The following is a 50,082-nucleotide window of genomic DNA, read 5'->3' as shown; positions in this document are numbered from 1 at the left end:
AGCGCGACATCGAGTCGTACACACCAGGCGGTCGCGCGCCTGTGGCACAGGAATAATTGGCCCGAAACAAACGTAGGAGCGGGCTTGCCCGCGAAGCGCCGCGCGGGCGGCGCTCGATCTCAAGAGCGCCGCAGAATCCAAGCCAGGCCCCTTGAACCCCCTCACACCTCTCGAGCCCCCGCCAATTCCTGTAAGCTCCAGCCCACCCCCAAAGGACTGCCTCAGGACCCGGCACGATGCTCGAACTTCTCCCCGCCACCCCACTGGAATGGCTCCCGATCCTGCTGGCCGTCGCCGCCGCCTACGTCGTCTTCGGCATCGCCGGCTTCGGCACCGCGCTGGTCGCCGGCCCGGTACTGATCCACTTCATGCCGTTGTCGCGGATCATCCCCCTGCTGGTGCTGCTCGACTTCGTCGCCGCCTTCGGCAACCTGCTGCCCTCGCGCCGCGATGTGGTTCGCGGCGAACTGCTGCGTTTGCTGCCGTGCATGGCAGTGGGCTGTACCCTGGGCGTGGTGTTCCTGTTGCACCTGAAATCCGACCTGCTGCTGTTGCTGATGGGCCTGTTCGTCACCGCCTATGCCATCTACAGCCTGGCGGTGAAGGTCCGGCCGGCGAAGCTGTCCGGCTTGTGGGCGGTGCCGATGGGCACGATTGGCGGGCTGTTCGGTGCGCTGTTCGGCAGCGGTGGCTTCCTCTATGCGATCTACCTGAGCGCCCGGCTGGAGGTGAAGGAGCAGGTGCGCGCCACCCAGAGCGCGCTGATCAGTTGCAGCACCCTGGTGCGCCTGTCGCTGTTCCTGATTGCCGGGGTCTATGCCGACGCCAGCCTGTTGATGCTGGCAGCCTGCTTGCTGCCGGTGATGTTCGCAGGGCTCTGGGTCGGCAGGCGCCTGAGCCTGAAACTGTCCCGCGAAGCCTTCGTGCGGCTGGTCACCTGGCTGGTGCTGGCCAGCGGGGTGGCGCTGATCGGTCGCTACCTGAGCGGCTGAGCAGGGCGTAGAATTACGCGATTACCGCAGTCTCAGGCCCGTCCCGTTCATGAACACCCAGAGCATCATCGTCCCCAAGCAGTCCACCGTTCCGGTTCACGAGGCCCGCGCACGGGCGATCCTGCGCTGGCTGGTGCGCGAGAAGATCGTCGAGGAGCAACTGAGCACCTGCGGGCGCACCGGCAATCGCATGGGCCACGCCCTGGCCCAAGGCGCGCGCAAGGTGGCGCTGCATCCCGAGAAACTGCCCTTCGGCGAGCCAGTCAACGGCCTGGAGGTGATGCTCAAGCGCTGCATCTATACCCCCACCGACGGTTTTCGCGAGGAAGCGGGATGCCCTGAGTGTCGGCGTGAGGTGGGCGAGCCGCTGTTCGAAAGTCTGGAAGAGTGGATGCCGGGCGTCAGCGACAACTTCACCTGCCCGCTGTGCGGCTTCGAGGATGACATCAACGGCTTTCTGTATCTGCAACCCTGTGCCTTTTCCAACCTGGGGTTCATCTTCAACAACTGGGGCGAGGCCGGGTTTACCCAGGCGTTCCTCGACAGTTTCGCCGACTGGCTGGATCAGCCGGTCGCCGTGGTGCAGGTGAAGGTGGCCTGAGCGGCAGGAACTGGACCGAAGGCCCCTTTTTTGCATTGAGCGGCGCGCCATGGATGAGTATAATGGCGCGCTTCCATTTTTCCCGCCCGGGAGCCCCCGCGATGCTGCGTATCAGCCAAGAAGCCCTGACCTTCGACGATATCCTCCTTGTACCTGGTTACTCCGAGGTACTGCCCAATGAAGTCAGTCTCAAGACCCGTTTGACCCGTGGCATCGAGCTGAACATTCCACTGGTTTCCGCCGCCATGGATACCGTGACCGAAGCGCGCCTGGCCATCGCCATGGCTCAGGAAGGCGGCATCGGCATCATCCACAAGAACATGACCATCGAACAGCAGGCCGGCGAAGTACGCAAGGTCAAGAAGTTCGAGGCTGGCGTGGTCAAGGATCCGATCACCATCGATGCCGACGCCACCGTACGCGACCTGTTCGACCTGACTCGCCTGAACAACATCTCTGGTGTTCCGGTGCTGGAGAACGGTGACCTGGTCGGTATCGTCACCTCCCGCGACGTGCGTTTCGAGACGCGTCTGGAAGCCAAGGTACGCGACGTGATGACTCCCAAGGAGCGTCTGGTCACCGTCCGCGAAGGCGCCGACAAGAACGAAGTCCGCGAGCTGCTGCACAAGCACCGCCTGGAAAAAGTCCTGATCGTCGACGACAAGTTCGCCCTCAAGGGCATGATGACCGTCAAGGACATCGAAAAAGCCAAGGCCTACCCACTGGCCAGCAAGGACGACCAGGGTCGCCTGCGCGTCGGCGCTGCAGTCGGCACCGGCAAGGACACCGGTGAGCGTGTCGCGGCACTGGTTGCCGCTGGTGTTGACGTGGTGGTGGTGGACACCGCCCACGGCCACTCCAAAGGCGTGATCGACCGCGTTCGCTGGGTCAAGGAGAACTACCCGCAGGTGCAGGTGATCGGCGGCAACATCGCCACCGGTGCCGCCGCCAAGGCCCTGGCCGAAGCCGGCGCCGATGCGGTCAAGGTCGGCATCGGCCCGGGCTCGATCTGCACCACCCGTATCGTCGCCGGTGTCGGCGTGCCGCAGATCAGCGCCATCGCCAACGTCGCCGCTGCACTGGAAGGCACTGGCGTGCCACTGATCGCCGACGGCGGTATCCGTTTCTCCGGTGACCTGTCCAAAGCCATCGTCGCTGGCGCCTCGTGCGTGATGATGGGCTCGATGTTCGCCGGTACCGAAGAAGCCCCGGGTGAAGTCGAGCTGTTCCAGGGCCGTTCGTACAAGGCATACCGTGGCATGGGCTCGCTGGGTGCCATGGCACAGGCGCAGGGTTCTTCGGACCGTTACTTCCAGGACTCCTCGGCCGGTGCCGAGAAGCTGGTTCCGGAAGGTATCGAAGGCCGCGTCCCTTACAAGGGTGCCCTGGCTGCGATCATCCACCAGCTGATGGGCGGGCTGCGTTCCTCCATGGGCTACACCGGCAGCGCGACCATCGAAGAGATGCGCACCAAGCCGGAGTTCGTGCGCATCACCGGTGCCGGCATGGCCGAGTCCCACGTGCACGACGTGCAGATCACCAAGGAAGCCCCTAACTACCGCGTAGGCTGAGGCTTCAGCAACAACCGAGAGCGGGGCTGTCACGAACAGCCCCGCGTCGTTTCCGATTTCCACTGACGAGATTGAGTCATGGCCCTCGACATTCACGCTCACCGAATCCTGATCCTCGATTTCGGTTCCCAGTACACCCAGCTGATCGCCCGCCGCGTGCGCGAGATCGGTGTCTACTGCGAACTGCACCCGTTCGACATGGACGATGAAGCGATCCGCGCCTTCAACCCGCGCGGCATCATCCTGGCCGGTGGCCCCGAGTCGGTCCACGAAGCCAATAGCCCGCGTGCACCGCAGGCGGTGTTCGACCTGAACGTACCGCTGCTGGGCATCTGCTACGGCATGCAGACCATGGCCGAGCAACTGGGCGGCAAGGTCGAAGGTTCCGACCTGCGCGAGTTCGGCTACGCCCGCGTCGACGTGGTCGGCAAGAGCCGCCTGCTCGACGGCATCGAAGATCATGTCGACGCTGACGGCGTACTGGGCCTGGACGTGTGGATGAGCCACGGCGACAAGGTCACCCAGATGCCGGGCGACTTCCACGTGCTGGCCAGCACCCCGAGCTGCCCGATCGCCGGCATGTTCGACGATGCCCGCGGCTACTACGGCGTGCAGTTCCACCCGGAAGTGACCCACACCAAGCAGGGCGGTCGCATCCTCTCGCGCTTCATCCAGGACATCTGCGGCTGCGAAGCCCTGTGGACCCCATCGAACATCGTCGAAGACGCGATCGCCCAGGTGCGTGAGCAAGTCGGTTCGGCCAACGTCCTGCTGGGCCTGTCTGGGGGCGTCGACAGCTCGGTGGTTGCCGCGCTGCTGCACCGCGCCATCGGCGACCAGCTGACCTGCGTATTCGTCGACAACGGCCTGCTGCGCCTGCACGAAGGCGACCAGGTGATGGCCATGTTCAAGGAGAACATGGGCGTCAAGGTGATCCGTGCCGATGCGGAGCAGCAGTTCCTCGACAACCTGGCCGGTGAGGCCGACCCGGAGAAGAAGCGCAAGATCATCGGCCGTACCTTCATCGACGTGTTCGATGCCGAAGCCAGCAAACTGGAAAACATCCAGTTCCTCGCCCAGGGCACCATCTATCCCGACGTGATCGAGTCGGCTGGCGCCAAGAGCGGCAAGGCCCACGTGATCAAGTCGCACCACAACGTCGGTGGCCTGCCGGAGGAAATGAACCTCAAGCTGGTCGAGCCGCTGCGTGAACTGTTCAAGGACGAAGTGCGCAAGATCGGCCTGGAGCTGGGCCTGCCGTACGACATGGTCTACCGCCACCCGTTCCCGGGCCCGGGCCTGGGCGTGCGCATCCTCGGTGAAGTGAAGAAAGAGTACGCCGACATCCTGCGTCGTGCCGACCACATCTTCATCGAAGAACTGCGCAAGGCCGACTGGTACCACAAGACCAGCCAGGCATTCGTGGTGTTCCAGCCGGTGAAATCGGTCGGTGTGGTCGGCGATGGCCGTCGCTACGCCTGGGTCGTCGCACTGCGCGCCGTCGAGACCGTGGACTTCATGACCGCACGCTGGGCGCACCTGCCGTACGAGCTGCTGGAGACTGTCAGCGGCCGTATCATCAACGAGATCGACGGTATCTCGCGGGTGACCTACGACGTGTCGAGCAAGCCGCCGGCGACGATCGAGTGGGAATGATCCCGCGTCCGGCACTGCCCGGTACGGTCTAGCAAAAAATGCCCTGAAGCCCGCGTAATTGCGGGCTTTTGGCTTTTTGGGTCTGGCAAGTTCAGGCAGCGTTTTGCATCGTCAAGCATGGTTTTTTTATGGCATGGTACGGGGTACCAACTGCATCCGATGCCATGCATGACGCTTGATACCATGTCCCTTGTTTCAAGATGGGCATGGTATCGGGATAGCCAAGAGGCCCGGTTTTACTGGGGTTAAGCCCCATTCTCCCGCGCTTTTCAGAGCATGGTATTTTTTCATGGAATAAATGGAAGCCATGCTTACTGATACCAAGCTTCGAAACCTCAAGCCGCAAGACAAGCTCTACAAGGTGATTGACCGCGATGGCTTGTACGTGCGGTCACACCGGCCGGCTCAATCTCCTTCCGCTACAACTACTCCATCAATGGCCGGCAGGAGACCATCACCTTCGGTCGTTATGGCTTGGGCGGGATCACCCTGGCAGAGGCACGTGAGCGGCTAGGGGAGGCGAAGAAGATGATCGCCGCAGGTAAGTCCCCTGCTAAGGAAAAGGCGCGTGCGAAGGCTCGTACCAAGGGCGCAGAGACCTTTGATGATTGGGCTGAAAAATGGCTGCGCGGCTATCAGATGGCGGACTCGACACGAGATATGCGCCGGTCAGTCTATGAGCGCGAATTGAAGCCGAAGTTTGGCAATCAGAAGCTCGCTGAAATCACTCATGAGGATCTGCGGGCGCTGACTGATGCGATAGTGGAGCGGGGGGCGCCTGCAACTGCTGTCCACTCCCGTGAGATCGTGCTACAGGTCTATCGCTGGGCCATTGAGCGTGGCCAGAAGGTTGAAAACCCAGCGGACCTAGTGAGGTCTGCCAGCATCGCCAAATTTGAGCCACGTGATCGGGCGCTGACGCCTGATGAAATTGCGCTGATGTACCAGTACATGGATCGGATCGGAACAGCGACGTCGGTTCGTGCCGCAGCCAAACTCCTGCTGCTGACGATGGTGCGCAAAAGCGAGCTGACCAATGCGACGTGGAGTGAAATCAATTTCAGCGAGGCGCTATGGACGATCCCCAAAGAGCGGATGAAGCGCCGAAACCCTCATTTGGTGTTTCTGTCCCGGCAGGCATTGGATTTCTTCATTGCGTTGAAGACCCTGGCTGGAGGTTCTGAGTACATCCTGCCGTCACGCTACGACTCCGACTTGCCAATGAGTGCAGCCACGATCAACCAGGTACTGACGCTGACCTACCGTCTTGCTCAAAAGGAAGGGGTACCTCTAGGAAAGTTCGGCCCCCACGACCTACGCCGCACAGCTAGCACGCTGCTGCATGAGGCGGGTTACAACTCTGACTGGATCGAGAAGTGTTTGGCGCACGAACAGAAGGGTGTGCGAGCCGTTTACAACAAGGCTGAATATCGCGACCAGCGCCGTGCGATGTTGCAGGATTGGGCCGATATGGTTGATGAATGGACGCTTAAGAAACCTCGTCAAACAAATGAGTAGCAAAAGGAACCCGCCAGAGGCGGGTTCTTCTGTGTTCAGTCTTTACTTCGTCTCTTTTCCTCTAATTGACGCTATTGCTTCAAATGCTCGCTCATAAACACTCACAGGAGGCTTTCCGAAACTAACGACTGATGGGGAGAGCATCTCTGAGTATTTTACAAACTTTTCTGGGTCGTTATTTGCAGCCAATAGCGCGCTAGCTTGCGAGTCATAAAGCTCCGCTAGCTGTGAGTAATACCTTATAAAGGAAACTGCTGTCTGGAATAATAGAATTGAAACAGCTATAGCACCAAATGTAAAGGCCATAGACGATACGGAGCTTGTCCATTCCGGTGTTTCTTGCACGAATGGCTGTTTCGAATACGCTGTCTGGGTGCGCTCATAGAAATTCACCAGTTGCTCAAGCTCGCTCATGTAGGCGGTGCGCTCATCGATTGTAAAACTTTCTTCCTTGACGTCTTCACCATCCATCCGCCTTCCCATGTTAATGATGCTGTCAGGATAAATTTTCTCGAGAAGATCGTTGGATTTGCGTAAAAATAATCCAGGGTCACGCATTTTGTTAAAAGAGATTTTCTCGCCAAGTTCTCGGAGTGAATATGTCTTGGTCTGACTCGAGCTAAACACAGCCGCCACTGCAAGGCTCATTAAAATTAACAAGCCCAAAGCTATATAGAGTCTTGCTGTCCTAGATCGCTTGGCTCTCCTTTTCAAGTCTTCTATCGCTGCTGTGTAGCCTGAATTTACGTTGAGTTCCGTAGCACTTTCCATGTAATAACCGCTCTGTGTAATTTAGGTGGTTTGTATTGTGATGCCTAAGATGGTCTGTAAATTTCCGGATTTGTAAGAGGCCGCCATGACGCATTAAGTGTGGACGCGAAAATAACTAGGCGGCCGTTTTTCTTCAGAGACAAGGGCCGGGAAAAGGGGGGGCTGCTGGTCGTGGATAACTGTTTTGCCGTTAACCATGTGCGAAATCTGGTCAGATCAAATGCAAGTGACTGGACGCGTCGAATACAAACGTTTGGGCTTATGTGTGCAATGACGCAGTTTGACTCACTCATGCTTTCGAAAGTCGAAAGCAATCAGGAATTGAGCGAAGAGCTTTGGATACTGCTTGGCGCTCGATCTCCAGTCTGCGAGCTATTTCTGACTGGTTGAAGCCGAATTTTTGCAGTACGAGGATTTGCTTTCTTCGGTCTGTCAGCTTCACGTCCACCATTAGTCGAGCGAGATTTCTTAGCTCCGCTTCGTCCGCTAAGTGTAGGGTTCGGCTAAGCATGTATCGAAAGATATACGCGTCGACGAGCTCGTCACCTGACTTTGCCTTAGGCTCTGCTCGTATCGCGCATTGTCTGCTCAATCTCGCCAGTTCAAGGTCAAACTGCGCTACGGCCCTCTTTGCTTGCCTATACGCAGGATTCCAGCTGCCATCATGCGTCTTTGGACGATGCGTTGTGCAATAAAGGTTGCTCAGGCGTAGGTGCTCGTCGGGGTCGCGCTGACCCTCACCGGTAGCGAAGGCTGCTAGCTCGGCTTGACTGCCACAGAACCTACAAAAGCCTTTCAAGCGCTGGTTGTTTAAGCCGCCTACATCTTCAGATGACGGTTTCTTGCGCTTACATGCCATCACCAATTCGATCAGCGTCTCGAGCGTCGCAGTAAAGCAGCGATCTTTCTTCGACTGTTGGTCGTGGGTCAAAACAAAGGCACGTAGCAGTTGCCGCTGCAAGCGGATCATGGCGGGAAACCCTACCAGTTTCATGATCGCACTGAACGCCACGCCTGTACCGGCTCCGGGTATATGCCCTTGGTAGCGCGCAGGAATCTCTTTCGCGTACGCCGCTACGGCCGGGTCGATTAGCTCCTCTACCAGCCTTGCGATTGGATAGCGTTTCGAGGCCGTGGAGTAGGCGCTCCATCGGTCACGGAACTGTTCTATCGCCTCTGCAACGGTGGCGTTACACCCTTCCCAAATAGCTATGGTTGACTGTTTTTTCATGTCAACCATTTTAGCCAATCATTCCGTCGAAGCAATAGGCACCCAAAGGCACGATCAGGCACTCATTCGCAATGACTGGTAGGGCCTAGCAATGCATACATTGAATAGAAAACTCATCGACAAAAAGACGCTCCTGACGATGATTCCGCTGTGTGAGCGCACCATCTATAACTTTGAGATGAAGGGCAAGTTCCCGCGCCGAATTGCGTTGAGTAGCCGCAAGGTCGTCTGGGATTTAGCTGAGGTTGAACAGTGGATAGATACATGCAAGGAGGGAGGCCCAGCGCGTAGGCCGGGAAGGGCGATCTAAGCGGTGCGGGGTGCTATCCCGCAGCTTGCGCTGTTCAGTCCCGGGGACGAGGCGCAGATGTATCACGATAGTACTAGGAGCGGATTTTTCTCATTGCTCGTCGATTCTCGTGGTGGAAAGCGGCAGTCCTCTCATCGCTTGGCCGACATGCCAAAGGTGCTCAATCTGTTGGACAAAAAGATTGACACTTGGATTTCGCAGGCTGAGTTCATCCGGCCCAATCGGCGTGTCGTCAATCTGTTGCGGCTGGGGCTGCTGTTCGCTGACCTAGATACCTACCGCGTGCCCGCGCTGGCCAGCCGTAAGCCCGACGAGCTGGCCGCCTCGGTGCTGTTCCTATGCGCCGACACGGGGTTACCCGCGCCCTCGATACTGATCTACAGCGGCCGAGGCATACAGGCCAAATGGCTGCTTGAGGGTACGATACCTCGCCAAGCCTTACCTCGCTGGAACGCCTGCCAACGCTACCTTGTAGATCGTCTTACCCACGTCGGCGCCGATCCCATGGCCAAGGACGCTAGCCGAGTGCTGCGCACCGTGGAGACAGTCAACAGCAAGAGCGGCGAGGTCTGCCGCGTAGTTCACGTCCAAAGCGGCAATGACGGCCAGCCGATCCGCTACAACTTCGAGTATCTGGCCGAGGCGCTGCTACCGGCTGCTCGCTGGACTATCGAGCAGCAACGGCAAGAACAGGCCGAACGCCGTGCCAAGAAAAAGCGTTTCCTTTTGGTGCCCGGAGGCAAAGCTGACAATCTGCGTGGATTCTCAGGCCGGCAGCTTGCTTGGGATCGTCTCGAAGACCTGCGCAAGCTTGCCGAGTTGCGTGGTGGCGTCGGAGAAGGCAGCCGTATGCAGCACCTGTTCTGGCGGCTCAACTTCCTACTGCTGTCCGGGGCGACCAACAGCAAGCAGATGTACCACGAAGCGGCAGCGCTGGCCCGCGAACTCGATCCGCAGTGGAACAGCCGTTCCAAGGAATTAATGACGCTGTTCAGCAAGGCCAAAGCCTACGAGGCCGGGGAGAAAGTCACCTTTGGTGGCAAGGAGTTCGCGCCCCTTTACACGCCCAAGAACGACACCCTTATCAACCTGTTCAGAATCACCGCCGAGGAACAGCGGCAGCTCAAAACCATCGTCAGCCAGGTCGAGGCCGCGGAACGTCACAGGAAGCGCGAGGAAGCGCGCCGACGCGCCGCAGGTGCGGTAGGCCGGGAAACCTACGAACAAGCGTCCCTGACCCGCCAGAAGCCTTGGGAGGCCCTTGGGATGAGTCGCCGCAGTTGGTATCGAGCAGGTAAGCCAACGGCCTAGGAGGCTGAGACAAGTCCGTGCGTATTACACACAGAAAACTCTTGGGCTTTTGATATCAACACAGCCTGGTTTGCACCAAAGGCGGAGGGATCACCGGGATAGCGGTAGTTGGCACAAGTCCGTGCGTATTACTAATGGCGAAGCCCCCGGGGTTTTGACGGCGGCCCATTCGCGCAGGTTATCCGCAGCCTCGCTTCACCGATTCTTCTTCCTTTGAGGGATGTTCAAAGTTCGTGCGTATTACTAATGTTGCTAATAGCTCATCGCTGAAAATGGGCGGGGAGTGGTGATGCTCCCGCCCTTACTGCTGGATGAGCTACTGGTGATTCTCGGGGGCCTCTCGCCTTTGAGCTTTTTGCACCGTTCGTATCGCCCTCACCATTTGTTGGGCCTGGGCTGCACTGCTCTTGCTACCCAGCAAAGGCAGGCGATTCAGATGCTGCGCTCCGGAAAACATGTGAAAGGAGGCTGAAAGAGCCAGCGGGCTAACTCGTAGCTGCAAAGCAGTCCATTGTTGATCCAGTCTATCGAGCAATGGTCCATGGCCTTTGCTGCGTAGCCACCTGCCGAGCGCCCACAAGGCGATTGCGGAGGTCGATGCGAACACGGCGAATCCTGCGAACTTCAAAATTGCCATCATGGTTGTTTCTCCGGTTGGTCGTTGCTTGAGGCCATTCCTGGCACATTTAGCGATGTAAGTTGGCCGGGGGGGAAATTGCTTTCAGAGGCCGGACGGATAAGGTTGGACTCTGCTTCTGCAGCATCTCCGCTTTGGGGCTGAACGGTCGTATTGGACTCATCAGAAGCTGGTGATGAAGAGCCGGCACCAAGAGAAAAAGAGTGCGCGTTTTCCATGCCCGGCACGGCCATTGAGGCCATCACCCCGAGTGCCTTTGCTCCCCCATTGGCTGCTTGGGAAAGTGCGCTGCCGGAGCTGACAACGCTCCCTTGCTGCGTCGCTTGTTGGTCTTTGTCATTGCTGCTCTGAGCGTTTTTTACAGCCTGCTCGGTGGCCTGCTTAGCGCTGCTTGCTGTTTGCTGTGGGGCCGTGCTCCCACCTACTCGAGTACCGGACGCCGCTGCCCCTTTGGCTGCTGCTTGTCCGCCCGTGCTTGTACCGATGCCAGCGGTTGCACTGCCGCTGGAGGCAGTCGCTGCAGGCGCACCGGCAAAGCTGGAGTTGATCGAGGTGGCCAGACCGCCGCCCGCCCCACTGGCACCGGCGGTAACGCCAGTCCCAGAAGCGCCGAGAGCACCAGCTGCAGGAGCGGCAGCCCCAGCCGTGGCGATAGTGGCCGCAGCAGCTGCCGCCCCGGCAGCACCAGCCACTGCCATTCCACCAATGGCCGAGCCGCCGCTCATTGATGTGCCGCTAATCATGCCGCCGATTAGGTCAGGAATCGTCTTCGTCAGATAGCAGCACACCAAGGCTAAACCGACCATTGTCATCAATGAGGCTTCGTCGTTGGTGTAAGCAGCTAACCATTCTTTGGCCGACTGTACGATCAGCCCAACGATCAGAGTCAAGACGAACAACTTCGCGCCGATTGCCACGGTGAACCGCATGGGCGCAATCGCGAAATCGCGTGTCCATTGCGAGCCGCCAAAACCGTAGAACAGCACTGATGCGTTAATGATTACGTAGGCCTCTACGAGCGTTACAAACATAAACGCTGCGATAAAGGCGAAGCACGCCAAGACCAGTACCGCGCATACTGCGATCAGAACTCCTTTGCCCGGAGAGAACACTGAAATGCCCTTCACCATAGTGCGGCCGAAGTCCAGGGCTACCGCGAGCATATCGCCGGGTTCTAACGCTCGGCCAAGACCGCTCGCCGATGCGGCCGCATCGCGGAAGCTGTCAACAATGGCTGTCGACCATTCCAGGGAGTAGGTCATTACCGCCAGGAAGAAACCGATCACCATGATGAAGCGCAGCAGCTCTCCGACTATCTCGCCCAAATCAGCTTGTTTCATGACCAGAGGCATAAACGTCCAGATGAACTGGATGGTGGCGAGCAGCCAAAATAATCTTATGGCGTAGTCGTACAGCTTTCCCGACCACTGGTGAGACTGCTGCAAAACAAGATCTAGCAGTCCCTGCACCGAGGTGTCGGCCTGGGATAGGTCTGTTGCAGCCATCGCATTTCCGGCCAAGAGCATGCTTGCTAGGGCAATAAACAACAGCAGGTGACGTTCCATAATCAGTACCCTTGAACGCCGCCGCGAGAGTTAGGACGTGCCTCAAAAGCAGCATCTGCGTCATGCTGCTTCCTCTGTTGCTCAGACGCCACAGCGCAGTCGGTATCGCTTTGAATGACCACAGTGGCAACTGAGCCCACCATTGCGGCCCCGGCGCAAATGAGGGTCATGAACCATTTCGAGATAACCATCCTCAATACCCCTTCACGCCGCCACGTTTGCTTTCACGTGCTTCAAACTGCTGCTCGGTTGCTTCGCTAGCGGCTTTTCGGTCGCCTTGCTGAGCCATGTAATTGCCCTGCATATTGATTTGCGTGGCCACCAGATCACGCAGCTTTTGCAGTTGCTGCACGTTCTGCGAAGCTATTTCGTTGCCCGCCTGAATGGCTTGCATCCGTCCTGCGGCACTTTGCGAACGTGCCATCATGCGGTTGAGCAGGGCGTCTTCCGACTGAAAAGTGCTGGTGTTAAGGTTCGCCGCTTCCATTGCCGTTTTGGCGTTGTCGCGGCCTTGCTCCGACCATTCTTTATAACGGTCTCGCATCGGAGTTTCTGCCGAATTCGCCACTTGTTGAAGGTAGGATTCGAAGCCTGGAAACGCAGCATTGAACTGTGCATCTATGTTCTCAATTTGACGGCCCAACGCCTGCGAGCGTTGATAGATATTGACCACGCTTTTTAGGTCGGCAGCGATGCTCCCAAACATCGAGTTGGGTAGCCCAGTGCCTTGTGTGACCATGTTTTGGTACTGCTGTATCTGAGTTTTAAGTTGCTCTGCCGTATTTAGTGCTGTGTTGACCTGTTCGGCATACTCAAACATCTGTTGATAAAACGTCGAGCAGTTTGCGCAATAGATGGCGTAAGCAGGGGAGGGCGCAGTGTATATACCCACTCCGACGAATGTACTCGCCAGCGCGATAGCAAGCCTTACGTTTCGACCTGACTTTCGGGAAGCATAAATCAAGGGTTTTCGTGGTTCCAGCTCCATATCGAATTCCTCATCTGTGACGCTCGAGTTTTGATTATTCACTGATATGGAGAGGTTATAAATATGCGGATAGTTTTCTATCCGCCTTCACTCGCTTGGAAAGTCCCGAAAGTGTACCGAAATCAACAGAGGGGAGGCGCCCTTGGTCTGCGTTCTTAATTGCGGGTGACAGTGTTTATTTAAGGCAATTTAGTGCAATTTAGCGAAATTAAACGCAACTCAAGGCAACTCAGATATAAAAGCTAGAGTTTGAGAAGGTTTTTGGGGGTGTAATGCTGTAAGGAATCGAAAGTTGTCTTAAATTTATTTGAACTGCGCTTATTCGGACGGCAAGATGTGTGTTGTACGGGTACGGGCAAGCCCGCACCCCTCCAACACCGCCCCTTATTCGCCTTCGGCTCAACGGTATCTTGCTCTGCGAGGCCCCAGCCGCTGCCGCGTCTAAGAGCTGAAAAGCAACAACAGGAGCACAAGCCATGACAGAGGGCACCAAAAGAAAGGCCCCACCTCGAAGACGCGGAAAGCCGATAGAGGTGTGGGTGACTGACGAGGAAAAGGCGACCATCACGGAGCGCGCCGAAGAAGCGGGCATGTCCCGTTCGGGTTACCTGCGGGCGCTCGGGCTGAACACGCCAATACGGTCGGTCGTTGACCTGACCGCTGTGGCCGATCTGGCCAAGGTCAATGGCGACCTTGGGCGGGTCGCGGGGCTGTTGAAGCTCTGGCTTGCGGAGAAACACGGCCACGGAGCAAGTGCTGTCGAGGTCGAGCGGATGATGATCGAGTTTCGTGAATTACAAGCGGGTATTCGTGAAAAAATGAGCGCTGTCGTTTTTGCTCGAAAAACCTAAGGGCTGAGCGCTGAACCTCTCTAGGTTGGGAAACCGATTCATTCCTGACATTTGCTAAGAGGGAACACTTTTCTGTTAGCCGCTTTGAAAGGAAAGGCGTAGGCCGGCCCTTGCCGTGCCTCTGGATTCGTATCGTTTTGCCTCTATCACCGAGCGCTATAAAGGCGCCTACCTTGAGTAGCTGATCCTAAGTCACGAGCGCACCGTGTGCCGCGCCCCGCTAGCTGTAAGCTCCGTATTAGCTCTCTGTACCTGAGCTCGCAATTCATTCCCTCCCCTTGAAAGACAAGCCAAGAAATGCGATATGACGTTTTGCCATTACTGGAAAACGAGGGAAGCGGGATGCCTAGGGACTACGCGAAATACGTTGAGGATGTAACCGAGGATATCAAAACCTGTATAGGAGATATGGCATGCCAGCCCATATTGTTCGTAGGGTCAGGCTTCACGAAGCGCTACCTGAATGGCCCTAACTGGGAGGAGCTACTGAAAGAGCTAGCGGCGCGCTGTCCAGAGATTGCACGACAGTTTGCCTACTACAAGCAACGCTACCCAGATTTCGTGGACATAGGCACTGAGTTCTCGGAGAGATACAACGATTGGGCGTGGGGAAATGGTCAAGATCAATTTCCACAGGAACTATATGACGAAACAAGCTCGCCGCAGGTATACATCAAATACACGGTGGCCAAAATTCTCAAAGAGCTTCTGGCAACGGAAAAGCCCGGCCTACCGGATGAGATCGAACTGCTGAAGAAAATTCGGCCGCACTCCGTAATAACTACTAATTACGATGAGCTGCTGGAAGGTATCTTCCCTGATTATGAAGCTATCGTGGGACAACGAATCCTTTACGCTAACCATTCGAGTGTTGGAGAAATTTTCAAGATCCATGGTTGCGTCTCCCAACCCGAGAGTATAGTACTGACGCGAACTGACTATGAAGAGTTTGTCAAGCGAAAGAAATATTTGTCTGCTAAGCTTCTCGCATTTTTCGCTGAGCACCCATTAGTATTTATCGGCTACCGGGCTGAAGATCCAAATATTAAAACAATTCTTGCAGATATTGACGAAATCTTGTCGGAGGAAGGCAAGCTAATCCCGAATATATACATCCTGGAGTGGGAAAACCGTGATCTCTCGGAAGAGTATCCTCGGCGTGAGCGGCTTATTCCAGTTTCTGACCATCGCAGTGTGATCATAAAAAGTATTGTTGCCAACGATTTTAGTTGGGTTTACTCCGCTTTTGGAGCAAATGAAGCCCTGAAGAATGTAAATCCAAGATTACTAAGGGCTTTACTCGCTCGTACCTATCAACTCGTGCGGACCGATATACCTCGCAACCCTATCCAGGTTGATTATAAGGTGTTGGCTAATGTCACTGAAGCCGATGGAGAGTTGGCCAAGCTGTACGGAATTGCCGATGGTGCCGATGGTCTTGCATTCAACCTTAACTTTCCATATACGCTTACTACTTTGGGTCAGGCGATGGGGTATCAGGCTTGGCATGCTTGCGATCGCTTGTTGAGGACGATCGCTGAAACTACTGGGATTGACCTAAAAAGATTCGATAACAAGTACCACTGCGCGATCATGAACGGAGCAGAAGTTCAGTCCCACCGTTATTCGGAAGCTTGCAAAGACATTTTGGAAAAAGTGCGTTCGGGGGAAGAGTATGTCCAGGACGTGGAGCGGGAGGCGGAGGCTAAGGGGCATCGTAATTGAGCCTCTTCAGCGGGGCCTGCCCTCGGGCGGGTTCTTGTGCTAATCAGGTTTTGATCGAATTTAGTAGTGCTTTACTCCACTCTGCTCGCACGTCTGAGCAGAAAATTAACATCAGCATGGATTTAGAGACTTATGAGGGGATTACCTCCGCTAGTGAAAGGTTTTAATGGTGTTAATGTAGTGTGGGAGAGGCTAGAAGATGTAGATTTTGAATTCCTTGGCTACTTGCTAAGCTGTCATCTAATTATTGAACACTACCTCGATGAAGTGATAATGACACTTGGTACTAGCCTGAATTGGGAGCCAGCAAAGCTTACCTTTTCTCAAAAGCTAGCATTATTCCCTAAGGATTTATTTCCTTCTCCCTACAATCCTATTCCAGCGATAAAGCACTTAAATAGTATAAGAAATAAAATTGCACACAATATAAAGTCGCGACCTGAAGATCTCAATCTGCTCCCAGTTAAGGATTTTCTAATTATGACCTATAAAAATTCAACGGATGTGCCTAATGAGCCAATCGAGCTGCTTGAACAATTTACTACAATGGTTTGTTCATGCTTTGGAGGCTGGATTGCAAGTGACGCCCATAGAACCAGTTGGCGTAACAATAAATGAAGGCCGGGTAGTGAGCTCTAAACTTCATCGATCATTTTTTCTTGGGTGGAGTTGGTCTCTGGTTTGCTCGTACTAAATGAGGGAGTTTGACCAGCTTTTGGTCTAAATTGAATGCCTGACGAGATTGCATTAGGAAGTGCTTGGTGTTTACTTTTTGATGAGTGTCTGCTTTTGGCTGTGTGCGGCTAGTTAGATTGAGTGCAGCAAATTTTTATTTCTAAATAGAGGTGGTTCTAATGGTGAAGGAAAGCCTTGGTAGATTGTATTTGTGGAGAATAGCTCTCGATAGAATTACTGATCTTTTGGCGCTTAGACAAAGAGTTAATCGTTTCTGTAGTACTGGGAGACCGCTACGTATTACAGAGTTATATGATGATGAGCGCAGAAGGTTAAAAACTGGTCTGCGACTTGAGGGCGAGGCGTTGGATAATTTTGAAAGGGGAAATGGTTCTTTGTTTCCTGATATCCATGATATTCAGCTTTTTGATGAGCTGATAACGGAAGAGATAATAATTAAATTCTGCACTATTTTTAATGACGGCTATGGCAAGGTAGGGTCTATTTCCGCCAATAAAAAAACATTTTGGAAGCCAATTCTGGATGTGATAATTTCAGAGGCGTTTTCTGGTGATGTTAAAGATAAATTTGTTGGGTTTGTAGAGGCTGCTAAAGCATACCGTAATAAACGCGGAGCTCATTTCGATCAAGACAGCTTTAAAGTGGCGCACGGTGATAAAAAGCCCGATGAGGATGGGATTGTTTACAGTGTAGGCTGGAGTAGCGCTTTAGTGGAATTTGATTGGGATTTTATAAGTGATACCATGCCTGTTTTTTGCAAATCCTTAAATAGCTATATTGAAAGTCTGCAAAAAAAGGCTGGCATGATTTAGAGAGTGACTATCATTTGCTTTGGTCGCTGGGTCGGGCTAAACCTCACTCCGGCCTCCTTTATACCCGCAAACTTCGTTCGCTGGCATTGGTCGAGGTCGGTCTATTAACTTAATTTTCAGGGGTGATGCCCCTTTTCTAGAGTTAGTCTCCGCCGTTATCTAGTTTAGCTAGGAATACGAATATGAGGGTCGGCGAGGCTGGGTTTTAGTGACCTGAGCGGGTATTCTTGAGACTTGACGGCATCTACTATCTAGGGGCTATAGATGAAGGACCGTAGTCACGATGAGGCAATGGCGAAGCTTTTCCGGGCTGATCCGGCATACGCGGTTGAGCTGCTGGCCGAGGTTGTTGGTGGTTGTGATGCGGAAGAGTTAGCCATCCTAGAGAGGCAGCTCTCGGCTGCCTTTTCCATGACACAGCCAAACTCAACTTCTTGAACAGGTTTTGGCTGTTTCATGGCATTTTTCATGGTCTTTCGATTCAGTCATCGCTGTATGCGCCGTTTTATAAGGGCTCTATTGGTCAGTTGATAATAGAGTGGGAATGATGTGAAGAGGGCGCCGTAAAGGCGCCCTTTTTATTGATCCTTTGAACTCATTGGCCGGCTTTGGGAACACCTGCCCGTCACTGGAGCCGAGCGTTACGAGATATTAATGCTCATGACGTACACAGGTATCCTTTTGTCGGCATAACCATATTTCCCTACGCAGTGATCAGTGCACGCAATGTGCTCGGACACCAAGCTCAAATGGGCGCCTTCGGCAAATAGCACCTCATTTTCATGCCCAAGGTTTGTTCCCTTTCGTTTGAAGACAAAGGCATGGCTTCGAGGAGCCGTGACACGCAGTACCCACAAATCGATTCGCCCAGCATCGAAGGCTTTGGCGTTATGGTACGCATTGCTCAGTGCCACCTGGGGGCATAGAGACGTAGAAAGAGGACGGTTTGTGATGAGGCTATCTGCGCCTGGCCAGAGTCCTCCATGGAACAGGTATTGACCTTCGCTCAGCCGTTGTTTCAGGGCATTGATTTGCGCGGATACTGTTTCAAGGTCGTAGAAGGGAAAAGAGTTTCGATAGCGGGACAATTCGGTGGGCGTTGACGATGGCATTGCTTTGCGCCAGGCAGTAAACGCCAAACTTTCATCAAGGCGCCTATTTATGAAATTCCGTAAGGCATTGTCTTTTCCCTGCGCGGCGAAGAATGCCGCCTCGACAGCATTGGACACCGTCGCCCTTAGTCTGACGGGAACGCGATGATGGAAACTGCCTGCCTGTAGTGCTTCTTGCACAGTAGGGTCCCGTGTTTCCCAATCTTCAAAGGCGGGAGTGAAGGTATCTACGATTGGAAGATTCATTTTGGTGGACCTGAGTTGTTGCTCTGCCGATGGGCCGTCTACAGGCGCGTTCATTCAACCTACCTTCGCGCAATATCCGAAAAGTAGAACTTGTCCAGCGTATGCCGCGACTCGGTGTACTCGAATTGCCGCCCATCCTGCAGGAACGTCTGGTTGCTCACCACGATCACGTGACTCTGCCCGTCCAGGTCGAGCAGAGCCTTGTCGTCCTTGCTGCGAGGCTGCGCCTCGATGGTACGGCGGGCGTAGCTGATCTGCAGTTGCAGGGTCTGCTCGATGTAGGCGTAGATCGACTGCCCGGCAATCGCCTGGTCCAGCCCTGGGATCAGGTCGGCGACGAAATGGTTGATGTCCAGGATCACACGTTTGCCATCAATGCGCCGCACCCGCTTGATACGAGTGATGAGGCTGCCGGGTTCGGCTTCGATGTGCTGCAGCAGGGCGCCCTCGAGCGGGAACTGGCTGAACTCGACCACTTCGGTGCCGACATCGTCGCCCAGGTCCAGGTGCGTCTCGTGAAAACTGACGATGCCGCCGAGCTGGAACTCGATCGGGTTGGGTGAGAGCACGAACGTGCCCTTGCCGTGGATCTTCTGCGCGAAGCCGCGCTCCTGTAGTTGCTCGATGGCCCGGCGGACGGTGCCGCGGCTGGCCTGGTAGGCGTCCATCAACTCGGTTTCCGAGGGCTGGCGGGTGCCGCGCTCAAGGCGTTCGGTGGTGATGCTGGCAAGCAGATCGCTGTAGATCTGGTTGTATTTGCTCATGAGATGGCTCTGTGCCGCGTCCGCGTTCAAGCCAGGAACCTTAAGGGGGCCGGGGCCGGTTTGTCCATGGCCGAGGTGTCGTTGTGCCCGGTTGAAAATGACATTTTACAACTCGTACAGACGAGTTGTTGCTTTAACTCGTCTGTACGAGTACTTTTGCTCTCGGCGTGCTGCCACAGAACTCTGCATAACAAGAATTCCAAGAATGGAAGAACAAGCATGAGCCACGATTACCCGCAGATTGCCCGCGACCTTCTCGAGAGCCTCGGGGGCCGCGACAACCTCGAACAAGCTGCCCATTGCGTGACCCGCCTGCGTCTGGCGGTGAAGGACACGGCCCAGGTCGACCGCGCCGCGCTCGCCCGCATCGACCTGGTCAAGGGCTCGTTCTTCACCGGCGGGCTGTTCCAGATCGTCATCGGCCCTGGCGAAGTGGAGCGGGTCTATGCCGCGCTGCGCCAGGAAACCGGGATGGCGGCCTCGACCATCGCCGACGTGAAGAAAACCGGTGGCGACAAGGCCAACGCCATGCAACGCCTGGTTCGGGTGTTCTCCGATGTGTTCATGCCGATCCTGCCGGCGCTGATCATTGCCGGCCTGCTGATGGGCGTGAACAACCTGATGGGCGCCAAGGGCATGTTCATCGAGGGCAAGACGCTGCTGGAGGCGTACCCCAATCTCGACGGGCTGTGGAGCCTGATCAACCTGATGGCCAACACCTCGTTCGTGTTCCTCCCGGCGCTGGTTGGCTGGTCGGCGGCCAAGCGCTTCGGCGGCAGCGAGATCCTCGGCATCGTGCTGGGCCTGATGCTGGTGCACCCCGATTTGCTCAACGCCTGGAACTACGGCAAGGCCGTCGCAGGTCTCGACGGCCAGAGCCTGCCGTACTTCGACATCTTCGGTTGGTTCCAGATCGAGAAGGTCGGCTACCAAGGGCAGATCCTGCCGATTCTGATGGCCGCCTACGTAATGAGCGTGATCGAGAAATGGCTGCGCGCCCGGGTGCCGAATGCCATCCAGCTGCTGGTGGTGCCGATCACTACCATCGTCGTCACCGGCGTGCTGGCGCTGGCGGTCATAGGCCCGGTCACCCGCCACCTGGGCATCCTCATCACTGAGGGCGTGGTGACCTTGTTCGATCTGGCGCCCATGGTCGGCGGGGCGATCTTCGGCATGCTCTATGCGCCACTGGTGATCACCGGCATGCACCACATGTTCCTGGCCGTGGACCTGCAACTGATCTCGACCCAGGGTGGCACCTTCATCTGGCCGATGATCGTCATGTCCAACCTGGCCCAGGGCAGCGCTGCGCTCGGGGTGTTCTACATGAGCCGCAACGCACGGGACAAGAGCATGGCCTCGACCTCGGCGATCTCGGCCTATTTCGGCATCACCGAGCCTGCCATGTTCGGCGTCAACCTGCGCTTCAAGTTTCCCTTCTACGCCGCCCTGCTGGGCTCGGCCCTGGGCAGCATCGTGCTGTCGCTGAACAAGGTGCAGGCCTCGGCCATTGGGGTGGGCGGGTTGCCGGGCTTCATCTCGATCATTCCGCAGTACATCCCGATCTTCGTCCTCGGCATGTTCGTGGCCATTGTCGTGCCCTTCGTCCTGACCTGCGCGCTGAGCGTGAAGATCGTCCGCCCAGGCTATCGCGTCGCCTGACCCTGCAACCGTCGTCGAGGAATCCACCATGCAAGACTGGCAACACCAGGTGATCTACCAGATCTACCCGAAAAGCTTCCACAGCCATGGGGGTAACGCCACCGGTGACCTGCTTGGCGTGGTCGACAAGCTCGACTACCTGCAGTGGCTGGGGGTCGAGTGCCTGTGGCTGACACCCTTCCTGCGCTCGCCCCAGCGCGACAACGGCTATGACATCAGCGACTACTACGCCATCGACCCCAGCTACGGCAGCATGGACGATTGCGACCTGCTGATCCGCGAGGCCGGCAAGCGCGGCATCAAGCTGATGCTCGACATCGTGGTCAACCACACCTCGATCGAGCACGCCTGGTTCCAGCAGGCACGCAGCAGCCTCGACAACCCTTACCGCGATTTCTACATCTGGCGCGACCAGCCGAACAACTGGGAATCCAAGTTCGGCGGTTCGGCCTGGGAATACGAAGCGCAGACCGGCCAGTACTACCTGCACCTGTTCGACCACACCCAGGCCGACCTCAACTGGGACAACCCCAAGGTCCGCGCCGAGGTGTACAAGCTGATGCGCTTCTGGCGCGACAAGGGCGTGGGCGGCTTCCGCCTGGATGTGATCAACCTGATCTCCAAGCCCGCCGACTTCCCCGAAGACCACAGCGATGGCCGACGTTTCTACACCGACGGCCCGAACGTGCACGACTACCTCCAGGAAATGCACCGCGAAGTCTTCGAAGGCCACGACCTGATCAACGTCGGTGAGATGTCCTCGACCACCCTGGAGCACTGCGTGCGTTATTCCAGCCCGGCGTCGAAGGAGTTGTCGATGACCTTCAACTTCCATCATCTGAAGGTGGACTATCCCAACCTGCAGAAGTGGGTGAAGGCCGACTTCGACTTTCTGCAGCTCAAGCGGATCCTCTCCGACTGGCAGGTGGGCATGCAGGCCGGCGGCGGCTGGAACGCCTTGTTCTGGTGCAACCACGACCAGCCGCGGGTGGTCTCGCGTTTCGGCCACGACGGCGAATACCGCGTGGTGTCGGCGAAGATGCTCGCCAACGCGCTGCATTTCCTTCAGGGCACGCCCTTCATCTACCAAGGCGAAGAGTTGGGCATGACCAATCCGGGCTTCGAGCACATCGACCAGTACCGCGATGTCGAGACGCTGAATATCTTCCGCCTCAAGCGCGATGCCGGGATTTCACAAGCCGACAGCATGGCGGCGATCATGCAGAAGTCGCGCGACAACGGCCGTACGCCGATGCAGTGGACTGCCGGGGCGCACGCCGGTTTCAGCAGCGCCGAGCCATGGATCGGTGTTGCAGCCAATGCCGCGCAGATCAACGTCGAGCAGCAGTTGGACGATCCCGACTCGGTGCTGCACCACTACCGCGCGCTGATCGCCCTGCGCCGTCGTGAGCCGCTGATCCATGACGGGGTGTACCGCCTGTTGCTGGACGACCACCCGCACGTCTGGGCCTACCTGCGCGAGGGCCAGGGCGAGCGCCTGCTGGTGCTCAACAACTTCTACGCCGCCCCCTGCCATGTCCGCCTGCCGGACGGGCTGATGCTCGATGACACCGAGCAGCGGGTGCTGATCAGCAATTACCCCGACTGCCCGCAGCGTACCGCCAGCATTGCTTTGCGGCCCTACGAATCGTTCGTGCTGCACCTGAAGGACTGAGCCTTTGCAATACCCCCGTCCGGGAGTGCGGGGGGCTGGAACACCATAATAAAAATACCGGAGTGCTTCATGAGAACAACAATAAAGCTCGGCCTCGTCGCGTCCTGTTTCTGTGTTCCCGTTGCCGCCCAGGCCCTGGAGTTTGCCGGCTACCTGCGCAGCGGCGCCGGCACCTCCACCGGCAGTGGTCCGCAGCAGTGCTTCCAGTTGCCGGGTGCGCCTTCGAAGTACCGCCTGGGCAACGAGTGCGAGCAGTACGCCGAGCTGGAATTGCGCCAGGACCTGCTGACTTTCGACGACGGTTCGGTGCTGAGCGTCGATGCCATGGCCTCGCTGTACAACAAGTACGACCGCTCGTTGCAGTTCCAGGGCGACGACCACGGCAGCGCGCGCATGCCGCAGATGTATGCGCAGTGGTCGAACCTGCCCAGCCTCAATGGGGGTTCGATCTGGGCCGGGCGGCGCTACTACAAGCGCAACGACATCCACATTTCCGACTTCTACTACTGGAACCAGAGCGCCACGGGCGGGGGGATCGAGGATGTGAAGATCGGCGACCTCAGGTACAGCTACGCGATCTCGCGCAAGGACAACCTGTACCAGAAGGAATACGCCACCCGCCACGACTTCAACGTCGCCGGCTTCAAGACCAACCCTGATGGCGAGCTGGAACTGGGCCTGAGCTACATCGACAAGGCCGGAGGTCGCGACACCCATACTGGCTGGGCGGTGACCGCGCAGCACGTGCAGAAACCCTTCCTCGGTGGCCGCAACAAGTTCGCCCTGCAGTACGGCGAAGGGCCGGGCACCGGCCTTGGCTACACCGGCAATACCGCACTGGACGACAGCAGCAAGAGCTACCGGGTGGTGGAGTTCTTCGACTGGCAGGTGACGCCGCGCTTCGGTGGCCAGGTCGAGGCCGTCTACCAGAAGGATATCCGCCCTGGCAGCCAGGATCAGACCTGGATGTCGCTGGGCGTGCGCCCGGCCTATGCCATCAGCGAACAGTTCAAGCTGGTGGCCGAGCTGGGGCATGATCAGATCGATGCCAGCGGCGGTACCCGCAAGCTCAGCAAGTTCACCTTCGCCCCGACCTGGTCGCCCAAGGGCCCCGAGTTCTGGGCGCGCCCGGAAATCCGCCTGTACTACACCTACGCCACCTGGAACGAGGCGGCCAAGCGTGCAGCCAATGAACTGGCGGCGGGTTCCGCCTTGTCCGATACCGGCTCGTACGGCACTGCGCGCCATGGCGCCAACGTCGGTGTGCAGATCGAGTACTGGTGGAAGTAGACCGCTCCGATGACTTTCAAGAACACGACAGCAGGTGACGTCATGACCTCATCCCAACCGCTGGAACTGCTGGCTCCCCTGTCCGGGGTGCTGCTTGCCCTGGACAAGGTGCCCGATCCTGCCTTCTCCAGCCGCCTGGTCGGCGATGGCCTGTGCCTCGATCCGACTTCCTCGGTGCTCTGTGCGCCGCTCGCAGGCACGGTCAGCAATATCCAGGACAGCGGCCATGCCGTCAGCATCACCGATGACCAGGGCGTGCAGGTACTGTTGCATGTCGGCCTGGACACCGTGAACCTGGCGGGTAAGGGCTTCACCCGCCTGGTCGTGGACGGCCAGCGGGTCGAGGCAGGGCAACCACTGATCGAGTTCGATGCCGACTATATCGCCCTGCATGCGCGCAGCTTGCTGACGCTGATGCTGGTGGTCAGTGGCGAGCCGTTCACCGTGCTGGCCGACGACGGCAGCCTGGTGCAACAGGCGCAGCCGGTGTTGCGTGTGGCCCTGCAGGCGGGTGAACAGCAGGCGCAAGAGGAGGAGGGTGAGGCACTGTTCACCCGGCCACTCATGCTGCCCAATGCCAACGGCCTGCATGCGCGTCCGGCGGCGGTGCTGGCCCAGGCGGCCAAGGGTTTCAAGGCGAGCATCTGCCTGCACAAGGGCGCCGAGAGCGCCAATGCCAAGTCGCTGGTGGCGATCATGGCGCTGCAGACCTCGCAGGGGGATGCCGTGCAGGTCAGTGCGGCAGGCGAGGATGCCGAAGCAGCGCTCGCCGCATTGACCGCACTGTTGCTGGAAGGTTGTGGCGAGGTGGTGAACCTTGTTGTCGAGGAGCAACAGGTGGTGGCGGACCCCGAGCAGGAAACCCTGTTACGTGGCGTCTGCGCCTCGCCCGGCTCGGCGTTTGGGCAGGTGGTCCAGGTTGTCGAGCCTGAGCTGTCGATCAGCGAATCGGGTGTCGGACAGGCGCTGGAACGCGCCGCGCTCGACCGCGCCTTGCAAGCGGCCGAGCTTGCGCTGCAGGCGATGCAAGCCAAGGCGGGCAGCGCGGCCCAGGCCGAGATTTTCCGGGCCCACCAGGAACTGCTGGAAGACCCGACCCTGCTTGAGCAGGCCCATCAACTGCTGGCCGAGGGCAAGAGCGCCGCGTTCGCCTGGAACCGCGCCACGCAGGCAACCGGTGCGCTGTTCCAGGGGCTGGGCAGTGCCTTGCTCGCCGAGCGTTCCGCCGACCTTACGGATGTCGGGCAGCGGGTGTTGAAGTTGATTCTCGGCGTGACGGACAGCGCCTGGACGCTGCCCGAGCAGGCGATCCTGGTGGCCGAGCAGTTGACCCCGTCGCAGACCGCGAGCCTCGACCCCGACAAGGTGCTGGGCTTCGTCACCGTTGGCGGCGGTGCGACCAGCCATGTGGCGATCCTCGCCCGGGCGCTGGGGCTGCCGGCGATCTGTGGCGTGCCAGCGAGTGTACTGGCGCTGGCCGATGGTACCCAGGTGCTGCTCGACGCCGACAAGGGTGAGCTGCACTTGAGCCCGGACCCTGCGGCCATCGAGCGTCAGCGTATCGATCGCCAGCAACAGGGCCTGCGGCGCGCCCAGGACCTGCAGCAGGCACAGGCGCCTGCGATCACCCGTGATGGGCATCGGATCGAGGTGACGGCCAACGTCGCCTCGCAGCAGGAGACACAACAATCGGTGGAGCTGGGCGGCGAAGGCGTCGGCCTGCTGCGTTCGGAGTTTCTCTACCTGGACCGCAACCGTGCGCCCAGCCCGCAGGAGCAGGCCGATACCTACAGCGCGATCGCCCAGGCATTGGGCCCGGAGCGCAACCTGGTGGTGCGCACCCTGGATGTCGGCGGCGACAAGCCGCTGGCCTATGTGCCGATGGCGGCCGAGCAGAACCCCTTCCTCGGTCTGCGCGGTATCCGCCTGTGCCTGGAGCGCCCGCAACTGTTGCGCGAGCAGTTTCGCGCCATCCTCGCCAGTGCAGGCCAGGCTCGCCTGCATATCATGCTGCCGATGGTCAGCCTGCTCTCGGAGTTGCGTCAGGCACGCAAGATCCTGCAGGAGGAAGCGCATGCCCTCGGCCTGGCGAACCTGCCCAAGCTGGGAATCATGATCGAGGTGCCGTCAGCGGCGCTGATGGCCGATGTGTTTGCGCCGGAGGTGGATTTCTTCTCCATCGGCACCAATGACCTGACCCAGTACACCCTGGCCATGGACCGCGACCATCCGCGCCTGGCCGGCCAGGCCGACAGTTTCCACCCGGCGGTGCTGCGCCTGATCGCCACCACGGTCAAGGCGGCCCATGCCCATGGCAAGTGGGTCGGGGTGTGCGGCGCGCTGGCGTCGGAGTCGCTGGCGGTGCCGGTGCTGCTGGGGTTGGGGGTGGACGAACTGTCGGTCAGCGTGCCGCTGATTCCGACCATCAAGGCCCGGGTACGCGAGATGGACCTGCAGGATTGCCAGCAACTGGCGCGTCAGGTGCTGGGGCTGGAGGAGGCCGATCAGGTGCGCGAAGCCCTGCGCGGCTATCAGGCACGTGACGTCGAAACCTCATTGGCCGTGGAGGGCTGAGCATGTTCGAGAAATTGCAGCGGGCATTCTGGAAGGCGCTGACGCCGGACCTGATTGCCGAGGAGCCCGCGCCGGCGGCGGTCGGTGAGCTGTTGCCAGACGTGCTGGCGGCACTGGGCGGGGCGGGGAATCTCAAGTCGCAGCAGCGCGTCGCGTTGACCCGCGTGCGCGTGCAGTTGCTGGACCCGGCGCGGCTGGACGAGGGCGCGCTGAAGGCGGCCGGGGTGCCCGGGGTCATGGTGCTGGCGGGTGGGGTTGTGCACCTGCTGGTGGGGGTTGTGTAGCCTGTTCTGGCCCTATCGCGGGACGAGCCCGCTCCCACAGGCGCAAGATCATGGTGCCTCTGAACTGCCCCAAAGGTTGGATTGGTGTCCAACCTTTGGGGCAGTCCATTCTGTGGGAGCGGGCTGGTCCCGCGATGACGCCCGAACAGGCACGCCCAGCTCCGTCATTCTTTTGTAATGACCGGGTCATGCCCCGGTTTCCCCTGGCTTCGTACAGTGAGCTCACTCCCGTACGCATCCAGAGGAACGCTCATGAAACTCCGCTCGCTCGTCCTTGCCCTGTCACTCGCCGGCGCTGCTTTCGGCGCCACCTCTACCTGGGCCGCCGATACCGCGCCGCAGGAAGTGAAGAACATCGTGCTGGTTCACGGCCTGTTCGCCGATGCTTCCAGCTGGTCCAAGGTGATTCCGCTGCTGCAAGCCAAAGGCCTGCACGTGACCGCAGTCCAGAACCCGACCACCTCGCTCGACGACGACGTCGCGGCCGTCAATCGGGCGCTCGCCCAGCAGGACGGCCCGGTGATCCTGGTCGGTCACTCCTACGGCGGCATGGTCATCAGCCAGGCCGGTGATGCCGAAAAGGTCAAAGGCCTGGTCTACATCGCCGCCCGTGCCCCGGAAGCGGGCGAAGACTACCCTGCATTGACCAAGCGCTTCCCGGCAGCGCCGGCTGGGGCTGGCCTGCAGTGGGCGGCGGACGGTTACGGCATGCTCAGCGAAAATGCCTTCGTCAACGACTTCGCCGGCGACCTGCCCAAGGCCGAGGCCGAAACCTACTACGCCGTCCAGCAGCCCATCGGAGTTGGCATCAAGACCGCCAAGACCAGCGTCGCGGCCTGGAAAGACAAGCCCACCTGGTACGCCGTCTCGACCCAGGACCGCACCATCAACACCGAGCAGCAGCGCTTCATGGCCAAGCGCATGAACGCCCACACCGTCGAGCTCAATGCCAGCCACGTCTCGCTGATCTCCCAGCCGCAGGCGGTGGCCAAGCTGATCCTGCAAGCTGCGCATGTGCCGGGCAACTGAGCCAGCCCGGCCTGGCACCACGCTATACTGCGTCGGTGCCGGCAGGCGGGTTGGAGACGCGGGTCAGTGAAAATCCTCATCATCGAAGACGAAGCCAAGACTGCCGACTACCTGGCCGGCGGCCTGGGCGAGGCCGGCTACAGTGTCGATAATGCCGACAATGGTATCGACGGCCTGCACATGGCCCGCGAGACACCCTACGACCTGATCCTGCTCGATGTGATGCTGCCCGGGCTCGATGGCTGGGCCGTGATGCAGAAGCTGCGCGCACAGACCCGCACCCCGGTGTTGTTCCTCAGCGCCCGTGGCACGCTCGAAGATCGACTGCGTGGCCTTGAGCTGGGCGCCGACGAATACCTGGTCAAGCCATTCTCCTTCGCCGAACTGCTGGCGCGCATCCGCATCATCCTGCGCCGCGGCCAGGCGCAGCCGGACGAAGAGATCCTCAGCCTGGGCGACCTGCGCCTGGATCTCGGCAAGCACCGCTGCGAACGCGCAGGCATTCGCATCGACCTGACCAGCAAGGAGTTCAAGTTGCTGGCGTGTTTTCTCCAGCATCCTGAGCAGGTGCTGTCGCGCACCTTCCTCGCGTCGCGGGTGTGGGACATGAATTTCGACAGCGACACCAATGTGGTGGACGTCGCGGTGCGGCGCCTGCGGCAGAAAGTCGACGAACCCTTTGCGGTGCGCCTGATCCATACCGTGCACGGCGTTGGCTATCGCTGCGAGCTCGAGGCATGAGGCGCCTGTCGCTGACCGTGCGCCTGGCGGTATTGCTGGCAACCTTTTCCTTCGTCGCCCTGGCTCTGCTGGGCGGCGCACTGTATGTCGCACTCGGGCAACAACTGGCGCTGCGTGACGACGGCGCGCTGCTGACCCGCGTCGAGCAGATCCGTACCTTGCTGCGTGACATGGACGCCCGAGAACTGGTGCGTGACAAGCCGCAGCTGTTTGCCAACATGCTGGGCAATACCGAATCCTTGCTGGTTATCCGGCCGGTCGCCGGGGCGCCACTGCTGGAGGTCAACCCAGGGCGCCGCGAAGTGCCGCAGGTCACGCCTCTGCCCGCCGGGGACGCGCTGGGGCTGGACGCGGTGCAGCGCAGCACCACCGCCGATGGCACGCCTTTCATCTATACCGCAGTGCTCAGCGCGCCACCGGGTGGCGGCGCGGCGCTGGAGATTCTGTCGGGGCGCTTGCTGACCGAGCGCACCCGCATCCTGCGCGAGTACCGCGACAACATCATCTTGTTCTCGTCGGTGATGGCCGTGCTGGCGGCAGCCCTGGCCTATCTGCTCGCCCGCCGCGGCATGTCGCCACTGCGCCGGTTGGCGCGCCAGACGGCAACCATTGGCGTCGGCACCTTGTCGCAGCGGCTGCAGCGCGACGATGCACCCGCCGAGCTGGATGCCCTGATCGAGCAGTTCAATGCCATGCTGGCGCGGCTCGAACGCGGTTTCGAGCAGCTCAAGCAGGTCAGTGCCGACATGGCCCACGACCTGCGTACACCCATCAACAACCTGCTGGGCCAGACTGAGGTCGGCCTTGGTCAGGTGCGTGAACCGCATTACTACCAGCGCCTGCTGGGCTCGCACTTCGAAGAGTTGCAACGGCTGTCGCGGATGATCGACAACATGCTGTTCCTGGCCCGCGCCGAACATGCCGACCACCCCATCGATCGCACCGGGCTTGAGTTGGCCCAGGAGTTGGGGCGTCTGTGCGACTACTTCGAAGACCTTGCCTGCGAGCGCGATGTGCGGCTGGTATGGCATGGCGAAGGCACGGTCTGGGCCGACGCCGCGTTGCTGCGCCGGGCGCTGGCCAACCTGTTGGCCAATGCGGTGCGCTTTGCCGAGCAGGGCAGTGTCATCGAGGTGACCGCCGGTGAGCAGGGCGATGAGGTGTTGATCCAGGTGCGTAACCGTGGGCAGGCAATTGCTCCTGAGCACCTTGAAAGCGTGTTCGAACGTTTCTACAGGGTCGATGCCTCGCGCCAGCATTCGTCACAGTCCAGTGGGCTGGGCCTGTCGATCGTGCGGTCGATCATGCAATTGCACCAGGGGCACTGCTGGGCCGAAAGCAGCGAGGGTTCGACCTGTTTCACCCTCGCGTTCCCGCGTGTCAGCCACGATAGGCCACCCAGCCCTTGAAGGACAGCGCGCAATAGACCATCTCGATACCGCTGAAGCCGGCCTGGTGCAGCAGCGCGACAACAGTTCACTTAATCTTTCTCAATTGCAGGTGTATCGTATTCGCCCTTCATTGCCAGCGGTGCTGGCAGCTTGATTGCGCAAAACGAGGTGCCTGCACGTATGTCCTTTACCCGTCGACAAATGCTCAAGGGCCTCACCGGCCTCGTCGTGGTTGGCCTGGGCGCCGGAGGCGCGGCTCGCTACTGGCTGGGCAAGGTCGAGGACGACAATGCCGGGCACGACTACGAGCTGATCGCGGCGCCCCTGGATGTCGAGCTGGTCCCCGGATTCAAGACCGAAGCCTGGGCTTTCGGGCCGTCGGCACCGGGCACCGAGTTGCGGGTGCGCCAGGGCACCTGGTTGCGGGTACGCTTCATCAATCACCTGCCGGTGGAAACCACCATCCATTGGCACGGCATCCGCCTGCCGCTGGAAATGGACGGCGTACCTTATGTGTCGCAACTGCCGGTCAAGCCGGGCGAGTTCTTCGACTACAAGTTCCGTGTGCCGGATGCCGGCAGCTACTGGTATCACCCGCATGTCAGCAGCTCCGAAGAGCTGGGGCGCGGCCTGGTCGGGCCGCTGATCGTCGAGGAGCGCGAGCCGACGGGTTTCCGGCATGAACGCACCCTGAGCCTGAAGACCTGGCACGTGGACGAACAGGGCGAATTCATGCCATTCAGTGTGCCTCGCGAAGCGGCGCGCAATGGCACGGCTGGCCGCTTGATCACCATCAACGGCAAGGCCGAGGCAGTCACCGAGTTGCCTGCGGGCCAAGTGGTGCGCGTGCGGCTGCTCAACCTGGACAACACCTGGACCTACCGCATCAACCTCAAGGGCAACTACGAGGCGATGGTCTATGCGCTCGATGGCAACCCAGTGACCCCGAGGCCGCTCGAGGACGAGTACTGGCTGGGCCCCGGCATGCGCATCTGCCTGGCCATCCGAATTCCCGAGGCCGGCGAGGAGATTTCCCTGCGCGACGGTTTCGTGCGCCTGGGCACATTGCGTTCGGTCGCCAGCAGCGAGGCGCCGGGCGACTGGCCCAAGGCGTTGCCGCCGAACCCGATCGCCGAGCCGGACCTGGAGAACGCCGAGAAGCTGAACTTCAATTTCGAGTGGGCGGGCAAGGTTTCGGTGAACACCGACAATGGCAAGCCACCGAGTCTGTGGCAGATCAACGGCCAGGCCTGGGACATCACCGACAAGACCTGCGCCGACCGGCCGATCGCCACGTTGAAAAAGGGCAACAGCTATATCTTCGAGCTGAAGAACATGACCCAGTACCAGCACCCTATCCATCTTCACGGTATGAGTTTCAAGGTGATCGCCTCCAATCGCCGCAAGATCACCGAGCCCTGGTTCACCGACACCTACCTGCTGGGCAAGAACGAACGTGCCCAGGTGGCGCTGGTGGCGGATAACCCGGGCACCTGGATGTTCCACTGCCATGTGATCGACCACATGGAAACCGGCCTGATGGCCGCGATCGCGGTGGTCTGATGCGTCCGCGGATCATCGATCGCAGCGGCGATCAGGCATTCATGCAGTTGGCCCTGGAACTGGCGGCTGAAGGCGCCTTGCTGGGCGAGGTGCCGGTAGGTGCGGTGCTGGTGCAGCAGGGGCAGGTGATTGGCCGAGGTTTCAACCGGCCCATCACCGACAGTGACCCCAGCGCCCACGCCGAAATGGTCGCCATCCGCGATGCGGCCAAGGCTGTCAGCAACTACCGGCTGCCGGGCAGCACCCTGTATGTGACCCTTGAACCCTGCAGCATGTGTGCGGGGCTGATCGTCCATTCGCGAATCGAGCGGGTGGTGTATGGGGCGCTGGAACCCAAGGCCGGGGTGGTGCAGAGCCAGGGGCAGTTCTTCGGGCAGGGCTTTCTCAACCACAGGGTGATGGTCGAAGGCGGGGTACTGGCTGAGGAGTGCGGGGCAATACTGACCGAGTTCTTCAAGGCCCGACGGGCCAAGGTTAAACCTTGACCGGCCTTTTCGCGGGCTTACATCGGCGGTGATTGTTCCGCCGGCTTGTCCTTGTTGACTGCAGGCACATGCAGGTTGCCCTCGGCCACCTGGCCTTCGAGCTGCGGCTGGGTCACCCAGGTGAGGATGTCGTAGTAGCGACGGATGTTGGCCACGAAGTGCACCGGCTCGCCGCCGCGGGCGTAGCCATACTTGGTCTTGCTGTACCACTGCTTTTGCGACAGGCGCGGCAGCATCTTCTTCACGTCCAGCCACTTGTTCGGGTTCAGGCCTTCACGCTTGGCGAGTGTGCGGGCGTCCTCGAGGTGGCCGCTGCCGACGTTGTAGGCGGCCAGGGCGAACCAGGTGCGGTCCGGCTCCTGAATGCTGTCGTCCAGTTGCTCCTTGATGAGCATGAAGTATTTCGCCCCACCCATAATGCTCTGCTTCGGGTCCAGCCGGTTGGACACGCCCATGGCCTGGGCGGTGCGCTGGGTCAGCATCATCAGGCCGCGTACGCCGGTCTTGGAGGTCACCTCGGGCTGCCACATCGATTCCTGGTAACCGATCGCCGCCAGCAGCCGCCAGTCGACCTGCTCGACCTTGGCGTAGCTCTTGAAGTGCTTTTCATACTTGGGCAGGCGCTGCTGCAGGTGCTGGGCGAAGGTGTAGGCACCGACGTAGCCAAGCACGTCCACATGGCCGTAATAACGGTCTTTCAGACGCTGAAGCGTGCCGTTCTTCTGCGCCTTGTCGAGAAACTCGTTGATCTCGTTGAGCAGGCTGTTGTCTTCGCCGGCCGCCACGGCCCAGCGCTGGTCGCGGGCATCACCCAGGTCGAAGGCCACGCGCACGTTGGAGAAGTACACCTGGTTCATCGCCAGCTCGTTGGAGTCGACCAGTGTCAGGTCGATCTGGCCTTCGTCGACCATGCGCAGCAGGTCGACCACCTCCACGGCGTCGGACTCTTCGTATTCAAGCGTCGGATACTGTTTCTTCAGTTCGGCCAGCTGTTCGGCGTGGCTGCTGCCCTTGAGCACCATGATCTTCTTGCCGATCAAGTCCTTGGGTTCGGTGGGGCGGGAGCGGCCGTTGCGGTAGATGACCTGGGGGGTGACTTCGAGATACGGGTGGGAAAATTTCGCCTGGGTGGTGCGTTGCTCGCTGCTGACCAGGCCGGCGGCGGCCAGCACCGGGCCGGAAGGCTTGCCCAACTGGTCGAAGAGATCGTCGAGGTTGTCGGCGGTCTCGATCTCCAGCTTGACGCCGAGATCGTCGGCGAAACGCTTGACCAGCTCGTATTCGAAACCGGTTTCGCCGTTGCGGTCCTGGAAGTAGGTGGCCGGGCTGTTGCGGGTTATGACGCGCAGCACGCCGTCCTCCTTCACGCGCTCGAGGGTGCTGGGTTTTTCAACACAGGCACCGAGCATCAGGAAGAGTCCGGTTGCGAAGAGCCATCTGGCGCAGCGCTGGCGCAAAGCAGTGTGGGCGAACATAGGTTGCAGTATACGCAAAGGACCGCCCGCGCCATATCTCGACAACCGGTAGCTTGTCTGGTAGCGGGTTTTGGGGTGCGAGGGGGAGGCGCGGGTTGTGGTGGGGCGGGGAGGTGTATGCCTTTGGAGGGTGGGGGAGCTGGGAGGTGCATGTCTTTGGAGGGAGGGTGTCCGAAAGATCGAGCGCCGCCCGCGCGGCGCTTCGCGGGCAAGCCCGCTCCCACATTTGTTTCGGGCCAGTGAGTCCTGCGGTATTTTCGCTCGCTCGCTTTGGTGCATGACGCAACATTGAGTCGCACACACCAGGCGGGCGCGCACAGAGGGCACATACATAACTGGCCCGAAACAAATGTGGGAGCGGGCTTGCCCGCGAAGCGCCGCGCGGGCGGCGCTCGATCTCACAGGCGCAAAAGAACCCCCGCCGAACAACAAAACTTGCGAGCCACCACCCGAAATCGGAAGCTAGGCCGTCCCCCATCCGGATAGCCCCATGGAACTACACATTCGCCTGGAGGGCCGCAAGGGCCTGGCCGAGCAGCTCTACCAGCAGCTGCGCAGCGCCATTGACAGCGGCCACCTGGCAGCCGGCACCCAGCTGCCTCCCACGCGCCTGCTGGCCGAGCAGTTGCGGATATCGCGCAAGACCGTGGCCGAAGCCTACTCGCGGCTGACCTACGACAACCTGCTCAGCGGCGTGGTCGGACGTGGCACCTTCGTCAGCCCACGCCGGGCCCTGCAAGCCAGCGACGTCGAGCCGATTGCCCTGGCCGCCGCCAGCAGCCTGGAACGCTGGCAGCAACGCGCCACCGTGCTCGGCCGCTCCGCCCTCGAGGCGCCCTCGCGTTACGACTTCGTCGGCGGCGTATCAGCCAAGAGCCAGTTTCCCTTCGATCAATGGCGTGCCTGCCTGCAGTACGCTCTGCGCTGCAGCCAGCGCCACAGCGAGCGCCAGTTCCCGGCCCAGGGCCTGCCCGAGCTGCGCGAGGCCATCGCCCATCACATTGCCTTCGCCCGCGGCGTACATTGCAGCGCCGCCGATGTGTTGGTGTGCAACGGCGCCCAGCAGGCGCTGGACCTGATCGCCCGGGTATTGATCGAACCCGGTACACGCGTGGCCATGGAGGATCCCGGCTACCCGCCGGCACGCCAGCTGTTTCTGGCGATGGGCGCCGATTTGCAGTCGGTGCCGGTGGACGATGAAGGGCTGTGCGTCGAGCAGATCGCTGACGGCACCCGGCTGATCTACGTGACGCCGTCACACCAGTTCCCGCTGGGCATGCCGATGAGCGAGCGGCGCCGACACGCCCTGCTCGCCCGCGCAGCCGAGTTGGGAGCACTGATCATCGAGGACGACTACGACTGCGAGTTTCGCTATCAGGGCCCGGCCAGCGATGCGTTGCAACGCCTGGATCGACATGGGCTGGTGGCCTATGTCGGCACCTTTTCCAAGACCTTGCTGCCGGAGCTGCGCCTGGGCTATGCCGTACTGCCACCCAGCGTCCTGCGCGCCGCCTGCGTGGCCAAGCACCTCAGCGACTGGCACAGCCCGAGCCTGCAGCAGTGGGCGCTGGCGCGCTTCATCGGCGAAGGGCACCTGAACCGCCATATTCGCCGCTGCCACGACATCTATGCCGCGCGGCGCGAACGAATCCTCGCACGCCTGGACAGCGACCTGGCGCCCTGGCTGAGCGCCGTACCGGCCAGCGCCGGCTTTCACCTCAGCGCCCTGGCCGCACCTGGAGTCGATGTGGAGTTGCTGGTCCGGCTGACACGCCGGGTCGAAGTCGGCGTCTATTCACTGGCGCCGTTCTTCAACGACGTGCCGGTGCGTCCGGGGCTGCTGATGGGCTTCGGCGCCATCGAGCGGCTGGACATCGACCCGGCGCTGGACCGCGTGCGCGACGCCCTGCAGCAGCTCAGTTGAGCGTCGTCGCCTGCAGCGAGTGCCCCCGCCGGGCCATGGCAGCGGCGTAGCCTTGGGGGGCAAAGCGTACGGTCACCAGCAGCATCGCCACCACGGTCAGCGTCAGTAAGGTCCAGGCCGCCTGGAAGTCGCCGGTGAACGCGCGCAGCCAGCCCGTCACATAAGGCACGGTGCCGGTGACGATGAAGCCGACACCCTGCACGAAAGCAGCCAGGCTCCCCGCCTCGCCCGGTGTTTTAAGATGCTCGAGGGTCAGGGTAAGACTCAGGCTGAAGCACGCACCCAGCCCCAGGCCGATCATCGCCACCCAAAGCCCCATGGCCTGGGTCGGCGCCAGCAGCAAACCGAGAAAGCCACCCAACTGGATTGCCAGCGCCAGCCACAGACCAGGCCGCCGGTCATGCAGGCGCCTCAGCAGCAAGGGTAGCCCCAGCGCGCCACTGACCTGGAAGATGGTCATCAACCCCACCAACTCACCACCCCCCTGAGCTGTACCGCCGTGCTCCAGGTGATAGGCCGGCAACCAGGCGACCATGCTGGTGTAGCCACCGTTGATCAGGCCGAAATACAGCGCCAGCAACCAGGCACGGCGATTACCGAACCAGTGGCCGCCGCTGGCCCCGGCCAGGTTAGGCGTGTCGTGGCGCGGGCGTAGCCAGGCCCAGCCGCACAGCGCAAGCAGCGCTGGTACTGCCCAGATACCCAGCCCCGCCTGCCAGCGCCCCGCTGCCTCGCTGACGGCCGGGCCGAGCACCGCAGCCAGGCCGCCGCCGCTCATCAACGCTGCAGAGTACAGCCCCATAGATGCCGCCAGGCGACTCGGGAACCAGCGATTGACCAGCCCGGGCATCATGCCCTGTACCACCGCCACTCCAACCCCGGCAACTGCCGCACTGGCGATCAACGCCCAAGCGCTGTCCAACTGCAGGCGCCACAGGCAGGCCACGGCAATCGCCAAAAGCCCTCCCAGCATCCCGCCGTGCTCGCTGATCCAACGCCGCAGCCAAGGCTGCAGCAAAGGCACCAGCCCCATGCACAGCACCGGTAGCGCCGTGAGCAACGCCGCTTGCTGGTAGCCAAGCCCGGTGCTGTTGCGCATGGGTTCGAGCAAGGGACCAATGCTGGTCAGGATCGGCCGCAGGTTAAGGGCCAGCAGGATCACCAGCAGCAGGTTCAACGCGCCTCTCATGCCGGGTTCGCCTGCCGCCACTGCTGGTACAGGCCGCCCTCGCCCTCGGGCTTGAGCGCCCGCAGTGGCAGGCTCTGCTGCTGCGGCGCACGTGCCATCTGCGCGTAGACCGCCGCCGTGGACAGCCCGTAAGGCTCGCCCTCGTCGTTGTCATAGGCAAACCATGCCCGCTCGATGCCGCACAGGTGCATGGCAGCCAGGCACATCGGGCACGGGTGGCCGCTGGCATAGACTTCAGCGCCGTCCAGACGCGACCGGCCCAAGGCCTGGGCGGCTTTGCGGATCGCCTGCAATTCGGCATGGGCGGTCGGGTCCTGGGTGCTGTGAATCTCGTTGACCGCACGGGCCACGACCTGGCCCTGATACACCAGTACTGCACCGAACGGGCGGCCACCCGCCTCGATATTGGCGCGGGCCAGCGCCAATGCTTCACGCATGAAGGTTTCGTTGGACATGAATCGATACTCCTCGAACAACAGGCAGCCATTATCCCGGCTGCTGGCGCGCGGCAGAAATGAAGAGATTGGATGCAGGTCAGTGGCCGCACGAATGCCGGCATTGGTCTCCCGGCAAATAGCGGGATTGGCTATCGGGCCCTGCAGGCAACGGCGCTACGCTGGCACCACGAATCACCCCTGACTTGAACTGACTGGAGAATCACCATGCACGATCGAATCGAATGGGCCAGGCACGCCCCTGAAGCCTACAAGGCCATGGTCGGCCTGGAGCAGGTCCTGGCCAAGTGCGGCCTGGAGCATTCACTGCTCGAACTGGTGCGCCTGCGCGCCTCGCAGATCAACGGCTGCGCCTATTGCGTGAACCTGCACGCCAACGATGCGCGCAAGGCGGGCGAAACCGAGGCACGCTTGCAGACCTTGAGCGTCTGGCAGGAAACCCGTTTCTTCACGCCCCGTGAGCGCGCCGCGCTGGCCTGGCTGGAAAGCCTCACCCGCTTGCCTGAACGCGGTGCGCCGCAGGCCGAATACGAAGCGCTGCTGGAGCATTTCGAACCGAGCGAGGTCGCCAACCTGACCCTGGCGATCGCTACCATCAATGCTTGGAACCGCTTTGGTGTCGGCTTTGCCATGGTGCCGGCTTGAGGTGGAGCCTTTGGGGCCGCCATGCGGCCCAGGCCATCTATGGGTTCACGCCCAGCCGGGTCCGATAACTCCCCGGACTCTGCCCCGTCCACTTCTTGAATGCACGATGAAAGGCGCTGGGTTCCTGGAACCCGGTCTGCTCGGCGATCTCGGCAATGCTCAACTGCCCCTCGCGCAATCGCTCGAACGCCATGGCCCGGCGCACTTCGTCCTTGATCTGCTGGTACGAGCGCCCCTCGCGCTCCAGTTGCCGGCGAAAGGTACTGGCGCTCAGGCCCTGGCGCTCGGCCATGGCAGTCAGGGTCGGCCACTGTCCGTAGCCACGGCTGCGCAGATGGCGATAAACCTCCGCCACCAGGTCGCCTTGGTTGCGAAAACGGATCACCAGGCCCTGTGGCGCGCTGCGCAGGAAGGTCTTGAGCGCGGCCAGGTCCTGCACCACCGGCAGGCGCAACCAGGCACTGTCGAACTCCACTTCGGTCCGCCCGCTGCCCAAGCGCAGGTCCGGTCCCCACAGCAGCGTGTCGTCGTCCTGCGCGGGGCGCGCCACGGCCAGCTCGGTGCGGTCGATGCTGATGCGTCTTCCAGCCAGCCAGCACAGCAGGCCGACGACCAGCACCAGAAAGGTTTCCTCGGCATAGACCCGGGTCAGAGGATCGCCGATGTTCGATTGCACGCTGATCACCGCACGCCCGCCGCGCACCGCAAAACTGCCGCGCAAATCGCGCAGGAACAGTGCGAAATTGCCCAGGCACTGGCGCAGGGCCTTTTCCAGGGTCAGCTCCTGGATCAAGCCACGGCAGATCAGGGCAAAGCTACCCATCGGCATGCCATGGCTGTCGAGACGGAAAAACTCGTCGTCCAGGTCTTCGATCAGCGCCAGCCACAGCCGGGCAAACGCCTTGGCCGGCACCCGCGCCTGGGGCTGGGCCAGCAGCGCCGGGTCGATGCCGACCGCACGCAGTTGCGCATCGCGCGCCTCGGGGCGATCGCGCAGGGCGTGGAGCATGGCATTGAGAAAGTACACCGCGACCGAATCGCTTTCGCGCATGACGGATATCCGCTGTCTATGCTGAGTGGCAAAAAATGCCAGGTTGACTGAGCAGTTTCGGCATAGGCCCTTTCTCGGCCTTTGCCTAGACTCGGAGCCCATCCGCAACGGTCGCCATTCTCGCAGAGCCCGGCACCGTCCCGCCACGCCTTCGCAATCGGAGCTATATATGAGCAGCGCAGAAATCTACGTCGTCAGTGCAGTGCGTTCGGCCATCGGTGGTTTTGGTGGTTCACTCAAGGACCTGCCGCTGGCCGACCTCGCCACCGCCGTAACGCGCGCTGCCATCGAGCGCTCGGGCGTGGCCGCCGAGCAGATCGGCCATGTGGTGATGGGCAACGTGATTCCGACCGAGCCCCGCGACGCCTACCTGGGCCGAGTGGCGGCGATGAACGCCGGCATTCCCAAGGAAACCCCGGCATTCAACGTCAACCGCCTGTGCGGGTCGGGCCTGCAGGCTATCGTATCCGCCGCCCAGGGCCTGCTGCTGGGCGATACCGACATTGCCCTGGCGGCTGGCGCCGAGTCCATGAGCCGCGGCCCTTACCTGCTCCCGCAAGCCCGTTGGGGTGCGCGCATGGGTGACCTGCAGGGCATCGACTACATGGTCGGCATCCTGCAGGATCCATTCGAAGGCTTCCACATGGGTATCACCGCCGAGAACGTCGCCGCCAAGCACGGCATCACCCGTGAAATGCAGGACGAACTGGCGTTGACCAGTCAGCGTCGCGCCGCCCGCGCCATCGCCGAAGGCCGCTTCGACAGCCAGATCGTGCCGATCGAACTGAAAACCCGCAAAGGCAGCGTGCAGTTCGCCATCGATGAGCACGTGCGCGGGGATGTCAGTGCCGAACAGTTGGCGGGGATGCGCACCGCGTTCAAGAAAGACGGCAGCGTCACCGCTGGCAATGCCAGCGGGATCAACGACGGCGCCGCTGGCCTGGTCCTGGCTACTGGCGATGCGGTGCACCGCCTGGGTCTCAAGCCGCTGGCACGGCTGGTGGCCTACGCCCATGCCGGGGTCGAACCTGAGCTGATGGGCCTGGGCCCGATCCCGGCCACGCGCAAGGTGCTGGAAAAAGCCGGCCTGTCGGTCAACGACCTGGACGTGATCGAATCCAACGAAGCCTTCGCCGCACAGGCCTGCGCCGTGGCCCAGGCATTGGGCTTCGACCCGGAAAAGGTCAACCCCAACGGTTCGGGCATCTCGCTGGGCCACCCGGTCGGCGCCACCGGCGCGATCATCGCCACCAAGGCCATTCACGAGTTGCAGCGTATCCAGGGCCGCTATGCGCTGGCCACCATGTGCATCGGCGGCGGCCAAGGCATCGCCGTAGTCTTCGAGCGCGTGTGACGGGAGCATCGACATGACCATTCAACAGATCGCCGTGATCGGCGCCGGTACCATGGGCAACGGCATCGCCCAGGTGTGCGCGATAGCCGGTTTCCAAGTGTTGCTCATCGATGTCAGTGACGCTGCGCTGGAGCGCGGTGTCGCCACACTGAGCAAGAACCTGGAGCGCCAGGTCAGCAAGGGCACCCTTGAGGCGGACAAAGCCGAAGCAGCCAGGACACGCATCCGCACCAGTACCGACTACGCACAGCTGTCGAGCGCGCAACTGGTGATCGAGGCCGCCACCGAAAACCTGGCGCTCAAGCAGCGCATCCTCCAGCAGGTGGCCGCCAGTGTCGCTGCACAGTGCCTGATCGCCACCAATACCTCCTCGCTGTCGGTCACTCAGCTGGCCGCCAGCATCGAGCACCCTGAGCGGTTCATCGGCGTGCATTTCTTCAACCCGGTGCCGATGATGGCCCTGGTCGAGGTCATCCGTGGCCTGCAGACCAGCGACACGACCTACGCCCAGGCGCTGCTGGTCACCGAGAAACTGGGCAAGACACCGATCACTGCGGGCAATCGCCCGGGCTTCGTGGTCAACCGCATCCTGGTGCCGATGATCAATGAAGCGATCTTCGTGCGTCAGGAGGGACTGGCCAGCGCCGTGGATATCGACACGGGCATGCGCCTGGGCTGCAACCAACCGATCGGCCCGCTGGCCCTGGCCGACCTGATCGGCCTGGACACCCTGCTGGCGATCATGGAGGCCTTCCACGAGGGCTTCAACGACAGCAAGTACCGCCCTGCACCGCTGCTCAAGGAGATGGTTGCCGCCGGATACCTCGGGCGCAAGAGCGGCCGTGGTTTCTTCACCTACTGAGGAGCGCGCGCCATGCCAGTCACTGCTGCCCTGCGCTGCGCCAATTTCGAGGAACGCCGCGACAGGGCCATGGCGCTGTTCGCCGAAAAAGGCTTCGGCCAGGTCAGCATGCGCGAGCTGGCCGCGCATGTCGGGCTGACGGCGGGCTCGCTGTACCACCATTTCCCGAGCAAGCAGGACTTGTTGTTCGACCTGATCGAGGAACTGTACGAAGAACTGCTGGCTACGCTCGACCAGGGCCGCCGGGCACTGGCCCGGGGCAAGCCGGCACTGCCTGGCCTGATTGCCGCACACTGGCAACTGCATGCAGAACGGCCCTTGCAGTTTCGTCTGGCAGAGCGGGATTTCTGCTGCCTGAGCGAGGCTCAGCAGAGACGCCTGGGCGAGCTGCGCCAGGACTACGAAACCGGGCTGTTGCAACTGGTCGCGCCCAAGGCGCGGCATGGCGGCGAGGTGCTGGCAGCGGCCGGCCATGTGCTGGGCAGCTTGCTGAACCAGCTGCCGGGCGTTCTGCAAGCGCGTGGCGTGCCCGAGCTGCAAGGCGTCGGGCTGATGGAGAGCCTGGTGGCGGGCGGGATAGAGCGAGCGTTGGTGTGAACGGTACGCGCTTCGCGTCCCGCTCACACCACCCTCTGCGTCAGGACGCCGCCGAAGCTTCCTCGCCCACCACTTCACGCGCTGCGTAGCGCTGCGCCAGCACCGCACACACCATCAGCTGGATCTGGTGGAACAGCATCAGCGGCAGGATCATCGCGCCGATCCCGCTCCCCACGAACAATACCTGAGCCATCGGCACCCCGGTGGCCAGGCTCTTCTTCGAGCCGGCAAACAGGATGGTGATGCGGTCTTCGACGCTGAAGCCCAGCACGCGCCCCAGCAAGCGGGTACCGAGCAGCACCACTGCCAGCAACACGCCGCAGGCGACGAACAGACCCAGCAAGTGCTGCGGCGAGACGGTACTCCACAAGCCCGTCACCACCGCTTCACTGAACGCGGTATAGACCACCAGCAGGATCGAACCCTGGTCGACGATCTTCAGCCAGCGTGCATTCTTCTTGACCCAGGCGCCGATCCAGCGACGGGCGATCTGCCCGGCCACGAAGGGCACCAGCAACTGCAAGGTGATCTTCAGTACTGCATCGAGCCCCGAACCGGTATCGCCGTCAGCACCCAGCAACAGCATCACCAGCAACGGCGTAAGGAAGATACCCAGCAGGCTGGAGGCCGCCGCGCTGCAGATCGCTGCCGGGACATTCCCACGTGCCAGCGAAGTGAAGGCGATGGCCGATTGCACGGTCGCCGGCAAGGCACACAGGTACAGCAAGCCCAGGTACAGCTCGTTGCCCACCAGCGGCACGAACAGGGGCTTGAACGCCAGGCCCAGCAACGGGAACAGGACGAAGGTGCACGAGAACACCAGGATGTGCAGGCGCCAGTGGCCGGCCCCGGCGATGATCGCCTCGCGGGACAGCTTGGCGCCGTGCAGGAAGAACAGCAGGGCAATCGCCAGGTTGGTCAGCCAGCCAAAGGCGACCGCGCCGTCACCCGAGCAGGGCAGCAAGGTGGCAAGCAGGACCACCGAGAGCAGGGTCAGGGTGAATTTATCGAAAAGCATGCGCAGGTACTTCATGAAGTGTCCGTCTTGTCATGGTGCAAGGCCTGACGATAAGGTCTGCGCTCTCTCGGCGCTAACGCCGGAACCCCCGCCAGTGTCGCTGAACGGACATTGGCCCTCTTCCAGGCAAGGAAACCTATCGATGTACAGCCTACGCCCCGTCCTGCTCACCCTGGCCCTGGCGGTGTCCGCCCCCCCTGCGCTGGCCGACGACCTGCAACGCCAGGTCGACGCCATCGTCCAGCCACTGATGCAGGCACAACACATTCCCGGCATGGCCGTGGCGGTCTACGCCAACGGCCAGGCGCACTACTTCAGCTACGGCGTGGCCGACAAGGACGACAACCGGCCTGTGACCCACGACACGCTTTTCGAGGTCGGCTCGGTGAGCAAGACCTACACCGCCACCCTCGTCGCCCTGGCCAGCGCCCAAGGCAAGCTCGACCTCGATGCCCCGGCCAGCCGCTACCAGCCAGCGCTGGCGAAGTCGGACCTGGGTACGGCGAGCGTGCTGGAGCTGGGCGCCTACAGTGCCGACTGCCTGCCCTTGCAGTTCCCCGACGCGGTGGCCAACGACGCGCAGGCGTTGGTGTTCCTCCAGCAATGGCAGCAGAAAACCGAGCGCGGCACCCGCCGTTGCTATTCCAATCCGAGCCTGGGACTGTTCGGCAACCTCGCGGCGCAGGCGCAGAAGCGCCCGTTCGCCGAACTGATGCAGCAAGGCCTGCTCCCGGGCCTGGGCCTGAAGCACACCTACCTGCAGGTCCCGGCAGCAGAACGCGGCCACTACGCCCAGGGCTACGACGCCAATGAGCGCCCGATTCGCGTAAGCCCTGGCGCCTTCGCCGACGAAGCCTACGGCATCAAGACCAGCGCTACCGACATGCTCACCTACCTGCGCGCGCAACTCGATCCACAGGGATTGTCGGCGGATATGGCCAAGGCGATCGCCATTACCCATGGCGGCTACTTCCAGGTGGGCGACATGACCCAGGGCCTGGGCTGGGAACGCTACCCCTACCCGGTCGCACTCGACACCCTGATCAAGGGCAATGGTGTGCAGATGATCCGTGAGCCGCAAATCGCTACACGGCTGCAACCCGCACAACCGGCCGGCCCGGCGTACTGGTACAACAAGACCGGGGCCACTACCGGGTTCGGTGCCTACGTCGCCTTTGTGCCGAGCAAGGACATGGCCATCGCGCTGCTCGCCAATCGCAATTACCCCAACGATGAACGGGTCCGTGCAGCCCACGCGATCCTGTCTGCCGTAGCTCCTTGAGTGCCATGCATTTCAAGGTGTTTGCGTAGAGGCTGAGAGGGGTTCGCCGAGAGCTTTTTAGCGCCTATGAGATCGAGCGCCGCCCGCGCGGCGCTTCGCGGGCAAGCCCGCTCCTACATTTGTTTCGGGCCAATGAATCCTGTGGCATTTTCGCGCGACCCCTTTGGCGCACGGCGCGTTACCGAGTCGTACACACCAGGCGGTCGCGCGCCTGTGGCACAGGCATAACTGGCCCGAAACAAACTGTAGGGGCGGCGGTTCGGCGCTCCGACTTGCCCGCGAAGCGCCGCGCGGGCGGCGCTCGATCTCGTAGGCGCTGAAAAGCTTCAGGCAAGCACCTGTCAGCCCTCACGCAATCACATGCGAACACCTTGAAAGGGATGGGTGTGAGAACCCGCTATCCATTTGCAGTTCAACGGCTGCCATGGCAGCTGTGCGTGGGCAGGCTTGCGCCTGGCCGGCTGATTGATCTCTATGGACCGGCCTCTCACCCCACGTAACAGCTGCCACCCATTTGACAGCGAGCTTGTCCTAGCCCAACACCTCGCGCAATCTCGCCCGATCCACCTTCCCGTGCCACCAGGCAATCGCCAGGCACGCCACGCAATTGCCCACCACATTGGTCACCGACCGGCATTTCATCAGCCGCTCCACGCCAATCAGCAAGCCGATGCTCTCCAGCGGCACGATGTCCAGCACGCTCAAGGTCGCCGCCAGGGTGACGAAGGCCGAGCCAGCCACGCTGGTCGAGCCGAGCGAGGTGAACAGGCTGACCAGCACGATGGTCGCCAGCAGCGATGGGTTCAGGTCGATATGCCCCAGCTGTGCAAGAAACAGCACGGCAACCATCAGGTACAGGCTCGAGCCGTTGAGGTTGAAGCTGTAGCCGGCCGTGAGGGTCAGGCGCAGGGTCTGGCTGTCGCAACCAGCCGCTTCGAGCTTTTCCACCAGACGCGGCAGGGCGGCCACCGACGAGCCGGTCGAGATCACCAGCAACAGTTCTTCCTTGATGTAGCCCACCAGCCGCGCCAGGCGACAGCCGAGCAGGCGCATCACCAGCAGCGGCACCAGCAGCAGGTAGGCCAGGCACGCGGCGTAGGCGGCAATGACGAACTTGGCCAGGGGAATGGCGGCGTCCAGGCCGTACTTGCCGATGATGAAGGCGATGGCACCAAACGCGGCCAGCGGCGCGAAGCTGACGATCAGGCGCATGATGCGGAACATCCAGGCCATGGTCCGGTCGAGCTGGCGGGCCAGGCGTCGGCCGGTTTCGCCGCTGCGCCCCAGCAGCAGGCCGCACACCAGCGCGGCCAGCAGCACCTTGAGGATCGGGCTTTCTTCCAGCGAGTCGAGCAGCAGGGTGGGCAGGCGCGAGAGCATCGGGCCGTCGCCGGCCAGCAGCGGCACCGACCACACGTGGCTGGAGCTTTCCAGGCCGGCGCCGGGCCGCAGCAACAGGGCGACAACCAGGCCGATCAGCAAGGACAGCAACGACATCAGTTGCCAATAGGCCATGGCCTTGAGGCCCAGGCGCGCTGTGGAGCGGTAGTCGCTCAGGGCGGCGGTGCTGGAGCAGACCAGGATGAACATCACCACCGGGGCGCAGACGCCGATGATGGAGATGAACAGGTCACTGAGCGGCTTCATCTGCACCGCCAGGTCCGGCTGCCAGACGCCCAGCAGCGCACCGGCCAGCAGGGCGAGCAGGAGCAAGGCAAGATCGGAGCGGGGACGGTTGCGGATCATGGACGGGTTTGTTCTTGGTTTTTGGCGATTCTAGCGTGAATGATGCGGGGGCTGTGCGGGTCTTGGATCGAGCCGTCTGTTGGCCCACCACCTGATAAATCTGTCAGTTTCGCGGGCAGGGGTGCATCCCTACTATCACCGAACAGCTTGCGAAGCATGGCTCAAGGCGGCTCGTATTTGACGCCTCACAGATAATGGTGAGCAACATGGATGCGCCAGCGGTGAACGCAGGTACTCCTGGGGTCCGGGTGATCGAGGGTCGTGGCCTGGCTGTACGCGATATCGCTGGCTATCGCCATCCGACGCTGGCGCAGGCCTTGGCCTGGCGTATCACCCGGCACAGGCATGATGCCGTCAGCCGTCGCAGCGAAAGTCGTGATCCGCGCCTGCATGTCGAGGGGCGGGTGAACTTCGCGTGGCAGTCCTCGTTGGGCGGTGTCACTGTGCGCACCCAGAATGCCGACGCCGGTATTTGCCTGCGCCTGAATGATGTGCAAGGCCGACCGCTGTTGGCGCTGAGCCGGATCCGGCTGGGCGAGCGGGGTGATGAGGATGTTGGCGAGGCGGTCGTGGACCGCTTTCATTACGAGCCTGTGAACCTGCCCGGCCGTTTGCTGGGCGTGACCGAGCAGGTCATGGCGGGTGCCGAACGTTGCAGCGAACGACTGATTTATGCAGAGGCAACCCAGGCCAGTAGAGATCGTAATCTGGCGGGCCTATGCAACCGTCACTACGACCCGGCCGGGTTGTTGCAGTTGGACGAGGTCGCCCTGACGGGCGAACCTCTGGTTTCTCGCCGGCGTTTGCTGGCATCCGCGGATGATGCAAACGCACAGGCCGACTGGCAGGGCGAAGACGCCTCGGCGTGGGAGGCACTGCTGGCGCCGCCGGGCGAGGCATATGTCAGCCACACGAGGCGGGATGCGACAGGCCTGCCCGTGAGCGCGACCGATGCCTGCGGCCACAGGCAGCGCCTGGCCTATGACCTGGCCGGGCATTTGCTGGGCAGTTGGCTCACGCTGCAGGGAAGGCCTGAACAGCCGATCGTCGCGGTGTTGCACTACTCGGCGGGCGGACACAAACTGCATGAAGCGCATGGCAACGGCATCAGCACCAGGTTCACATTCGATCCCCGCAGCCTGCAGCTGACGGGGATTTTGGTGCAGCGTCCGGCCAGTGCTCCTTCCGGTGCCCGGACCTTGCAGCACCTGCGTTACAGTCATGATCCCGTGGGTAATGTGCTGCGTGTTCGCAACGAGGCCGAGGCCGCACGCTATTGGCGCAACCAGAACGTCATGGCCGAGGGCGCCTACGTCTACGACAGCCTGTATCAGCTGATCGAGGCCAGTGGCCGGGAAATGGCCGGTGCTGCTCGGCAGGGCACTCGGCTACCTGAACTTCGCGTACCGGTCGATCAGACGGTCTACAGCCGCTACACCCGTCATTACTGCCACGACAGCGGCAACAACCTGACGCATATGCACCATCGTGCGCCTGCCTCCGGCAATGACTACAGCGTGCAACTGACCGTTTCCGACCGAAGTAACCGCGCGGTGCTGGCTCAGCCAGGACTGCTGCCCGGCGAGGTGGATGCACTGTTCGACGCTGCTGGCCACCAGTGTGCGCTGCTTCTCGGCCAGCCGTTGCAGTGGACTGCGCGCGGTGAGCTGTCGCGGGTTTCGCCGATTCAGCGTGACGAAGGCGCGGATGATTGCGAGTGGTACCGCTATGCGGCGAATGGCACGCGCCTGTTGAAGGTCACAGCGCAGGCCAGTGCAACTGCACGAACGGAGCGAGTGGTGTATCTGGATGGCCTGGAGTTGCGCAGCAAGTGGGTTGCCCAGGCGGAGCTCGAGCAACTGCAGGTGATCACTGTGGCCGCGGGTGGCGGTGCCGAGGTGCGGGTACTGCACTGGTCGAGTGGCAAGCCGGCTGAGCTCGAGAACGATCAACTGCGTTACAGCTATCACGACCTGATCGGCAGCAGTGGCCTGGAAGTGAATGGGCGAGGTGACGTGATCAGCCTGGAAGAGTACTACCCCTATGGCGGCACGGCGGTGTGGGCGGCGCGCAGCCGACTCGAGGCGAGTTTGAAGACGATCCGTTATTCTGGAAAAGAGCGTGATGCGACGGGTTTGTATTATTACGGAAGTCGCTATTACCTGCCTTGGGCGGGGCGTTGGTTAAGTGCGGATATGCTGGATGATGATGGGAAAGCGGTGGATGGTTTGAATCTGTACCGGATGGTTGGGAATAACCCGATGACGCTGCATGACCCGGATGGGCGCGAGGGAAAAAAGGGGTACATTTATCTACCAGTGGTGGGTAATGATACGGTGCAAATGGCGGTGGGGGATAATTTCAATCGCTATGTCAAGGGACGGGATTTAAGGCCTGTTATTTTGCCCGATCGCACAGCAAAGAAGGCGTTCGAAGGGTTGAAGCCTCAGTATATTCTTGGGGCTAGAAGTGAATTGGAACGGGCTGAAAATTTGCGGCGTATGGCGCGTGCGGGGGCACTCCCTGCTACGACGCAATCGGCCTACTTGGAGGAGGCCGAGTATATAGAGAACGAGGTGAACATTAGGCTGAAAGTTCTAAAGCGCTTGAAAGTGCACAGTAACGCCGAAAGTGGATTGCTCTCAAGGCTCGCGCCCGGCGGAAGTAAACTGTACATATCGGCCCATGGGGAGGCTGGGAGCGGTAGGTTAGCGGCGACATACAGTCCAGAGAGTGCTGAGATTTGGTCCGACGATCTGGCGCAGGAGCTTGAAGCCGGAGGACTACCCAAAGATTTTCAGGATATTCGAGTCTCCGCGTGCTGGAGCGCTAATGCGGTCGAGATAGAATCTTTCGATTCGGATGAAATAGACAGATCCGCTTTTGTTGCTACGGCTGTAGGTGATGGAGATGATCAATCAGGGCCATCTACCACTCCTCGGCCCTTCAACGTCATGCTGCATAGCGAGCTCACAAAGAAAGGCTTCAGCAAAATTAGCGTGACCGGCTACTCTGGGACATTATGGACTTACCCAGACGGGAAGCACTACGTCAGTGTGTTGAGGTCAGCAGACGGCATAACTACTTTGAGTGCACGCCGATCCAGCGTGAAACGTGTCCACCCAAAGCCCAAGTCTAACTGATCGAAATAACGACGTTCCCGGTTGCACCACGCCAAGGGTATTCAGCGCGCCGATCCTCCGGGGCGCTCGACAGTTGCCAACCCCCTCCCACACCACCCCATGCATGCGCCACAATGCCCCTCGCCACCCGCCCCTGGAGCCTGCATGGAACTTCGTCACCTTCGTTACTTCGTCATGGTCGCCCAGGAAAAGCACTTCACCCGTGCTGCCGCGCGGCTGAACATGCAGCAGCCGCCGCTCAGCCAGCAGATCCGCGCACTGGAGCAGGAGCTGGGCTTCGACCTGTTCATCCGCCATGCCAAGGGTGTCGACCTGACCGCTGGCGGCGAGGTGTTCCTGCAGGAGGCGCTGGACATCCTGCAACGGGTCGAGAACGGTGCGCAGAAGGCCGCGCGCACGGCCAAGGGCATCGAAGGCAATCTCAAGGTCGGCTTCACCAGCTCGGCAGCGTCCCATCCACTGATCCCCCGCATCATCCGGCGTTACCGCGACCTCTACCCGGACGTCGATATCGCCCTGCACGAAGGCAACGCCCGCGAGCTGACCGACGAGGTGAGCGACGACAGCGTCGATATCGGCATCCTTCGCGCACCGGTCGATCGCCCACGGGGCATCGCCTATCACCGGTTGCTCAACGAAGAGCTGGTGCTGACCCTGCCGGTCGGTCATCGCCTGCTCGACAGCGGTGCGGCCATTGCCCTCAAGGACCTGGCCGACGAGCCGTTCATCCTGGTGCGCCGTCCGGGGGCGCCGGGGATGTACGCCAATTTGCTGCAGGCCTGTCGTAATGCGGGATTCGAGCCGAAGGTGGCGTTCGAGGTCGAGCGCATGCTGACCAACGTCAGCCTGGTGGCCGCCGGTGCCGGGGTGTCGGTGGTGCCGACTTCGATGCGCGGCTTTCACGAACACAGCGTGGCCTACCGGCCAATCCGCGACGCCCGGCCACGGCTGGCGGCGCCCATTACCTTGCTGTGCCGGCAGGACAACCCGTCGCCGCAGGCGGTGAATTTCGTGGCGTTGGCGCGGGAGCTGGGCAGCGAGTTGCGCCGTGAACGACGGGAGGCCGGTGGTGCTGCGTTAGCTACAGGCTAATGACAAAGCGGCGCCCGGCTAACAAGGGCTGGGCGCTGGGAGGGTAGGGTGGTGGCAACACTGCAAGGCCTGTGGCGAAGCGATTTTGGCCGGCAGGCTTGTGGTGGCTGTTCCGGCCTCATCGCGGGACAAGCCCGCTCCCACAGGTGTTCCGCAGGTTTCGGAATCGTCGGGGCACCTGTGGGAGCGGGCTTGTCC

The 50,082-nt window shown here is 60.9% G+C and carries 41 protein-coding genes and 1 pseudogene; 29 read left to right on the top strand and 13 right to left on the bottom strand.

The genetic code is table 11. The annotated features are described in order from the left end of the window. The first annotated feature begins 236 nt into the window (after positions 1-236). From ACPZMI_RS14390 to ACPZMI_RS14370, 5 genes and pseudogenes are all read left to right on the top strand, one after another. Positions 237-992, top strand: coding sequence for a sulfite exporter TauE/SafE family protein (locus ACPZMI_RS14390; RefSeq protein WP_426352501.1), 756 nt, complete (start codon positions 237-239; stop codon positions 990-992). Between the two features lie 49 nt (positions 993-1,041). Further along, entirely contained in the window at positions 1,042-1,593 is a 552-nt protein-coding gene (locus ACPZMI_RS14385; protein ID WP_054895166.1) for a hypothetical protein, read from the top strand. A 101-nt stretch (positions 1,594-1,694) separates the two neighbouring features. After that, entirely contained in the window at positions 1,695-3,164 is a 1,470-nt protein-coding gene (gene guaB, locus ACPZMI_RS14380; protein ID WP_054895167.1) for an IMP dehydrogenase, read from the top strand. A gap of 78 nt (positions 3,165-3,242) precedes the next feature. Continuing rightward, positions 3,243-4,820: a glutamine-hydrolyzing GMP synthase gene (gene guaA / locus ACPZMI_RS14375; protein ID WP_426352500.1), complete on the top strand. Its 1,578-nt coding sequence runs from the start codon at positions 3,243-3,245 to the stop codon at positions 4,818-4,820. Positions 4,821-5,127: 307 nt separating this feature from the next. Next, positions 5,128-6,338, top strand: a pseudogene (locus ACPZMI_RS14370) (tyrosine-type recombinase/integrase). A gap of 42 nt (positions 6,339-6,380) precedes the next feature. Here ACPZMI_RS14370 and ACPZMI_RS14365 read toward each other — a convergent pair. Together ACPZMI_RS14365 and ACPZMI_RS14360 are read right to left on the bottom strand one after the other, a co-directional pair. Next, complete coding sequence (locus tag ACPZMI_RS14365; RefSeq protein WP_134278839.1) at positions 6,381-7,109, bottom strand: hypothetical protein; 729 nt, start codon at positions 7,107-7,109, stop codon at positions 6,381-6,383. 289 nt (positions 7,110-7,398) lie between these two features. Further along, positions 7,399-8,349, bottom strand: coding sequence for a LuxR family transcriptional regulator (locus ACPZMI_RS14360; protein ID WP_426352499.1), 951 nt, complete (start codon positions 8,347-8,349; stop codon positions 7,399-7,401). 82 nt (positions 8,350-8,431) lie between these two features. On the opposite strand from ACPZMI_RS14360, the gene ACPZMI_RS14355 reads away from it, so the two are divergent. Together ACPZMI_RS14355 and ACPZMI_RS14350 are read left to right on the top strand one after the other, a co-directional pair. Next, a complete protein-coding gene (locus ACPZMI_RS14355) occupies positions 8,432-8,650 on the top strand; it encodes a helix-turn-helix transcriptional regulator (protein ID WP_426352498.1) in 219 nt (72 codons plus the stop codon). A 57-nt stretch (positions 8,651-8,707) separates the two neighbouring features. Beyond that, positions 8,708-9,961 (top strand): replication protein, encoded by a 1,254-nt coding sequence (locus ACPZMI_RS14350; RefSeq protein WP_065260482.1) that lies wholly within the window; start codon positions 8,708-8,710, stop codon positions 9,959-9,961. A gap of 316 nt (positions 9,962-10,277) precedes the next feature. On the opposite strand, the gene ACPZMI_RS14345 is transcribed toward ACPZMI_RS14350, so the two are convergent. The 3 genes from ACPZMI_RS14345 to trbJ all read right to left on the bottom strand — a co-directional run bounded on the left by ACPZMI_RS14345 (position 10,278) and on the right by trbJ (position 13,151). Further along, positions 10,278-10,601, bottom strand: coding sequence for a hypothetical protein (locus ACPZMI_RS14345; protein ID WP_426352497.1), 324 nt, complete (start codon positions 10,599-10,601; stop codon positions 10,278-10,280). Further along, positions 10,598-12,163, bottom strand: coding sequence for a P-type conjugative transfer protein TrbL (gene trbL / locus ACPZMI_RS14340; RefSeq protein ID WP_426352496.1), 1,566 nt, complete (start codon positions 12,161-12,163; stop codon positions 10,598-10,600). The genes ACPZMI_RS14345 and trbL overlap by 4 nt, the downstream gene beginning before the upstream one ends. Before the next feature lie 193 nt (positions 12,164-12,356). Beyond that, positions 12,357-13,151 carry a P-type conjugative transfer protein TrbJ gene (gene trbJ / locus ACPZMI_RS14335; RefSeq protein WP_426352495.1) on the bottom strand — a complete coding sequence of 265 codons (795 nt, stop codon included), beginning with the start codon at positions 13,149-13,151 and terminating at the stop codon, positions 12,357-12,359. Positions 13,152-13,627: 476 nt separating this feature from the next. Between trbJ and ACPZMI_RS14330 the strand changes: the two genes are divergently transcribed. The 4 genes from ACPZMI_RS14330 (at position 13,628) to ACPZMI_RS14315 (ending at position 17,235) form a co-directional block, all read left to right on the top strand. Continuing rightward, positions 13,628-14,002 carry a plasmid mobilization protein gene (locus tag ACPZMI_RS14330; RefSeq protein ID WP_426352494.1) on the top strand — a complete coding sequence of 125 codons (375 nt, stop codon included), beginning with the start codon at positions 13,628-13,630 and terminating at the stop codon, positions 14,000-14,002. 342 nt (positions 14,003-14,344) lie between these two features. Continuing rightward, positions 14,345-15,727, top strand: a complete 1,383-nt coding sequence (locus tag ACPZMI_RS14325; protein WP_426352493.1) for an SIR2 family protein — start codon at positions 14,345-14,347, stop codon at positions 15,725-15,727. A gap of 132 nt (positions 15,728-15,859) precedes the next feature. Further along, complete coding sequence (locus tag ACPZMI_RS14320) at positions 15,860-16,345, top strand: hypothetical protein (RefSeq protein WP_426352492.1); 486 nt, start codon at positions 15,860-15,862, stop codon at positions 16,343-16,345. A 236-nt stretch (positions 16,346-16,581) separates the two neighbouring features. Further along, positions 16,582-17,235, top strand: a complete 654-nt coding sequence (locus tag ACPZMI_RS14315; RefSeq protein ID WP_426352491.1) for a hypothetical protein — start codon at positions 16,582-16,584, stop codon at positions 17,233-17,235. Between the two features lie 641 nt (positions 17,236-17,876). Here ACPZMI_RS14315 and ACPZMI_RS14310 read toward each other — a convergent pair. Beyond that, positions 17,877-18,647 (bottom strand): hypothetical protein, encoded by a 771-nt coding sequence (locus tag ACPZMI_RS14310; RefSeq protein WP_411383871.1) that lies wholly within the window; start codon positions 18,645-18,647, stop codon positions 17,877-17,879. A 5-nt stretch (positions 18,648-18,652) separates the two neighbouring features. Then, positions 18,653-19,357, bottom strand: a complete 705-nt coding sequence (gene treR, locus ACPZMI_RS14305; RefSeq protein WP_426352490.1) for a trehalose operon repressor — start codon at positions 19,355-19,357, stop codon at positions 18,653-18,655. Positions 19,358-19,576: 219 nt separating this feature from the next. Between treR and treP the strand changes: the two genes are divergently transcribed. From treP to tadA, 10 genes are all read left to right on the top strand, one after another. After that, positions 19,577-21,019, top strand: a complete 1,443-nt coding sequence (gene treP / locus ACPZMI_RS14300; protein ID WP_426352489.1) for a PTS system trehalose-specific EIIBC component — start codon at positions 19,577-19,579, stop codon at positions 21,017-21,019. Between the two features lie 28 nt (positions 21,020-21,047). Next, positions 21,048-22,694: an alpha,alpha-phosphotrehalase gene (gene treC / locus ACPZMI_RS14295; protein WP_426352488.1), complete on the top strand. Its 1,647-nt coding sequence runs from the start codon at positions 21,048-21,050 to the stop codon at positions 22,692-22,694. Positions 22,695-22,763: 69 nt separating this feature from the next. Further along, on the top strand, positions 22,764-23,984 hold the full coding sequence (locus ACPZMI_RS14290) for a maltoporin (RefSeq protein ID WP_186668781.1): 1,221 nt from the start codon (positions 22,764-22,766) through the stop codon (positions 23,982-23,984). A 42-nt stretch (positions 23,985-24,026) separates the two neighbouring features. After that, on the top strand, positions 24,027-26,558 hold the full coding sequence (gene ptsP, locus ACPZMI_RS14285; protein WP_426352487.1) for a phosphoenolpyruvate--protein phosphotransferase: 2,532 nt from the start codon (positions 24,027-24,029) through the stop codon (positions 26,556-26,558). 2 nt (positions 26,559-26,560) lie between these two features. Next, positions 26,561-26,842: a PTS sugar transporter subunit IIB gene (locus ACPZMI_RS14280; RefSeq protein WP_186668777.1), complete on the top strand. Its 282-nt coding sequence runs from the start codon at positions 26,561-26,563 to the stop codon at positions 26,840-26,842. A 345-nt stretch (positions 26,843-27,187) separates the two neighbouring features. Further along, entirely contained in the window at positions 27,188-27,871 is a 684-nt protein-coding gene (locus ACPZMI_RS14275) for an alpha/beta fold hydrolase (protein ID WP_426352502.1), read from the top strand. 66 nt (positions 27,872-27,937) lie between these two features. Further along, positions 27,938-28,612: a heavy metal response regulator transcription factor gene (locus ACPZMI_RS14270; RefSeq protein ID WP_426352486.1), complete on the top strand. Its 675-nt coding sequence runs from the start codon at positions 27,938-27,940 to the stop codon at positions 28,610-28,612. Next, the gene (locus ACPZMI_RS14265; protein ID WP_426352485.1) at positions 28,609-30,021 is read left to right on the top strand and encodes a heavy metal sensor histidine kinase; all 1,413 of its coding nucleotides are present in this window, start codon (positions 28,609-28,611) and stop codon (positions 30,019-30,021) included. Before ACPZMI_RS14270 ends, ACPZMI_RS14265 begins: the two co-directional genes overlap by 4 nt. 162 nt (positions 30,022-30,183) lie before the next feature. Further along, positions 30,184-31,566 (top strand): multicopper oxidase family protein, encoded by a 1,383-nt coding sequence (locus ACPZMI_RS14260; protein WP_288374389.1) that lies wholly within the window; start codon positions 30,184-30,186, stop codon positions 31,564-31,566. Continuing rightward, positions 31,566-32,051: a tRNA adenosine(34) deaminase TadA gene (gene tadA, locus ACPZMI_RS14255; RefSeq protein WP_186668771.1), complete on the top strand. Its 486-nt coding sequence runs from the start codon at positions 31,566-31,568 to the stop codon at positions 32,049-32,051. Before ACPZMI_RS14260 ends, tadA begins: the two co-directional genes overlap by 1 nt. Positions 32,052-32,068: 17 nt before the next feature. Here the strand turns inward: tadA and mltF are convergent, their stop codons facing one another. Beyond that, entirely contained in the window at positions 32,069-33,526 is a 1,458-nt protein-coding gene (gene mltF, locus ACPZMI_RS14250) for a membrane-bound lytic murein transglycosylase MltF (RefSeq protein WP_426352484.1), read from the bottom strand. Between the two features lie 490 nt (positions 33,527-34,016). Here mltF and pdxR point away from each other — a divergent pair, with 490 nt between their 5' ends. Then, complete coding sequence (gene pdxR, locus ACPZMI_RS14245) at positions 34,017-35,450, top strand: MocR-like pyridoxine biosynthesis transcription factor PdxR (RefSeq protein WP_426352483.1); 1,434 nt, start codon at positions 34,017-34,019, stop codon at positions 35,448-35,450. Here pdxR and ACPZMI_RS14240 read toward each other — a convergent pair. Both ACPZMI_RS14240 and ACPZMI_RS14235 read right to left on the bottom strand, forming a co-directional pair. Next, positions 35,443-36,639, bottom strand: a complete 1,197-nt coding sequence (locus ACPZMI_RS14240; RefSeq protein WP_426352482.1) for a cyanate transporter — start codon at positions 36,637-36,639, stop codon at positions 35,443-35,445. The genes pdxR and ACPZMI_RS14240 overlap by 8 nt on opposite strands. Next, positions 36,636-37,094: a nucleoside deaminase gene (locus tag ACPZMI_RS14235; protein ID WP_186664370.1), complete on the bottom strand. Its 459-nt coding sequence runs from the start codon at positions 37,092-37,094 to the stop codon at positions 36,636-36,638. Before ACPZMI_RS14235 ends, ACPZMI_RS14240 begins: the two co-directional genes overlap by 4 nt. A gap of 207 nt (positions 37,095-37,301) precedes the next feature. Here ACPZMI_RS14235 and ACPZMI_RS14230 point away from each other — a divergent pair, with 207 nt between their 5' ends. Continuing rightward, positions 37,302-37,739: a carboxymuconolactone decarboxylase family protein gene (locus ACPZMI_RS14230; RefSeq protein WP_186664368.1), complete on the top strand. Its 438-nt coding sequence runs from the start codon at positions 37,302-37,304 to the stop codon at positions 37,737-37,739. Positions 37,740-37,776: 37 nt separating this feature from the next. Here the strand turns inward: ACPZMI_RS14230 and ACPZMI_RS14225 are convergent, their stop codons facing one another. Further along, positions 37,777-38,790 (bottom strand): AraC family transcriptional regulator, encoded by a 1,014-nt coding sequence (locus ACPZMI_RS14225; RefSeq protein WP_186664366.1) that lies wholly within the window; start codon positions 38,788-38,790, stop codon positions 37,777-37,779. Between the two features lie 169 nt (positions 38,791-38,959). On the opposite strand from ACPZMI_RS14225, the gene ACPZMI_RS14220 reads away from it, so the two are divergent. The 3 genes from ACPZMI_RS14220 to ACPZMI_RS14210 are packed head-to-tail and all read left to right on the top strand — an operon-like array spanning position 38,960 to position 41,603. Next, positions 38,960-40,144, top strand: coding sequence for an acetyl-CoA C-acyltransferase family protein (locus ACPZMI_RS14220; RefSeq protein ID WP_426352481.1), 1,185 nt, complete (start codon positions 38,960-38,962; stop codon positions 40,142-40,144). A 13-nt stretch (positions 40,145-40,157) separates the two neighbouring features. Then, complete coding sequence (locus tag ACPZMI_RS14215) at positions 40,158-41,006, top strand: 3-hydroxybutyryl-CoA dehydrogenase (RefSeq protein ID WP_426352480.1); 849 nt, start codon at positions 40,158-40,160, stop codon at positions 41,004-41,006. 12 nt (positions 41,007-41,018) lie between these two features. Continuing rightward, the gene (locus ACPZMI_RS14210) at positions 41,019-41,603 is read left to right on the top strand and encodes a TetR/AcrR family transcriptional regulator (RefSeq protein ID WP_186664362.1); all 585 of its coding nucleotides are present in this window, start codon (positions 41,019-41,021) and stop codon (positions 41,601-41,603) included. A gap of 40 nt (positions 41,604-41,643) precedes the next feature. Here the strand turns inward: ACPZMI_RS14210 and ACPZMI_RS14205 are convergent, their stop codons facing one another. Continuing rightward, a complete protein-coding gene (locus ACPZMI_RS14205) occupies positions 41,644-42,636 on the bottom strand; it encodes a bile acid:sodium symporter family protein (protein ID WP_186664360.1) in 993 nt (330 codons plus the stop codon). Between the two features lie 127 nt (positions 42,637-42,763). On the opposite strand from ACPZMI_RS14205, the gene ampC reads away from it, so the two are divergent. Then, positions 42,764-43,903, top strand: coding sequence for a class C beta-lactamase (gene ampC, locus ACPZMI_RS14200; protein ID WP_426352479.1), 1,140 nt, complete (start codon positions 42,764-42,766; stop codon positions 43,901-43,903). A 531-nt stretch (positions 43,904-44,434) separates the two neighbouring features. Here the strand turns inward: ampC and ACPZMI_RS14195 are convergent. Next, a complete protein-coding gene (locus ACPZMI_RS14195; RefSeq protein ID WP_426352478.1) occupies positions 44,435-45,649 on the bottom strand; it encodes a cation:dicarboxylate symporter family transporter in 1,215 nt (404 codons plus the stop codon). A gap of 206 nt (positions 45,650-45,855) precedes the next feature. On the opposite strand from ACPZMI_RS14195, the gene ACPZMI_RS14190 reads away from it, so the two are divergent. Together ACPZMI_RS14190 and ACPZMI_RS14185 are read left to right on the top strand one after the other, a co-directional pair. Next, complete coding sequence (locus ACPZMI_RS14190; protein WP_426352477.1) at positions 45,856-48,792, top strand: RHS repeat-associated core domain-containing protein; 2,937 nt, start codon at positions 45,856-45,858, stop codon at positions 48,790-48,792. A gap of 144 nt (positions 48,793-48,936) precedes the next feature. Continuing rightward, on the top strand, positions 48,937-49,884 hold the full coding sequence (locus ACPZMI_RS14185) for a LysR family transcriptional regulator (protein ID WP_063546177.1): 948 nt from the start codon (positions 48,937-48,939) through the stop codon (positions 49,882-49,884). Positions 49,885-50,082 lie beyond the last annotated feature (198 nt).

This window comes from Pseudomonas wayambapalatensis (genome assembly GCF_049942315.1).
In the GTDB taxonomy this organism is placed as follows: domain Bacteria; phylum Pseudomonadota; class Gammaproteobacteria; order Pseudomonadales; family Pseudomonadaceae; genus Aquipseudomonas; species Aquipseudomonas wayambapalatensis.
This window is presented reverse-complemented; position numbering and strand designations above follow the sequence as displayed.

Coding starts and splice junctions, on each gene's coding strand:
- ACPZMI_RS14210 (WP_186664362.1), top strand. CDS start 41,019: ATGCCAGTCACTGCTGCCCTGCGCTGCGCCAATTTCGAGGAACGCCGC.
- ACPZMI_RS14265 (WP_426352485.1), top strand. CDS start 28,609: ATGAGGCGCCTGTCGCTGACCGTGCGCCTGGCGGTATTGCTGGCAACC.
- trbJ (WP_426352495.1), bottom strand. CDS start 13,151: ATGGAGCTGGAACCACGAAAACCCTTGATTTATGCTTCCCGAAAGTCA.
- mltF (WP_426352484.1), bottom strand. CDS start 33,526: ATGTTCGCCCACACTGCTTTGCGCCAGCGCTGCGCCAGATGGCTCTTC.
- ACPZMI_RS14225 (WP_186664366.1), bottom strand. CDS start 38,790: ATGCGCGAAAGCGATTCGGTCGCGGTGTACTTTCTCAATGCCATGCTC.
- ACPZMI_RS14360 (WP_426352499.1), bottom strand. CDS start 8,349: ATGGTTGACATGAAAAAACAGTCAACCATAGCTATTTGGGAAGGGTGT.
- ACPZMI_RS14235 (WP_186664370.1), bottom strand. CDS start 37,094: ATGTCCAACGAAACCTTCATGCGTGAAGCATTGGCGCTGGCCCGCGCC.
- ACPZMI_RS14365 (WP_134278839.1), bottom strand. CDS start 7,109: ATGGAAAGTGCTACGGAACTCAACGTAAATTCAGGCTACACAGCAGCG.
- ACPZMI_RS14220 (WP_426352481.1), top strand. CDS start 38,960: ATGAGCAGCGCAGAAATCTACGTCGTCAGTGCAGTGCGTTCGGCCATC.
- ampC (WP_426352479.1), top strand. CDS start 42,764: ATGTACAGCCTACGCCCCGTCCTGCTCACCCTGGCCCTGGCGGTGTCC.
- treC (WP_426352488.1), top strand. CDS start 21,048: ATGCAAGACTGGCAACACCAGGTGATCTACCAGATCTACCCGAAAAGC.
- ACPZMI_RS14190 (WP_426352477.1), top strand. CDS start 45,856: ATGGATGCGCCAGCGGTGAACGCAGGTACTCCTGGGGTCCGGGTGATC.
- ACPZMI_RS14280 (WP_186668777.1), top strand. CDS start 26,561: ATGTTCGAGAAATTGCAGCGGGCATTCTGGAAGGCGCTGACGCCGGAC.
- pdxR (WP_426352483.1), top strand. CDS start 34,017: ATGGAACTACACATTCGCCTGGAGGGCCGCAAGGGCCTGGCCGAGCAG.
- ACPZMI_RS14310 (WP_411383871.1), bottom strand. CDS start 18,647: ATGAACGCGCCTGTAGACGGCCCATCGGCAGAGCAACAACTCAGGTCC.
- treP (WP_426352489.1), top strand. CDS start 19,577: ATGAGCCACGATTACCCGCAGATTGCCCGCGACCTTCTCGAGAGCCTC.
- ACPZMI_RS14215 (WP_426352480.1), top strand. CDS start 40,158: ATGACCATTCAACAGATCGCCGTGATCGGCGCCGGTACCATGGGCAAC.
- ACPZMI_RS14315 (WP_426352491.1), top strand. CDS start 16,582: ATGGTGAAGGAAAGCCTTGGTAGATTGTATTTGTGGAGAATAGCTCTC.
- ACPZMI_RS14195 (WP_426352478.1), bottom strand. CDS start 45,649: ATGATCCGCAACCGTCCCCGCTCCGATCTTGCCTTGCTCCTGCTCGCC.
- treR (WP_426352490.1), bottom strand. CDS start 19,357: ATGAGCAAATACAACCAGATCTACAGCGATCTGCTTGCCAGCATCACC.
- guaB (WP_054895167.1), top strand. CDS start 1,695: ATGCTGCGTATCAGCCAAGAAGCCCTGACCTTCGACGATATCCTCCTT.
- tadA (WP_186668771.1), top strand. CDS start 31,566: ATGCGTCCGCGGATCATCGATCGCAGCGGCGATCAGGCATTCATGCAG.
- ACPZMI_RS14185 (WP_063546177.1), top strand. CDS start 48,937: ATGGAACTTCGTCACCTTCGTTACTTCGTCATGGTCGCCCAGGAAAAG.
- ACPZMI_RS14345 (WP_426352497.1), bottom strand. CDS start 10,601: ATGATGGCAATTTTGAAGTTCGCAGGATTCGCCGTGTTCGCATCGACC.
- ACPZMI_RS14325 (WP_426352493.1), top strand. CDS start 14,345: ATGCCTAGGGACTACGCGAAATACGTTGAGGATGTAACCGAGGATATC.
- ACPZMI_RS14320 (WP_426352492.1), top strand. CDS start 15,860: ATGAGGGGATTACCTCCGCTAGTGAAAGGTTTTAATGGTGTTAATGTA.
- ACPZMI_RS14350 (WP_065260482.1), top strand. CDS start 8,708: ATGTATCACGATAGTACTAGGAGCGGATTTTTCTCATTGCTCGTCGAT.
- guaA (WP_426352500.1), top strand. CDS start 3,243: ATGGCCCTCGACATTCACGCTCACCGAATCCTGATCCTCGATTTCGGT.
- ACPZMI_RS14290 (WP_186668781.1), top strand. CDS start 22,764: ATGAGAACAACAATAAAGCTCGGCCTCGTCGCGTCCTGTTTCTGTGTT.
- ACPZMI_RS14260 (WP_288374389.1), top strand. CDS start 30,184: ATGTCCTTTACCCGTCGACAAATGCTCAAGGGCCTCACCGGCCTCGTC.
- ACPZMI_RS14385 (WP_054895166.1), top strand. CDS start 1,042: ATGAACACCCAGAGCATCATCGTCCCCAAGCAGTCCACCGTTCCGGTT.
- ACPZMI_RS14355 (WP_426352498.1), top strand. CDS start 8,432: ATGCATACATTGAATAGAAAACTCATCGACAAAAAGACGCTCCTGACG.
- ACPZMI_RS14240 (WP_426352482.1), bottom strand. CDS start 36,639: ATGAGAGGCGCGTTGAACCTGCTGCTGGTGATCCTGCTGGCCCTTAAC.
- ACPZMI_RS14205 (WP_186664360.1), bottom strand. CDS start 42,636: ATGAAGTACCTGCGCATGCTTTTCGATAAATTCACCCTGACCCTGCTC.
- ptsP (WP_426352487.1), top strand. CDS start 24,027: ATGACCTCATCCCAACCGCTGGAACTGCTGGCTCCCCTGTCCGGGGTG.
- ACPZMI_RS14330 (WP_426352494.1), top strand. CDS start 13,628: ATGACAGAGGGCACCAAAAGAAAGGCCCCACCTCGAAGACGCGGAAAG.
- trbL (WP_426352496.1), bottom strand. CDS start 12,163: ATGGAACGTCACCTGCTGTTGTTTATTGCCCTAGCAAGCATGCTCTTG.
- ACPZMI_RS14390 (WP_426352501.1), top strand. CDS start 237: ATGCTCGAACTTCTCCCCGCCACCCCACTGGAATGGCTCCCGATCCTG.
- ACPZMI_RS14230 (WP_186664368.1), top strand. CDS start 37,302: ATGCACGATCGAATCGAATGGGCCAGGCACGCCCCTGAAGCCTACAAG.